General features: G+C 61.3%; 54 protein-coding genes (2 of these 54 cut by a window edge). 28 read left to right on the forward strand and 26 right to left on the reverse strand.

The window, feature by feature from the left end:
• The 3 genes in view from proS to FHX11_RS10125 are tightly spaced (at most 23 nt apart) and all read left to right on the forward strand, a layout consistent with a single transcriptional unit that may run on beyond the window.
• On the forward strand, window positions 1-465 hold the final stretch of the coding sequence (gene proS / locus FHX11_RS10115; RefSeq protein ID WP_184357440.1) for a proline--tRNA ligase. The gene continues 858 nt to the left of window position 1, outside the view; 465 of the gene's 1323 nt are visible here — the last part of the coding sequence; its start codon lies beyond the left edge, outside the window; it ends in the stop codon at window positions 463-465.
• A 23-nt stretch (window positions 466-488) separates the two neighbouring features.
• On the forward strand, window positions 489-1799 hold the full coding sequence (locus tag FHX11_RS10120; RefSeq protein WP_184357441.1) for a lipoprotein-releasing ABC transporter permease subunit: 1311 nt from the start codon (window positions 489-491) through the stop codon (window positions 1797-1799).
• Between the two features lie 12 nt (window positions 1800-1811).
• Window positions 1812-2498, forward strand: coding sequence for an ABC transporter ATP-binding protein (locus tag FHX11_RS10125; RefSeq protein WP_184357442.1), 687 nt, complete (start codon window positions 1812-1814; stop codon window positions 2496-2498).
• Window positions 2499-2505: 7 nt separating this feature from the next.
• Here the strand turns inward: FHX11_RS10125 and FHX11_RS10130 are convergent, their stop codons facing one another.
• Together FHX11_RS10130 and FHX11_RS10135 are read right to left on the reverse strand one after the other, a co-directional pair.
• Window positions 2506-2973: a DUF5680 domain-containing protein gene (locus tag FHX11_RS10130; protein WP_184357443.1), complete on the reverse strand. Its 468-nt coding sequence runs from the start codon at window positions 2971-2973 to the stop codon at window positions 2506-2508.
• A gap of 81 nt (window positions 2974-3054) precedes the next feature.
• Window positions 3055-3651 (reverse strand): hypothetical protein, encoded by a 597-nt coding sequence (locus tag FHX11_RS10135; RefSeq protein ID WP_184357444.1) that lies wholly within the window; start codon window positions 3649-3651, stop codon window positions 3055-3057.
• 355 nt (window positions 3652-4006) lie between these two features.
• Here FHX11_RS10135 and dnaE point away from each other — a divergent pair, with 355 nt between their 5' ends.
• Window positions 4007-7504, forward strand: coding sequence for a DNA polymerase III subunit alpha (gene dnaE, locus FHX11_RS10140; protein WP_184357445.1), 3498 nt, complete (start codon window positions 4007-4009; stop codon window positions 7502-7504).
• Here the strand turns inward: dnaE and FHX11_RS10145 are convergent.
• Window positions 7501-8766: a L,D-transpeptidase family protein gene (locus tag FHX11_RS10145; RefSeq protein WP_184357446.1), complete on the reverse strand. Its 1266-nt coding sequence runs from the start codon at window positions 8764-8766 to the stop codon at window positions 7501-7503. The two genes, dnaE and FHX11_RS10145, sit on opposite strands and share 4 nt — an antisense overlap.
• A 196-nt stretch (window positions 8767-8962) precedes the next feature.
• On the opposite strand from FHX11_RS10145, the gene FHX11_RS10150 reads away from it, so the two are divergent.
• Window positions 8963-10723 (forward strand): GNAT family N-acetyltransferase, encoded by a 1761-nt coding sequence (locus FHX11_RS10150; protein WP_184357447.1) that lies wholly within the window; start codon window positions 8963-8965, stop codon window positions 10721-10723.
• On the opposite strand, the gene FHX11_RS10155 is transcribed toward FHX11_RS10150, so the two are convergent.
• Window positions 10693-11982 carry a DNA polymerase IV gene (locus FHX11_RS10155; protein ID WP_184357448.1) on the reverse strand — a complete coding sequence of 430 codons (1290 nt, stop codon included), beginning with the start codon at window positions 11980-11982 and terminating at the stop codon, window positions 10693-10695. The genes FHX11_RS10150 and FHX11_RS10155 overlap by 31 nt on opposite strands.
• Before the next feature lie 81 nt (window positions 11983-12063).
• Between FHX11_RS10155 and FHX11_RS10160 the strand changes: the two genes are divergently transcribed.
• Window positions 12064-12645 carry a GNAT family N-acetyltransferase gene (locus tag FHX11_RS10160; RefSeq protein WP_184357449.1) on the forward strand — a complete coding sequence of 194 codons (582 nt, stop codon included), beginning with the start codon at window positions 12064-12066 and terminating at the stop codon, window positions 12643-12645.
• Between the two features lie 17 nt (window positions 12646-12662).
• Here FHX11_RS10160 and FHX11_RS10165 read toward each other — a convergent pair whose 3' ends face one another.
• Window positions 12663-13310, reverse strand: a complete 648-nt coding sequence (locus FHX11_RS10165) for a hypothetical protein (RefSeq protein WP_184357450.1) — start codon at window positions 13308-13310, stop codon at window positions 12663-12665.
• A 2-nt stretch (window positions 13311-13312) separates the two neighbouring features.
• The gene (locus FHX11_RS10170) at window positions 13313-13621 is read right to left on the reverse strand and encodes a DUF3572 domain-containing protein (RefSeq protein ID WP_184357451.1); all 309 of its coding nucleotides are present in this window, start codon (window positions 13619-13621) and stop codon (window positions 13313-13315) included.
• 131 nt (window positions 13622-13752) lie between these two features.
• On the opposite strand from FHX11_RS10170, the gene FHX11_RS10175 reads away from it, so the two are divergent.
• Together FHX11_RS10175 and FHX11_RS10180 are read left to right on the forward strand one after the other, a co-directional pair.
• Window positions 13753-14124 (forward strand): response regulator, encoded by a 372-nt coding sequence (locus FHX11_RS10175; RefSeq protein ID WP_007531841.1) that lies wholly within the window; start codon window positions 13753-13755, stop codon window positions 14122-14124.
• 16 nt (window positions 14125-14140) lie between these two features.
• Window positions 14141-15514, forward strand: coding sequence for a PleD family two-component system response regulator (locus FHX11_RS10180; protein WP_184357452.1), 1374 nt, complete (start codon window positions 14141-14143; stop codon window positions 15512-15514).
• Between the two features lie 806 nt (window positions 15515-16320).
• Here the strand turns inward: FHX11_RS10180 and rpmG are convergent.
• The 9 genes from rpmG to FHX11_RS10225 form a co-directional block, all read right to left on the reverse strand.
• Complete coding sequence (gene rpmG, locus FHX11_RS10185; protein ID WP_003587245.1) at window positions 16321-16488, reverse strand: 50S ribosomal protein L33; 168 nt, start codon at window positions 16486-16488, stop codon at window positions 16321-16323.
• Window positions 16489-16583: 95 nt separating this feature from the next.
• The gene (locus tag FHX11_RS10190) at window positions 16584-17768 is read right to left on the reverse strand and encodes an MFS transporter (RefSeq protein ID WP_184357453.1); all 1185 of its coding nucleotides are present in this window, start codon (window positions 17766-17768) and stop codon (window positions 16584-16586) included.
• Between the two features lie 306 nt (window positions 17769-18074).
• Complete coding sequence (locus FHX11_RS10195; protein ID WP_184357454.1) at window positions 18075-18530, reverse strand: DUF983 domain-containing protein; 456 nt, start codon at window positions 18528-18530, stop codon at window positions 18075-18077.
• Window positions 18531-18560: 30 nt separating this feature from the next.
• Window positions 18561-20939 carry a ribonuclease R gene (gene rnr / locus FHX11_RS10200; RefSeq protein ID WP_184357455.1) on the reverse strand — a complete coding sequence of 793 codons (2379 nt, stop codon included), beginning with the start codon at window positions 20937-20939 and terminating at the stop codon, window positions 18561-18563.
• Window positions 20936-23608, reverse strand: coding sequence for a type I DNA topoisomerase (topA, locus tag FHX11_RS10205; RefSeq protein WP_184357545.1), 2673 nt, complete (start codon window positions 23606-23608; stop codon window positions 20936-20938). Before topA ends, rnr begins: the two co-directional genes overlap by 4 nt.
• Window positions 23609-23848: 240 nt before the next feature.
• Window positions 23849-25000 carry a DNA-processing protein DprA gene (gene dprA, locus FHX11_RS10210; protein ID WP_184357456.1) on the reverse strand — a complete coding sequence of 384 codons (1152 nt, stop codon included), beginning with the start codon at window positions 24998-25000 and terminating at the stop codon, window positions 23849-23851.
• Window positions 25000-25620, reverse strand: a complete 621-nt coding sequence (plsY, locus tag FHX11_RS10215; RefSeq protein ID WP_184357457.1) for a glycerol-3-phosphate 1-O-acyltransferase PlsY — start codon at window positions 25618-25620, stop codon at window positions 25000-25002. The genes dprA and plsY overlap by 1 nt, the downstream gene beginning before the upstream one ends.
• 28 nt (window positions 25621-25648) lie before the next feature.
• Window positions 25649-26938, reverse strand: a complete 1290-nt coding sequence (locus tag FHX11_RS10220) for a dihydroorotase (protein ID WP_184357458.1) — start codon at window positions 26936-26938, stop codon at window positions 25649-25651.
• Complete coding sequence (locus tag FHX11_RS10225; RefSeq protein WP_184357459.1) at window positions 26935-27891, reverse strand: aspartate carbamoyltransferase catalytic subunit; 957 nt, start codon at window positions 27889-27891, stop codon at window positions 26935-26937. The genes FHX11_RS10220 and FHX11_RS10225 overlap by 4 nt, the downstream gene beginning before the upstream one ends.
• Before the next feature lie 183 nt (window positions 27892-28074).
• On the opposite strand from FHX11_RS10225, the gene FHX11_RS10230 reads away from it, so the two are divergent.
• The gene (locus FHX11_RS10230; RefSeq protein ID WP_184357460.1) at window positions 28075-29733 is read left to right on the forward strand and encodes an acyl-CoA dehydrogenase family protein; all 1659 of its coding nucleotides are present in this window, start codon (window positions 28075-28077) and stop codon (window positions 29731-29733) included.
• A gap of 15 nt (window positions 29734-29748) precedes the next feature.
• Here FHX11_RS10230 and FHX11_RS10235 read toward each other — a convergent pair whose 3' ends face one another.
• The gene (locus FHX11_RS10235; RefSeq protein ID WP_184357461.1) at window positions 29749-30147 is read right to left on the reverse strand and encodes a PIN domain nuclease; all 399 of its coding nucleotides are present in this window, start codon (window positions 30145-30147) and stop codon (window positions 29749-29751) included.
• The gene (locus tag FHX11_RS10240; protein ID WP_184357462.1) at window positions 30144-30344 is read right to left on the reverse strand and encodes a type II toxin-antitoxin system VapB family antitoxin; all 201 of its coding nucleotides are present in this window, start codon (window positions 30342-30344) and stop codon (window positions 30144-30146) included. The genes FHX11_RS10235 and FHX11_RS10240 overlap by 4 nt, the downstream gene beginning before the upstream one ends.
• Before the next feature lie 84 nt (window positions 30345-30428).
• Between FHX11_RS10240 and FHX11_RS10245 the strand changes: the two genes are divergently transcribed.
• From FHX11_RS10245 to FHX11_RS10260, 4 genes are all read left to right on the forward strand, one after another.
• A complete protein-coding gene (locus FHX11_RS10245; RefSeq protein ID WP_184357463.1) occupies window positions 30429-31046 on the forward strand; it encodes a GNAT family N-acetyltransferase in 618 nt (205 codons plus the stop codon).
• Window positions 31047-31145: 99 nt separating this feature from the next.
• Entirely contained in the window at window positions 31146-31808 is a 663-nt protein-coding gene (locus FHX11_RS10250; RefSeq protein ID WP_348649695.1) for a TetR/AcrR family transcriptional regulator, read from the forward strand.
• Window positions 31809-31924: 116 nt separating this feature from the next.
• A complete protein-coding gene (locus FHX11_RS10255; RefSeq protein WP_184357550.1) occupies window positions 31925-32113 on the forward strand; it encodes a hypothetical protein in 189 nt (62 codons plus the stop codon).
• Window positions 32110-32442, forward strand: coding sequence for a DUF6105 family protein (locus FHX11_RS10260; protein ID WP_184357464.1), 333 nt, complete (start codon window positions 32110-32112; stop codon window positions 32440-32442). Before FHX11_RS10255 ends, FHX11_RS10260 begins: the two co-directional genes overlap by 4 nt.
• On the opposite strand, the gene ruvX is transcribed toward FHX11_RS10260, so the two are convergent.
• Window positions 32379-32873 (reverse strand): Holliday junction resolvase RuvX, encoded by a 495-nt coding sequence (gene ruvX / locus FHX11_RS10265; protein WP_184357465.1) that lies wholly within the window; start codon window positions 32871-32873, stop codon window positions 32379-32381. The two genes, FHX11_RS10260 and ruvX, sit on opposite strands and share 64 nt — an antisense overlap.
• Window positions 32874-33093: 220 nt before the next feature.
• Here ruvX and FHX11_RS10270 point away from each other — a divergent pair, with 220 nt between their 5' ends.
• The 3 genes from FHX11_RS10270 (at window position 33094) to gatA (ending at window position 35719) form a co-directional block, all read left to right on the forward strand.
• Window positions 33094-33804 (forward strand): metal-dependent hydrolase, encoded by a 711-nt coding sequence (locus FHX11_RS10270; protein ID WP_184357466.1) that lies wholly within the window; start codon window positions 33094-33096, stop codon window positions 33802-33804.
• A gap of 86 nt (window positions 33805-33890) precedes the next feature.
• The gene (gatC, locus tag FHX11_RS10275; protein ID WP_015339557.1) at window positions 33891-34178 is read left to right on the forward strand and encodes an Asp-tRNA(Asn)/Glu-tRNA(Gln) amidotransferase subunit GatC; all 288 of its coding nucleotides are present in this window, start codon (window positions 33891-33893) and stop codon (window positions 34176-34178) included.
• A gap of 59 nt (window positions 34179-34237) precedes the next feature.
• Window positions 34238-35719 (forward strand): Asp-tRNA(Asn)/Glu-tRNA(Gln) amidotransferase subunit GatA, encoded by a 1482-nt coding sequence (gene gatA / locus FHX11_RS10280; RefSeq protein WP_184357467.1) that lies wholly within the window; start codon window positions 34238-34240, stop codon window positions 35717-35719.
• 39 nt (window positions 35720-35758) lie between these two features.
• Here gatA and FHX11_RS10285 read toward each other — a convergent pair whose 3' ends face one another.
• On the reverse strand, window positions 35759-36016 hold the full coding sequence (locus tag FHX11_RS10285) for a YjhX family toxin (RefSeq protein WP_184357547.1): 258 nt from the start codon (window positions 36014-36016) through the stop codon (window positions 35759-35761).
• Window positions 36017-36317: 301 nt separating this feature from the next.
• Here FHX11_RS10285 and FHX11_RS10290 point away from each other — a divergent pair, with 301 nt between their 5' ends.
• From FHX11_RS10290 to FHX11_RS10325, 8 genes are all read left to right on the forward strand, one after another.
• Window positions 36318-36827, forward strand: coding sequence for a GNAT family N-acetyltransferase (locus FHX11_RS10290; RefSeq protein ID WP_184357468.1), 510 nt, complete (start codon window positions 36318-36320; stop codon window positions 36825-36827).
• Between the two features lie 89 nt (window positions 36828-36916).
• Window positions 36917-38422, forward strand: coding sequence for an Asp-tRNA(Asn)/Glu-tRNA(Gln) amidotransferase subunit GatB (gatB, locus tag FHX11_RS10295; RefSeq protein ID WP_184357469.1), 1506 nt, complete (start codon window positions 36917-36919; stop codon window positions 38420-38422).
• Window positions 38423-38425: 3 nt separating this feature from the next.
• Window positions 38426-38941, forward strand: coding sequence for a GNAT family N-acetyltransferase (locus tag FHX11_RS10300; RefSeq protein ID WP_184357470.1), 516 nt, complete (start codon window positions 38426-38428; stop codon window positions 38939-38941).
• A 60-nt stretch (window positions 38942-39001) separates the two neighbouring features.
• Complete coding sequence (locus tag FHX11_RS10305) at window positions 39002-39982, forward strand: MvdC/MvdD family ATP grasp protein (protein WP_348649696.1); 981 nt, start codon at window positions 39002-39004, stop codon at window positions 39980-39982.
• Window positions 39979-40185 carry a hypothetical protein gene (locus FHX11_RS10310; protein ID WP_184357472.1) on the forward strand — a complete coding sequence of 69 codons (207 nt, stop codon included), beginning with the start codon at window positions 39979-39981 and terminating at the stop codon, window positions 40183-40185. Before FHX11_RS10305 ends, FHX11_RS10310 begins: the two co-directional genes overlap by 4 nt.
• Before the next feature lie 63 nt (window positions 40186-40248).
• Entirely contained in the window at window positions 40249-40716 is a 468-nt protein-coding gene (locus FHX11_RS10315; protein WP_184357473.1) for a GNAT family N-acetyltransferase, read from the forward strand.
• Between the two features lie 105 nt (window positions 40717-40821).
• Entirely contained in the window at window positions 40822-41220 is a 399-nt protein-coding gene (locus FHX11_RS10320; RefSeq protein WP_184357474.1) for an NADH:ubiquinone oxidoreductase subunit NDUFA12, read from the forward strand.
• 104 nt (window positions 41221-41324) lie between these two features.
• Window positions 41325-41765, forward strand: a complete 441-nt coding sequence (locus FHX11_RS10325) for a DUF2155 domain-containing protein (RefSeq protein ID WP_184357475.1) — start codon at window positions 41325-41327, stop codon at window positions 41763-41765.
• A 59-nt stretch (window positions 41766-41824) separates the two neighbouring features.
• Here FHX11_RS10325 and FHX11_RS10330 read toward each other — a convergent pair whose 3' ends face one another.
• The 6 genes from FHX11_RS10330 to FHX11_RS10355 all read right to left on the reverse strand — a co-directional run bounded on the left by FHX11_RS10330 (window position 41825) and on the right by FHX11_RS10355 (window position 46720).
• The gene (locus tag FHX11_RS10330) at window positions 41825-42463 is read right to left on the reverse strand and encodes a DUF1062 domain-containing protein (protein ID WP_184357476.1); all 639 of its coding nucleotides are present in this window, start codon (window positions 42461-42463) and stop codon (window positions 41825-41827) included.
• Window positions 42464-42815: 352 nt separating this feature from the next.
• Entirely contained in the window at window positions 42816-43439 is a 624-nt protein-coding gene (aat, locus tag FHX11_RS10335) for a leucyl/phenylalanyl-tRNA--protein transferase (protein ID WP_184357477.1), read from the reverse strand.
• Window positions 43440-43442: 3 nt separating this feature from the next.
• Window positions 43443-44795 (reverse strand): acetyl-CoA carboxylase biotin carboxylase subunit, encoded by a 1353-nt coding sequence (accC, locus tag FHX11_RS10340; protein ID WP_184357478.1) that lies wholly within the window; start codon window positions 44793-44795, stop codon window positions 43443-43445.
• Window positions 44796-44800: 5 nt separating this feature from the next.
• Window positions 44801-45277: an acetyl-CoA carboxylase biotin carboxyl carrier protein gene (gene accB, locus FHX11_RS10345; RefSeq protein WP_184357479.1), complete on the reverse strand. Its 477-nt coding sequence runs from the start codon at window positions 45275-45277 to the stop codon at window positions 44801-44803.
• A 24-nt stretch (window positions 45278-45301) separates the two neighbouring features.
• On the reverse strand, window positions 45302-45739 hold the full coding sequence (aroQ, locus tag FHX11_RS10350) for a type II 3-dehydroquinate dehydratase (protein ID WP_184357480.1): 438 nt from the start codon (window positions 45737-45739) through the stop codon (window positions 45302-45304).
• A 213-nt stretch (window positions 45740-45952) separates the two neighbouring features.
• Entirely contained in the window at window positions 45953-46720 is a 768-nt protein-coding gene (locus FHX11_RS10355; protein WP_184357481.1) for a DsbA family protein, read from the reverse strand.
• A gap of 211 nt (window positions 46721-46931) precedes the next feature.
• On the opposite strand from FHX11_RS10355, the gene FHX11_RS10360 reads away from it, so the two are divergent.
• Window positions 46932-48089: an aminotransferase class I/II-fold pyridoxal phosphate-dependent enzyme gene (locus FHX11_RS10360; RefSeq protein ID WP_184357482.1), complete on the forward strand. Its 1158-nt coding sequence runs from the start codon at window positions 46932-46934 to the stop codon at window positions 48087-48089.
• A gap of 334 nt (window positions 48090-48423) precedes the next feature.
• Here the strand turns inward: FHX11_RS10360 and FHX11_RS10365 are convergent, their stop codons facing one another.
• Window positions 48424-51279 (reverse strand): ribonuclease E/G, encoded by a 2856-nt coding sequence (locus FHX11_RS10365; protein ID WP_184357483.1) that lies wholly within the window; start codon window positions 51277-51279, stop codon window positions 48424-48426.
• A gap of 754 nt (window positions 51280-52033) precedes the next feature.
• On the opposite strand from FHX11_RS10365, the gene FHX11_RS10370 reads away from it, so the two are divergent.
• The 3 genes from FHX11_RS10370 to prfB form a co-directional block, all read left to right on the forward strand.
• Window positions 52034-53167: an N-acetylmuramoyl-L-alanine amidase gene (locus FHX11_RS10370; protein ID WP_246780952.1), complete on the forward strand. Its 1134-nt coding sequence runs from the start codon at window positions 52034-52036 to the stop codon at window positions 53165-53167.
• Between the two features lie 259 nt (window positions 53168-53426).
• Complete coding sequence (locus FHX11_RS10375) at window positions 53427-55886, forward strand: penicillin-binding protein 1A (RefSeq protein WP_184357485.1); 2460 nt, start codon at window positions 53427-53429, stop codon at window positions 55884-55886.
• Window positions 55887-56012: 126 nt separating this feature from the next.
• Window positions 56013-56597 (forward strand): peptide chain release factor 2 gene (gene prfB, locus FHX11_RS10380; RefSeq protein ID WP_184357486.1). Its coding sequence is split into 2 segments (ribosomal slippage): window positions 56013-56081 and window positions 56083-56597, totalling 1131 coding nucleotides; it runs 547 nt beyond the window's last position; the frame shifts between segments, so codons are not numbered across the junction.

Genomic DNA, 56597 nt, shown 5'->3' on the forward strand with positions numbered 1-56597 from the left:
ATCTTCTATTTCGGCACCAAATATTCCGAACCGATGGGCGCGAAGGTTCAAGGCCCTGACGGCAAGGAACATGCTGTCCACATGGGATCTTACGGTATCGGCCCGACACGCCTTGTTCCCGCCATCATCGAAGCATCGCATGACGAGAACGGAATCATCTGGCCGGCTTCGGTCGCGCCCTTTGATGTCGTCGTGATCAACATGAAGGCGGGCGACGAGGCTTGCGATGCTGCTTGCGAAACCGTCTACGCCGCGCTGTCGAAGGCTGGCAAGGACGTGTTGTACGACGATCGCGACGAGCGCGCCGGCACGAAGTTCGCGACCGCCGATCTGATCGGCGTGCCCGTACAGATCATCGTCGGACCGCGGTCGATCGCGAACGGCGAGGTGGAAGTCAAGGACCGGAAGACCGGCGCTCGCGAGACCATGACCGTCGAGGCGGCGATCAACCGTCTGGCAGGCTGAGCAAACGATAGGAAGAGAAGCGAATGGCGGTAAGCGCGGCAGCCGAGCAGCAGGAAAAGTCTTCAACGACCAGCCCGTCATCGCGTCCCTTTTCCGGTTTCGAACGGCTCGTCGCCTGGCGCTATCTGCGCTCCAGGCGCAAGGAGGCGTCGATCTCGGTCATTGCCGGCTTTTCGCTGGTCGGGATCATGCTCGGCGTCGCGGCGCTGATCATCGTGATGGCGGTCATGAATGGCTTCCGCGCCGAGCTCTTCAAGCAGATTCTCGGCTTCAACGGCCATGTCGTTGTCCAGCCGATCGATTCGCCGTTGAATGACTATGCTGCTTTGACGCAGAAATTCACCACCGTTCCCGGCGTCACCATGGCCCTGCCGCTGGTCGAGGGCGAGACGCTCGCCTCCGGTCGTGGCGGCTCCGGCACCGGCGCGCTGGTGCGTGGTATCCGCTCCGAGGATCTGACCAAACTCAAGACGGTTTCGGACCACATCATTAGCGGCGACATGGTCGGCTTTGCCGCCGGACAGGGCGTCATGGTCGGCTCGCGGCTCGCCCGGCAGCTGGGGCTGACGGTCGGCGATCAGATCACGCTCACTGCGCCGGATGGCGACGTGACACCTTTCGGGGTCAATCCGCGCGTCAAGGCCTACACCATCTCCGGCATTTTCGAGGTGGGCATGTCGGAATATGATGCCTCGGTGGTGTTCATGCCGCTCGAGGAAGCACAGGTCTTCTTCAATGCCGAAGGCATCGTCGAGAAGATTGAGCTTTTCGTCAGCAATCCGGACGATGTCGACGAGCTCAGGCCGAAGATCGAGGCCGCGGCCGGACGGCAGATCTTTTTGACCGACTGGCGTCAGGTCAACGCGACTTTCTTCTCGGCGCTGCAGGTCGAGCGCAACACCATGTTCATGATCCTGACGCTGATCGTCATCGTCGCCGCGCTCAACATCATCTCCGGCCTGATCATGCTGGTGAAGGACAAGGGGAGCGATATCGCCATCCTGCGCACCATGGGCGCGACGTCGGGAGCGATCATGCGCATCTTCTTCATGACGGGTGCCGCGATCGGCGTCGTCGGCACCGTCGCCGGCGTGGCGCTCGGCGTTCTCGTCTGCCTCAATATCGAATCCATCCGCCAGTTCTTCTCCTGGATATCGGGCACGGTGATCTTCAATCCGGAAGTCTATTTCCTCAGCAAGCTGCCGGCCCAGATGAATCTCGGAGAGACCATCTCGGTGATCGTGATGGCGCTGACATTGTCCTTCCTAGCGACGATCTTCCCGGCCTGGCGCGCCTCGCGGCTCGATCCGGTGCAGGCGCTACGGTACGAATAAGGAATACCGCATTTGACGAAACGCAACGTCGTTCTCCAGCTTTCCGGCGTGGAGCGCCATTACGGGCAGGGCGAGACCCGCCTGTCGATCCTGAGGGGCGCCGATTTCGCGCTGCGCAGCGGCGAGATCGTCGCTCTCGTCGCGCCCTCGGGTACGGGCAAGTCGACGCTCCTGCATGTCGCGGGCCTGCTCGAGCATCCCGATGGCGGTGAGGTGCTGGTCAATGGCCAGGCATGCGAGGGCTTGTCCGATGACAGGCGCACGGCCGTCCGCCGCAGCGAGATCGGTTTCGTCTACCAGTTCCACCATCTGCTGCCGGAGTTTTCCGCTCTGGAAAACATCATGATGCCGCAGCTCATTTCCGGCCTGTCGCGGAAGGAGGCGAGCGCCCGCGCCGCTCAGCTTCTCGACTATATGCGCATCGGCCACCGCGCCGATCACCGCCCGGCCGAACTGTCCGGCGGCGAACAGCAGCGCGTTGCCATCGCCCGCGCTGTCGCCAACGCGCCGCTGGTGCTGCTGGCCGACGAGCCCACAGGCAACCTCGACCCAGAGACCGCGCATTATGTCTTCGACGCGCTCGAGGCACTGGTGCGCCAATCGGGGCTTGCGGCACTGATCGCCACCCACAATCACGACCTTGCGGCCCGCATGGACCGCCGCGTGACGATCAACGACGGCAAGGTCGTGGAGTTCTGATCGCCTGTCAGGGAACGATCAGGCCGCCGCGATAGTCCAGCTCATAAGCCTTTCGGTCCTTCACCAGAATGACCTCGTGACCGATGAAATGGTCGCAGCCGCCGGTGCTGCGGTCCACATAGCGGCCGAGCGGGTGGTCGAAGTCGAAGCCGCCGAGGAAGCGCTTCTCATCGAGGTAAAGCCGCAGCAGCGACGCCTTGATGATCATCCCCGCGGCTGTGCCGTCGATGAGATCGGGTTCGACGATGTGGCCGAAATAATTCATCGCCCAGACCGGCTCGTCATCGAGCCAGACCAGTTCCTGCCCGGCGAAATCCGTGCCGCCGAAATAGCTGTCGAGATAGCGCCAGCGGCCGCTGGCATAGCCGATATCATGCGAACCACTCCGGCAGGACGGCAGTCGTTCGCCGTCGCCGACATAGGTCTCGGCTTTCGCAGTGACAATGAAATCGTTGAGCTCGGCAAGATCCGGCACGGTCCTCTCCATTCATGGTGAGGGCGCAGGGTGCCACGCGATCAGATGCAAGTAAAGAACATAAAGAGAACAAATACGGCGCTACGGCGCTTGCTCACAGATTTTCCGGCCGATTTCGTCGTCCCAATCCTCGATCCTGATGGTTCTGGCTTCCGCCTTGAACTGCTTGTCGCGCTTCGTCGCCTTGCCAGTCAGGACATTATAGTCGCAGCTATAACTGCGCTCGGCTTCGAGATTGTCGCGATAATCGAAGGTGAAGCCGGCGACGATGAAGGCATTGTTGCGCAGCGCGATCGTGAGCGTCTGATGCCAGCGGTCGCGCCCGATCGCATCATTCTGGGAGGTGACGGCGATCGAGCCATTCGGCAGCGCGGCGATCGACGGTTCCTGCCCTATGATGCCGCCGGGCTCGGCGCGGCCCCATACCTTGCCGGGCGCGGCGGCAGCCAGCTTGAGCAGCGAGCGTTCCTTATCCCGGAGGTAGATATAGATGCTGATTTCAACGTCGCTGTCGTCGTTCGGCGGGACTGTCGCGAGTAGTGCGAGGTCCGGCTGGCCGTCCTTGTTCCAGTCGCCGATCGCCGCGTCGACGATGCGGTCCGGCGTGATGGCGGTTTCGGCCGATAGGGCCGCCGTTGCCAAAAGCAGGATGCCGCCTGCGAGAACCAGCTGCTTCATGACGACCTCCTCCGGTTGTCCTGTCATAGCGCGCCGCAATCCGACCGTCCATCCATGCGCTTCCGGACGCAGCCATGAAAATTTCTGGGGACTATTGACTCCTGAACAAAAATAGAACAAATAAGAAACATAACGAGTAAGGAGCGCGTAAATGACCGATATCATTCGAGACGTTGCAGCATTCACCTCCATCGTCATGTTCGTTGCCAGCTTTTCCCTCATCATGATGGCGATGTGAGTTTCACACTCACGGATGTTGCCAAACGCCCGTGAATCATGAAGGCGACTTCTGGACTTTATCGTCCGCTATGCCGACAATGCAGCCGATTCATTCGGGCATGCGGAAAGGCGTAAGATGGCGGAGATGGGAAGCAGCGGCGCGACGAGCGCACCGGTCGGCGACACGCCGGAGTTCGTCCATCTTCGCGTCCATTCCGCCTATTCGCTTCTTGAGGGTGCGTTGCCGCTCAAGAAGATCCTCGCCAAGGCGGCCGGCGACAATCAGCCGGCTATCGCCATCACGGATACCAATAATCTCTTCGTCGCGCTGGAATTCTCCCAGAAGGCGATGGACGAGGGCATGCAGCCGATCATCGGCTGCCAGGTGTCCATCGACATGGAAGATAGTGTCGAGGGCGAGAAGCGTGGACCGCAGCAGGCATTGGCCAAGTTGCCGTCCATCATCCTCCTCGCCGCCACGGAACAGGGCTATGAACGCCTCGTCGATCTGGTCAGCCGGGCCTATCTCGGCGGCGAAGGCAATCATGCCGTCCATATCACCGCTTCCTGGCTGGAGGAAATCGGCACGGAAGGCATGATCGCGCTGACGGGATCGCTCGGCGGTCCGGTCGATATGGCGCTGAAGGAGGGGCACGCGCCACAGGCGCTGTCGCGGCTGCTGACGCTGAAGCGCCTGTTCGGCGACCGGCTCTATGTCGAATTGCAGCGCCACGGCACCTATGACCGGCGCCACGAGCAGAAGATGCTCGCGCTCGCTTATGAGCATGATCTGCCCCTGGTCGCGACCAACGAGGCCTTCTTCCCGACCCGCGACGATTACGATGCCCATGACGCGCTGATGGCGGTGGCCCACAATGCCATCGTGTCGGACGACACCCGCTTCCGCCTGACCCCTGACCATTATCTGAAAAGCCGCGCCGATATGGCGAAGCTCTTTTCCAATCTGCCGGAAGCGCTGGAAAACACCGTCGAGATCGCACGGCGCTGCTCCTTCGTCCTGAAGACGCGCAAGCCGATCCTGCCGCGCTTCACCGGCGCGACCGATGATGCCGAGGAGGCCGAACGCGCAGAGGTCGCGGAATTGCGGGCTCAGGCCGTCGAGGGCCTCGATCAGCGTCTGGCTTCGCTCGGCATGGCGCCGGGCTACGAGGAAAAGGAGTATCGCGAGCGGCTGGAGTTCGAGCTCAGCGTCATCGAGCGCATGAAGTTCCCCGGCTACTTCCTGATCGTTGCGGACTTCATCAAATGGGCCAAGCGCCATGATATCCCGGTCGGGCCGGGCCGCGGTTCTGGCGCGGGCTCGCTGGTCGCCTATGCGCTCACCATCACCGACGTCGATCCGCTGCGCTTCTCGCTGCTGTTCGAGCGCTTCCTCAATCCGGAACGCGTGTCGATGCCCGACTTCGATATCGACTTCTGCCAGGACCGCCGCGAAGAGGTGATCCGCTATGTGCAGGCCAAATATGGCCGCGAGCAGGTGGCGCAGATCATCACCTTCGGGTCGCTGCAGGCGCGCGCCGCGCTTCGCGACGTTGGCCGTGTGCTGGAAATGCCCTATGGCCAGGTCGACAAGATCTGCAAGCTCGTGCCGAACAACCCGGCCAATCCGACGCCGCTGCATCAGGCGATCAAGGAAGAGCCGCGCCTACAGGAAGAGGCCGACAAGGAACCCGTCGTCGCCCGCCTGCTGGATATCGCCCAGAAGATCGAGGGCCTCTATCGCCACGCCTCGACCCACGCCGCCGGTATCGTCATCGGCGACCGGCCGCTGTCGAAGCTCGTGCCCATGTATCGCGATCCGCGCTCGGACATGCCGGTCACCCAGTTCAACATGAAATGGGTCGAGCAGGCCGGCCTGGTGAAATTCGACTTCCTCGGCCTGAAGACGCTGACCGTCCTGAAGACGGCGGTCGATTTCGTCGCCAAGCGCGGCATCAGCGTCGATCTCGCCAGCATTCCCCTTGACGACAAGCCGACCTACGACATGCTCTCGCGCGGCGAGACGGTCGGCGTGTTTCAGGTGGAAAGCGCGGGCATGCGCAAGGCGCTGATCGGCATGCGCCCGGACTGCATCGAGGACATCATCGCGCTGGTGGCGCTCTATCGTCCAGGCCCGATGGAAAACATCCCGGTCTATAATGCCCGCAAGCATGGCGAGGAGGAGATCGAGTCGATCCATCCGAAGATCGACTACCTGCTGAAGGAAACCCAGGGCGTTATCGTCTATCAGGAGCAGGTGATGCAGGTCGCCCAGGTGCTCTCTGGCTATTCGCTCGGCGAGGCCGATCTGCTGCGCCGCGCCATGGGTAAGAAGATCAAGGCCGAGATGGACCAGCAGCGCGAGCGCTTTGTCGACGGCGCCGTCAAGAACGGCGTGTCGAAGGGGCAATCGGACGTCATCTTCGATCTGCTGGCAAAATTCGCCAATTACGGCTTCAACAAATCACACGCCGCCGCCTATGCGATCGTCTCCTATCAGACGGCCTATATGAAGGCGCATTATCCGGTGGAGTTCCTCGCGGCGTCGATGACGCTCGATATGGCGAACACCGAGAAGGTCAACGATTTCCGCCAGGACGCCAAGCGCCTCGGCATCGACGTCATCGCCCCGTCGATCCAGACCTCGTTCCGTCGTTTCGAGACCGGCGACAACCGTATCTATTATGCGCTCGCTGCCATCAAGGGCGTCGGCGAATCCGCCGTCGATCATATCGTCGAGGTTCGTGGCGACACGCCCTTCGCCGGCATCGAGGACTTCTGCCTGCGCATCGATCCCAAGCAGATCAATCGCCGCGTGCTGGAAAGCCTGATCGCCGCCGGCGCCTTCGATTGCTTCGAGATCGATCGCGCGCAGCTGATCGGCGGGATCGACCGGATCATGGGCTATGCGCAAGTCGCGCAGGAAAACAAGCGCAGCGGGCAGCACGACATGTTCGGAAGTGCGGCTTCGGGGCCGGAGAAGATCCTGCTGCCGGCCTTCACGCCATGGCTTGCCTCGGAGCGGCTGCTGCGCGAGTTCCAGGTGCTCGGCTTCTATCTGACGGCCCACCCGCTCGACACCTATAAGGGCGTGCTCGACAAGATGCGCGTGCAGACCTTCGCCGATTTCTCCGCGGCGGTGAAGCAGGGGGCCAGCAACGGCCGCCTGGCCGGAACCGTCATCTCGAAGCAGGAGCGCAAGACGCGCACCGGCAACAAGATGGGCATCTTCGTCTTCTCCGATGCGTCGGGCCAGTTCGAATGCGTGCTGTTTTCCGAAGTGCTCAACCAGTACCGCGACGTGCTCGAAGTGGGCAAATCCTTCGTCATCACCGCGCAGGCCGACGAGCGGCCGGAGGGTATCAGCCTGCGGCTGCAGACGGCACAGTCGCTGGAAGAGAAATCGCTGCAGATGCAGAAGGCCTTGCGCGTCTATGTTCGCGATTCCGGTCCGCTGAAGGCGGTTGCCGCCCATCTCAACGCCAAGGGCGACGGCCTCGTCTCCTTCATCGTCATCAAGGAGGAAGGCAAGCGCGAGGTGGAGGTGGCACTGCCGGAGAAATATCGCATCACGCCGGAGATCGCCGCGGCGCTGCGCACCGCGCCCGGCGTGATCGATGTCGAATTGGTCTAGCCCTTCTTCCCCAGCGCGCCGCTGTTGGTGATGGTGATGAAATCGGTGCCATCGCCGGTTTCCGGCCCGATGCCGGTGTCGGAAATCGTCAGCGATGAACCTGCCGTCAGCAGTTCGGCGATCCTGCGTCGCGCGTCTTCCGGGATCGTGATGCGATCAAGCGCGCGGTCGGCGGCATCGAGCGATTGCGCCTGCTCCTCGCTGGTAATGCCGAGCCGCTTCTTTGCAGCCTTGGAAAGCGCGTCCTCCAGCGTGATGCCGAACCAGTCGGCCCTGCCGTTGATCCGGTCGATCACATTGGTGGTGAAGAAATGCGTGCCGAGCGCCTCCTGCGGTTCGGCGATGATCGCGGCTGCTTCGAAGATCGGCCTGAAGCTCTGACGAACCATGATCTCGCCATTGGGAGGTTCGCCCTTACCGGCAGCCGCATAGGCGGCCTGCATTAGCGCCGGGCTGACAAGGCTGCCCGAGGCGGTGATGCCATGCGCGGTCTTGAAGTCCTCGATGGCCTGCACGGTTGCCGGCCCGAGCAGGCCGTCCGGTGTGCCGGTGTCAAAACCGAGGCCATTCAGCAGGCCCTGCAGGTCACGGACGTTTTCGCGCAAGCCGCGCCGGGTGATCAGGATGCTGAGGGGAGCCTGATCCGGCTGTGGCGTGCGCACCGCCGGCGGCATCGGCAGCGAGGCCGCATCGTTGGTAGCGACCTGAACCGGCTGCGCTTGCGGCAGGAAGCCGGCCGTCGTCGGGCGCAGTGCAAAATCGGAGAACAGCACCGGGGAGGGCGCGGTATCGGGACGGAACAGCATGGCATGCTCGAAAGGCTGCGGCACCAGCGGCTGATCGGCGATGACGACATGCACGCCGCGTTCAGTCATCTGATAGAGCATCTTGGCGAAAGCCTTCGGCATGCGGACGCAGCCATGCGAGGCTGGATAATTCGGCACGGAGTTGGATTCGTGCAGCGCGATGCCCGACCAGGTCAGCCGCTGCATGTAGGGCATCGGCGCGTTCGAGTAGAGATTGGACTCATGATAGACCTTCTTCTCCAGAATGGAGAAGATGCCGCTCGGCGTGGTGTGGCCGCGCTTGCCGGTCGAGACCTTCGAGCTGGCCACCACCTTGTCGCCATCGTAGACCGCCAGCGATTGCCGGTCCTTCGACACGACGATCTGCAAGGTGCGGGCATCGTCAGCCGCAAAAGCAGGGTGAACGAGGGCTGTGGCCGACAACAGGCCAAGTCCGAAGAGGAAACGCGGCTTCATATACACATACCAGAACGCAATACTCGTATTCCGCAGACTAGTCTTCGAAGTTTAAGGAAGACTTGAAGACAAGCTCCAGGATCGAATTGCTTTATCGGGGCGAGATCGGCCGAAACCTGTGTGATAGACGCAATTGCGGCAGGATGTATTTTATGTAAATCTTAAAGTGAAATGTGGAGCCGGGTGGGGGTTCGACATGCAGGTCGATATCATCGAGACTTTGGAAGACCTCCGATCGCTCAAGGACGGATGGGACCGGATCTATGAACTCGACCCGGAGGCCCATGCTTTCCTGTCCTGGACCTGGATATCGAGCTGGTTTGCCTCGCGCGGATTGCCTTGGTTCGTGCTGGCGGCGAGGGAGGAGGCGGACGACCCCCATGTGGCCTTCTTTCCGATACAGCTCGGCACCGGATTTGAGCGCGGCAGGGGGTTCTATAATGTCGTCGTGACCGGCGGCTCCTATTTCGCGCCGAATACGGGCATCCTTTGTGATCCCTTTTTTGCGGGGGCGGCCATGTCTGCCTTCGCGGAGTGTCTGCGCGCCTTCGCGTGGCGCAGTCTGCATCTGGACGACATCGATCGCTCATCGGAACGGATCGGGCTTTTCCTCCAGCAGTTTCCGGCGAGTGATTTCAATGGGGAGCGGATCAAGCGTCGGCCGGACGATCCCGAGGCGGCCGGCAAGATCGATCCGGAGATCCATGTCCATGCAACGCTGCCGGCGGATTTCTCCTCCTTTCTCGACGAAAAGCTGCATAGGCACGCGCGGCGCAATATCCGCCGCTGCCTGCGCGATCTCGACGGGTCGGCAACGCTGCGGGTGACCCATGGCGGCAGCGAAACGGTTGCGGAGGACCTGGAGACGCTGCTGAGCCTCTGGCAGAAGCAATGGGCATGGCGTGATCCCAACTATCTGCGCTACACCCTCGACAATGCGCGAGCGGTCCTGCCGGACTGCATGCGTGGCGGCGATCTCCTGCTGCCGATCCTTTGGCGGGACGAAACGCCGATCGCGGCCGCGGCCATCCTTATCGATCATCCCAGGAAGCGGCTGAGTGTATTTCTCACCGCCCGCGATGTCGCCGTTCGGGACGGGTCTCCCGGTCTGATGCTGCATGCGCATACGGTGCGCTGGGCGATAGAGAACGGCTTCCGCATCTATGATCTCGGCCCCGGCGACTATGCGCATAAATATCTCTTCGGTTCCGTCAGCCGGCGGGTCGAGCGCTATCGGATCGATACGCGAACCGGACGGAATCTCGGTGAGCAGCTCGATCCGCATTGCCTGCTCATCGCGCTTGCGCGTGTCAAAAGCCTGCAGGCGGCGGGCGATCTGAGCGATGCCGAGATCGGTTGCCGGCAGATACTCGCCGTCGCGCCGGAACATGCCGAGGCATTGGCACTCTATCGCGACATCGCGGCATCACGAATGCTCTGGCAGGCGATCTCGCCGGATGAGAGCGTCTCGCTGAAGGGCGCCGATCAGCAAGCCATCGAACGCGCCGAGGCGGAAAAACAGTGTCGCGCCGCAATCGCCGCCAATCCGTCGGATTTCGATGCGGTACATCGGCTCGGCATCCTCCTGATGCTACGCGGCGAAGCCAGGGAGGCTGAAGTGGAAATCATGCGGGCGCTGGAACTTCGTCCCGACTCGGCGGCCGCCCATTGCACCCATGGCAATATCCTCGCCGCCTTCCGGGATTTCGAGGGTGCCATCGTGCGCTACGATCGAACCATCGCGCTCGACCCCAGCCACGCCGTCGCCCACAACAACAAGGGCAATGCGCTGCGCCATCTCGGACGTCCCGACGAAGCGCTGGCGAGCTATGAGAAAGCGCTGGCGATCAGGCCGGACTACCGGCAGGCACTCGCCAATCGCGCCGCCCTTTTCGATGCCGAGGACGATATCCTGCCGCCGATCAATCAGGTCTCGCGCTTTCCGTTGAACGTATAGCCGGTTTCCACGGTCTTGTTGCCGAATTTCTCCCGGAGCTTGTCCATCGCCGCCTCCGCCGCGGCACGGCGCGTTGCCTGCTCGTCTATCAGATCGGGCGGGTCGGCCCGGCCGGCATCGCAGAGATCGGTAACGCCGATGCCGATCAGGCGGAATTTCGTGCCGTCGGTTTCAGGCGTCAGCAATCGCAGGCCGGTGCGGAAGATGCGGTCGGCAAGCTGCGTCGGGTCCTCCAGGCGCCGGTTGCGGGTGCGGCTCTTGAAATCGGCCGATTTGAGCTTCAGCACCACCGTCTGTCCGGCAATGCCGCTGCGTTTCAGCCGGCGCGATACCTTTTCCGAGAGATCGCGCAGGATCGGCACGAGATCGTCGTGACGGGAGATATCGTCGAAGAAGGTCGTCTCCGCCGAAACGCTTTTTGCTGCCTCGTTCGGATGCACCGTGCGGTCGTCGATGCCGCGCGACAGGCGGAAGAGCCGCTGGCCGATGACCCCGTATCGGCGCATCAGATCGCCTTCCTCCATGGTCTGCAATTGACCGATGGTGCGGATGCCGTCGTTCTCGAGTGTGGCGGCGAAAGCCTTGCCCACACCCCAGATCGTCGTCACCGGCCGCGGTTCCAGAAAGGAAAGGGCCTCTTCGCGGCCGATAACGGAAAAACCGCGGGGTTTTTGCAGGTCGGAGGCGACCTTGGCGAGGAACTTGCAATAGGAAAGACCGACCGAGATGGTGATGCCGATCTCCTGCTCGATACGGCGGGCGAATTTGGCGAGGATGCGCGCCGGTGGATCGTGATGCAGACGCTGCGTGCCGTCGAGTTCCAGAAAGGCTTCGTCGATCGAGAGCGGCTGTACCAGCGGCGTCAGTTCCTGCATCAGCGCGCGTACCTCGCGGCCGATGCGGACATATTTTTCCATGTTCGGGCGGATGACGACCGCCTGCGGACAGGCCTCGAGCGCCTTGAACATCGGCATGGCGGAGCGCACGCCATGGATGCGGGCGATGTAGCAGGCGGTGGAGACGACGCCGCGCTTGCCGCCGCCGACGATCACCGGCTTGTCTGCCAGTTCCGGATTGTCGCGCTTCTCAATCGAGGCATAGAAGGCGTCGCAATCGATATGGGCGAGCGTCAGGCCGTATAGCTCGCGATGATAGACGAGACGGGGGCTGCCGCAGGCCCGGCAACGGCTCCGCTCAGCCGATTGCTCGCTCAAGCAATCGCGGCAGAAACCGGGAACTCTGTCGGGCGCGCTGGTCATGAGGATGAGAACAAAAATTGAACATCGCCACCTTATGTTTTAAACTCGTGAGTCTCAAGCGGGAAAAGCGATCGGGAGGATATGTTGGAAGAATGGAGAGCGCTGCCTTTGACCGGGGATCGTTGGGATGATTTCGAGGCGCTCTTCGGACCGAGCGGCGCCTGCTACGGATGCTGGTGCACCCATTTCCGGGTTCCGACGGCGCAGCGGAAGAGAATGGACCCGCAGGCTAAAAAGGCCTTCATGCAAGCGCGTGTCGCCGCCGGGCCTGCTCCCGGCATGCTCGGTTATGTCGGCGATCGTCCGGTCGCCTGGGTGCAGGTCGGGCCGCGTCCGGAGCTGCCGCAATGGAACTCGCCGAAAACCGTGTCACGGCCACTCGATCCGGCCGATGCCGAAGATGCCTCGGTCTGGGCGGTGAGCTGCTTCTTCATGAATTCGCGCGACCGCGGCAAGGGATACAGCCATCGCATGCTGTCGGAGGCGGTGAATTTCGCCCGGTCTTCCGGAGCGCGCATTCTCGAGGCCTGTCCGATCGAGAGGACGAAGCAATCGAAATCCGTCGGTCTTTATGTCGGATCGCTGCGCATCTTCGAGGCGGCAGGATTTTCCGAGGTGGCGAAGCGGAAGGATGGACGCCCCTTGATGCGCCTTGCTTTGTGATGGCGGCGCGGCCGGGTCTAGCGGGCGATATGGGCCTGGATCAGGGACGCCGCTTCGCTCCAATCGCTCGTTTGGACAATATCGGCGGATGCGGCCGGCGCCATGCGGTGGACGACGGAATCCGGCTTCAGATTGATCAGGAGGCAGCTTTCGACATGGTCGCGAACCGAATGCAGATTATGCGCCATGTCGTCGACGAAGGCGACGGGCAGGGAGCGGGCTCCATGCAGGGCGCGCAGGATCGGCCCTTTCGGCTGCAGGGAAGCCAGCAGCGGATAGGTGAGTCCAAGCCGGTCGAGAAGGCGGCGGCGCTGCGCCGAGAATTGCGGCGGCATGGCGGTGAGGAAGGCGATGTCGGCATCCCTGGAGAAGTCGGCAAGCGTGTCGATCACGCGATCGAGGGGAGTCTGCCATTGTTCCTGCGCCTGGAAGAAGGCTTCGATCAGGCGATGAACCTCGTTTTCCTCGAGGGCGATGCCGCTGGCCTTCGAAACGATGTTGCCGGTGAGCCGGAACGAACGCGGCAGGAATTCGTGGCCTTCGGCCTCGATGAACGACAGGAAAGGCGCGAAGAAATGCAGCACGACATCATCGACGTCGCAGACGATCAGCGGCCGGTCGCCGAGACGGACATGCGACATATCCAGGTCGATTGGCGCATCCATGGTCAATATTCTCCCGAGGAAAGGCCGGGCGGCGAGAAATGCGCCGAGGCCGCCGCGACCGCCTCCGGTGCTATCCCGCTCGCTTCACAGAAGGCAAGCAAGGTCGGCTCGTGGTTCATCAGAAAATCCAGCATCCCCGCAAGAAAGGCCGGCTCGTTGATGGCATTGCGCACCTGCGCGGGCTCGACGCCAGTCAAGGCCAGGAAACGGCCGAACATATCCGGTTCGTTGGCGAGCCAGCCGAGGACCGCGATCGCAGTTTCCTGCGGGTCGGCGATGGCCTTCTTGGGGTTCTTGAAGTTACTTTGCATTTCCAGGGGTAAGTTACCTATTTTTCAACCAAATGCCGCTAGTGTCGGGCACAGATATTTCTGGAATCGATTTGCCGCGACCTTATATTTTCAGCGAATGGATGCAATACCGGATGCAGGGACAGCTCTCCATGCCTAAGCAAGTGATGATTGTAGAAGACAACGAGCTGAATATGAAGCTCTTTCGCGATCTCATCGAGGCGTCCGGCTATACGACGATCCAGACACGGAACGGCATGGAAGCGCTTGATCTCGCTCGCAAATATCGTCCCGACCTGATTCTCATGGATATCCAGCTCCCGGAAGTTTCCGGCCTGGAGGTGACGAAGTGGCTGAAGGAGGATGACGATCTGCACGTCATTCCGGTGATCGCGGTCACCGCCTTCGCCATGAAGGGCGACGAGGAGCGTATTCGCCAGGGCGGCTGCGAGGCCTATGTCTCGAAACCGATCTCCGTCCCGAAATTCATCGAGACCATCAAGACCTATCTGGGCGACGCCTGAGCGCGGGGAACGACTGATGACCGCGCGCATTCTGGTAGTCGACGATATCCCGGCCAATGTGAAGCTCCTTGAAGCGCGGCTGCTGGCCGAATATTTCGAGGTGCTGACGGCTGAAGACGGGCTGAAGGCGCTCGCCGTCTGCGAGAGCACGCAGGTCGATCTCGTCCTGCTCGATATCATGATGCCGGGCATGGACGGTTTCGATGTCTGCGAGCGGCTGAAATCCGATCCGCGCACCTCGCATATCCCCGTGGTCATGGTGACGGCGCTGGATCAGCCCGCCGACCGCGTGCGCGGCCTGAAGGCCGGTGCCGACGATTTCCTCACCAAGCCGGTGAACGACCTGCAGCTTATCTCGCGCGTCAAGAGCCTGCTGCGCCTGAAGACGCTGAGCGACGAGCTGCGGATGCGCAACGAAACGGCGCGCAATTTCGGCATCGAGGATTTGCTGCGCATGGGCGACGGCCGCGCCGATGAGAGCGGGCACATATTGCTCGTCGACGGCCGCGCCAATTCGCAGGAGCGCATCGTCCGCGCCCTGAAGCCGATCGCGGAGGTCACGGCGACATCCGATCCGCAGGCGGCACTGTTCGAGGCGGCGGAGCGGCCGTTCGAGCTGGTCATCGTCAACTCCAATTTCGACGACTACGATCCGCTGCGGCTCTGCTCGCAGCTTCGGTCGCTGGAGCGCACGCGCTTCCTGCCGGTGCTGCTGGTGACGGAGCAGGGGGCCGACGAAATGATCGTCCGGGCGCTCGATCTCGGTGTCAACGATTATATCGTCCGGCCGCTGGACCCGAACGAGCTGGTGGCCCGCAGCCTGACACAGATCCGCCGCAAGCGGTACAATGACCGTCTGCGCGCCAGCGTGCAGCAGACGATCGAGCTGGCGGTCACGGACGCCCTTACCGGGCTGAACAACAGGCGCTATCTCGACAATCACCTGAAGATCCTCTTCGATCGCTCTCTGGCGAGAGGGCGGCCGCTCTCGATACTGATCACCGACATAGACCGCTTCAAGCTGGTGAACGACACCTATGGCCATGACGCCGGTGACGAGGTGCTGAAGGAGTTTGCCTCCCGCATCCGCTCGACTGTGCGCGGTGCGGATCTGGCCTGCCGCTATGGCGGGGAGGAATTCGTCGTGGTGATGCCGGATACCTCGCCGGAGATCGCAGCCGCCGTTGCCGAGCGTTTGCGCGCGGCGGTGGAGACCGTACCCGTCACGCTTCGGGAAACCGGAGCGGCGCTCACCATCACCGCATCTTTCGGCATTTCATCCCGCCTGGAAACCGTCGAGACACCCGAGCAATTGATGAAGCAAGCCGATCGCGCTTTGTATGAGGCCAAGAAGGCTGGCCGAAACCGAGTTGTCGCAGCCGCGGCCTGAGCCGGATCGATCCGGCTGAGACGCTTGAATACCCTTTGAAATCCGCGGGTTTTTCGCGGTTTTGAGCAGTGCTTAAAAAAATGTAATGATTATTCCACAATTATATGTGGGCCGAATCCCGCAGCAGCATAAGCTTTATAATTGTCGTATAAGAAAGCGGAAATACTTGATCGTCGGCGATCGGCTGGCAAGCGAAATGTATTGTGCGCAATATGCCGGTCGGCATCGAAGTGGAGACGGCTCAAGACTATCGGGGCGCCATCCATAATATGCCCATCGGCAAAGTATGAAATCGATCCTGAATATCTCTGGCTGAAAGTTTCTATGTATGCGCCGACTATCTCTTCGGCTTTAGAATAGGCTCACGCCGGAATTTCTATCTTTTCGAGTGGCAGGACTGAATGAAAGCGGGAGTTTTAACCATCCGGTCAAAGGAAAAATTTTTATCATTAAGAATTTGTTGATTTTCTTTCGATTTCGCGCAAATTTAGTCTCGTATACAGATAGCCCGAGAGGGTTTCGCAATACCCCATGATGCTCAGGTCCGCCGCATCTCCTGGGTCGTGGGGTCGGTCGGCTGGCAGGCAAATTCAAACGGTTCCTCGTGCCGTTTTGCAGGCTAGCCGGCCCCCGAATTGGAAACGCCGCCTCTTTCGGGAGAGCGGCGTTTTCTTTGGTCCATATATCGACGCATCCTCGACCTATGTCGGCTCTCCGGCCACGCGATATCCGATGCCCGTAAGCCGGCAAAGAAAAAGGCGCCAACCTCTCGGTCGCGCCTCTTTAATAACCAGAAGTTCGGAAACTTACTTGATCTTCGTTTCCTTGAACTCGACGTGCTTCTTAGCAATCGGGTCGTACTTCGTCTTCGTCATCTTGTCCGTCATCGTACGGCTGTTCTTCGTCGTGACGTAGAAGAAACCGGTGTCGGCCGTCGACAGCAGCTTGATCTTGATGGTGGTAGCCTTGGCCATGGTCGTCCTGCCTTTAAGAAAATGAAAGCCGTGGACGGCCAGTGCGGTGGTCCACGGCAAATTCTGGCGCGAAAATACAAATCGCGCCCGAAAAGTCAACCTCTGTTGCCCATGAAAAGAAGCCGTATCCCCGAAAGCAGGACATAAAGGCCGAAGAAAAACGCGATTGCCCAGGCAAAGCCGCTGGGATTGGCGATATCCATGGCGGTGCCGACGGTTGGCGGGCCGAGCACCATGCCGATCGCATAACAGAAAACGAAGGCGGCATTGGCGGCGACGAGGTCGGAGCCCGTCAGCCGCGTGCCGAGATGGCTGAGGCCCACCGTATACATGCCGGAGACACAGCCGCCCCAGAACAAGAGGATGACCGCGAGCACGATCCAGTTGGACGACAGCGACGGCAGCAGCAGCGCTCCGACGAGGCCGATGGCGGCCATGATCGACAGAAGGGGCCGCTTGTCGCGCAAATGATCGGCAAGCAATCCCAGCGGGATCTGGAAGACGAAGTTGCCGACACCCATCACCGTCAGCAGCAGCGCCGCCTGTGATTCGTTGAAGCCGAGGCGCGTGGCATAGCTGGTGAAAAGGGAGCCGCCGCCGACGGTGACGGCGCCGAACACGAAGACGGCGGCCGTGGCCGTCGGCACCAGGAAGATGTAGCGGACGAAATGCAGTTCCGGCTTTTCATCGACGATTGGGCTTTCGTTGCGGGCGATGAAGATCGGTATGGTCGCGGCGAGAATGATGCAGGCGCCGATGGCAAACGGCAGCAGTCCCTCGCTGCCGACCAGCGAGAACAGCAGCGGACCGGCCGCGAAACCCAGCGAGAACACCGTGGAATAGAGGCCGAGCACGAAGCCGCGCTTGGAGGGCGGGGAGGCGGCGTTGATCCAGAATTCCGACAGGATGAACAGCGTCGTGGTGGACCCGTGGAAGATCAGGCGCAGCGGAAACCAGAGCACCAGGCTATCGGCGTAATAGAAGCCGAGCGAACTCAGCGCCGAGAGCACCACGGCCCAGATCATCGTCTGCACGACGCCGAATCGATGGGCGAGCTTGGTGGTGATCAGCGCCGCGAGCATGGCGGCGATCCCCATCATCGCCGTGTTCAGCCCGATCAGGCTCGAGGGAATGCCGCGTTTTTCCAGAATGATGCTGAGAAGCGGAAGGCCGAGGCCGATGGCGATGCCGACGGCGGAAACGGACGAAATGGCAGCGACGAGCGAAGGCCAATGAATTTCCTCGACATGACCGGCCTTGCCGTTCGTCGGTTCTGACATGAATTGATCCTTAGTGCATGTTGCGAACGAATCGTTCGCGACGCGGGGGACAGAAAGGCACGGCTCGGCCAAATCCAGATGACGGGTCGGCTTTCATGGGATCGATCACACCCTCCAGAATGATCCTTTCGACGCCCGGCATGTTCAGGCAAGAAATGCAGCCGATGTCAAGCCGGTGGAGCTGTGGCAACCCCGGCGAATCACTCATATGCGGTGGATCGGCCTCTCTTCGCCTCGATGAGCGCAGGGGCGCATGGCGGTGCGGGCCAGCCGGCAAGGCTGGCGCCATGCTCAAGGAACCGTCATTCACGAACGGTCGTTTCCCTGATCCCATTCTTCGGGACTGTCGTCATGGCCGCCGAAGCCATGCATCCGGAGCGCCCATTGCAGGCCGATCACGCCGCCCTTGATCGGCTGGATGGCGGCAAGCGCGGTGATCACCGTGATCGGCGCCCAGATGGCGAGATGGACCCAGATCGGCAGCGGATAGGCCATGTCGACCATCATGTAGCCACCGACGACGATATGGCCGAGCACGAGGATCACCAGATAGGGCGGCAGGTCGTCGGCGCGCTGGTGGGACATGTCTTCGCCGCAGACGGCGCAGCGGTCGACGGGCTTCAGGAAGGAGCGAAAGAGCTTGCCGGTGCCGCAGCGCGGGCAGCGGTTCAGCATGCCGCGCAGGATCGAGCGTCCGAGCGGACGCTCCGCCTCTTCGGGGCTGCCGTAGCGGATGGTGGTATCGGACGGGCTGCTCGTCATGAATGTTTCCTTCCTGCCGGCAGCCGTCCTTCATCGGCGGCCGCGCGGTGGTCTCGTTCCAGGCGCCTTGCGCGCCGGGCTCTTGTTGCGGCGCGTCGCCTTGTGGAAGGAACGCACGGCGGTTGGCATCGGACGGCCGTCGCTCAGCATCTCGAAGCGCAGCGCGCCGGCCAGCGGGATCGCTTCCGCCAGACGCACCGTCACGCCGTCGCCGAGGCGATAGCCGAGCCCCGTCCTTTCACCGGTCAGCGCCTGATGCGCCTCGTCATAGATGAAATAGTCGGAGCCGAGCGTAGATATAGGGATGAAACCGTCGGCGCCATAGTCCGGCAGGGTGACAAAAAGTCCCGCCTTGGTGACGCCGCCGACGCGCGCCTGGAATTCTTCGCCGACGCGGCCGGCGAGATGATGGGCGATCAGCCGGTCGACCGTCTCGCGCTCGGCCGCCATGGCGCGGCGCTCGAAGGTGGAAATCTCGGCGGCAATATCGTCGAGGGCTGCCTCCTCGTCGGGCGTGATGCCGCCTTCGCCGAAGCCGAGCGAGCCGACGAGGGCGCGATGTACGATCAGGTCGGCATAGCGGCGGATCGGCGAGGTGAAATGCGCGTATTTCATCAGGTTCAGGCCGAAATGCCCGATATTGTCAGGGCTGTAGATCGCCTGGCTCTGCGAGCGCAGCACCATCTCGTTGACCATGGTCTGATGCGCGGTCCCCTCGGCCTTCGCCAGAATGCCGTTGAAGCTGTTGGCGCGGACATTGCCGCCCTTGGCAAGCGAGATGCCGAGGGTGGCCAGGAATTCGCGCAGCACTTCCTGCTTGGCGAGCGTCGGGCCGTCGTGGATACGATAGATCAGCACTTGCCGCTTCTTTTCCAGCGTCTCGGCGGCGGCGACGTTCGCCTGGATCATCATTTCTTCGATGAGCTTATGGGCATCGAGGCGCGGCGGAACGAAGACGCGGTCGACCGTGCCGTCCGGCTTCAGCAGGATCTTGCGTTCGGGCATGTCGAGTTCGAGCGGCTGGCGCCGGTCGCGGCCGCGCTGCATGACCCTGTAGGCGTGCCAAAGAGGCTTCAGGATCGGTTCCAGCATCGGGCCGGTCTTGTCGTCCGGTTGACCGTCGATCGCCGCCTGCGCCTGCTGGTAGGAGAGCTTGGCGGCACTCTTCATCATGATGCGGTGGAAGGTATGCCCCGCCTTGCGGCCTTCCTTGGAAAAGATCATCCGCACGGCAAGGGCGGGGCGATCGACGCCTTCCTTGAGCGAGCAGAGATCGTTGGAGATGCGCTCCGGCAGCATCGGCACGACGCGGTCGGGGAAATAGACCGAATTGCCGCGCTTCAGGGCCTCGCGGTCGAGCGCGGAGCCGGGCCGGACGTACCAGGAGACGTCGGCAATGGCGACGGTGACGATCACGCCGTCGGGATTGTCGGGCGAGGGGTCCATTTCGGCATAGACGGCGTCGTCGTGGTCCTTGGCGTCGGCGGGGTCGATGGTGATCAGCGGCAGGCTGCGCCAGTCCTCGCGGTGCGCCATGGTGGCCGGCTTGGCCGCGTCCGCCTCGGCGATGGCGGCCGGGGGGAAGACATGCGGAATGCCATGCGCATGGATGGCGATCATCGAGATCGCCTTTTCCGAAGCGACGGAACCGACGACCGACAGGACCTTGGCGCGCTGCAGGCCGAAACGGCCGAGACGCGCCACTTCGACTTCGACCAGATCGCCGTCCTTGGCCTCGCCGGTATAGTCCGGATCGATCACCATTTCCTCGCCGCGCCGCTCGATCGGCATCAGACGACCGCCGCCACCCGGCGTTTCGCGGAAGACGCCCATGGAGGCGGCCTGACGCTTGTCGATGACCTTGATGATGCGGGCGGTATAGGCCGGCCCGCCGCGGTCGACGGCCGGGAATATCTTGGCGAGGATGCGGTCGCCCATGCCGGCGACGGGCGCCTTGCCCTTGCCGTTACGGCCGGCGGGCGAGGAGGATTGCCGGACGAGGACAGCCGGCGCGACGCCGCTCTCTTCGGCCCATTCCGTCGGACGGGCGATCAGCTCGCCATCCTTGTCGCGGGTGGTGATATCGAGCACGGCGATCGGCGGCAGCGCGCCAGGGCGGATGAGCGACTTGCGGCTCTTTTGCACCATGCCGTCCTGTTCGAGCTCGCGCAGCAGGGTCTTGAGTTCGACGCGGGCTTCGCCCTTCAGCCCGAAGGCCTTGGCGAGTTCCCGCTTGGATGCCTGCTGCGGATGCTCGGCGATGAAGCGCAGGAGAACCTCGCGCGGCGGCAGGACGCCGTGGATGATCGCCATCATCGGCTCCGCGTCACCGCCCTTTTTCGTCACGCGGCCTGCCTTACCGGAGCGGCGCTCCGGCGATGAATTCCTGCCGCGCGGTTCTCTGCTCACTCTGCACTCTTCTTTGCTGTCTTCGCCTTGGCGGCCGATTTGGCCTTCGGCTTGGCGGTGGTCTTGGTCGTCTTGCTGGCTGCGGCCGCCGTCTTGCTTTTTGCTTTCGCGGGCGCCTTGGCGGTCTTGCCGCCGCCGGCTTTCCCCGCCTTCGCGGCGATCAGCACCAGCGCTTCCTCGACGGTGATCGCCTGCGGGTCCGTGCCCTTCGGCAGGGTGGCGTTGACCTTGCCCCAATTGACATAGGGCCCGTATTTGCCGTCGCGAACGGTGATGGAGCCGCCGCCATCGGGATGCTCGCCGAGATCCTTCAGCGCCGCAGGCGTACCGCCGCGCCCGCCGCCGGCCGCCTTGCTCTGCTTTTCGGCAAGCACGGTAACGGCGCGGTTGAGCCCGACGGTAAAGACGTCTTCGACGCTTTCGAGGTTGGCATAGCTGCCGTCATGCAGCAGGAAGGGACCGTAGCGGCCGATGCCGGAGGAGATCATCTTGCCCGATTCCGGATGCTTGCCGATGTCGCGCGGCAGCGAGATCAGCGCCATGGCCTTCTCGTAGTCGATATCCTCGGGCTTCCAGCCCTTCGGCAGCGAGGCGCGCTTGGCTTCCTTGCCGTCGCCGCGCTGAATATAGGGTCCGAAACGGCCGGAGCGCAGCGTCAGCTCCTCGCCGGTCACCGGATCGGTGCCGAGCGCCTTCGGTTCGTTGAGCCCCGTGGATTCAGCTTCCGCGCCGCCTTCCGAGGAAAGCTGGCGGGTATAATTGCATTCCGGATAGTTCGAGCAGCCGATGAAGGCGCCGTATTTGCCGAGCTTCAGCGACAGGTTGCCAGTGCCGCAGACCTGGCAGACGCGCGGATCGCTGCCGTCTTCGCGCTTGGGGAAGACCAGCGGTGCCAGTGCCTCGTTCAGCGCGTCGAGCACGTTGGTGACGCGCAGTTCCTTGGTGTCCTCGATCTGGGCGAAGAAGTCGCGCCAGAACTCGCGCAGCACGTCTTTCCAGTTCAATTCGCCGGCCGAGATGCGGTCGAGTTTCTCTTCCAGATCGGCGGTGAAATCGTATTCGACATATTTGGTGAAGAAGCTTTCAAGGAAGGCGGTGACAAGCCTGCCCTTGGCCTGCGGCACCAGCTTGCGCTTGTCGATCGTCACATAGTCGCGGTCGCGCAGCGTCGCCAGCGTCGCCGCATAGGTCGACGGCCGGCCGATGCCGAGCTCTTCCATCTTCTTGATCAGCGACGCTTCCGAATAACGCGGCGGCGGTTCGGTGAAATGCTGCGTCGAATTGATCTTCTGCTTGGCAAGATTTTCGCGCGCATTGATCTCCGGCAGGCGGCCATCCTCGTCGTCGGCATCGTCGCTCTGCTCGCCGTCTTCCTTCTGGTCGGTATAGGCGGCGATGAAGCCGTCGAAACGGATCACCGAGCCGACGGCGCGCAGGCCGGCCTTCTCGCCGGCATTGTCGGCGAGAATCTCGACCGTGGTGCGCTCGATCTCGGCCGAGGCCATCTGGCTGGCGATGCCGCGCTTCCAGATCAGGTCGTAAAGCTTGAGCTGGTCGGCATCGAGGAACTTGCGGACACGATCCGGCGTGCGGTCGAAATCGGTCGGGCGGATCGCTTCGTGTGCTTCCTGGGCGTTCTTGGCCTTGGTCGAGTAGAAGCGGGCCTTTTCCGGCAGGTAGCGATTGCCGAACTGGTCGGCGATGGCATGCCGGGCCGCCTCGATCGCTTCCGGCGCCATCTGCACGCCGTCCGTTCGCATATAGGTGATGAGACCGACGGTCTCGCCGCCGATGTCGACGCCTTCATAGAGCTTCTGCGCCACCTGCATGGTGCGCGAGGCCGAGAAGCCGAGCTTGGAGGATGCGGCCTGCTGCAGGGTCGAGGTGGTGAAGGGCGGGCTCGGATTGCGCTTGACGGGCTTCGCCTCGACGCTGTCGACGACATAGGTCGCACCTTCCAGCAGCGCCTTCAGCTTGCCGGCCTCCTCGCCGTTGCCGATCGAACGCGGCTGCAGGCGCTTGCCGTTGGCGGCTACCAATCGGGCCTCGAATTCGTCACCGCGCGGCGTCTTCAGAATGGCCGAGAGGTTCCAGTATTCCTCGGAAATGAAGCGCTCGATCTCGGTTTCACGATCGCAGACAAGGCGCAGGGCCACCGACTGGACACGGCCGGCCGAACGGGCGCCGGGCAGCTTGCGCCAGAGAACCGGCGACAGGTTGAAGCCGACAAGATAGTCGAGGGCGCGGCGGGCGAGATAGGCGTCGACCAGCGGCACGTCGATGTCGCGCGGGTCGGCCATCGCATCGAGCACGGCCTTCTTGGTGATGGCGTTGAAGACGACGCGCTTGACCGGCTTGCCATTGATGACGCGCTTCTTGTTGAGCAGGTCGAGCACATGCCAGGAAATGGCTTCGCCTTCGCGATCCGGGTCGGTCGCGAGAAACAGGCTGTCGGAGGATTTCACCGCGTCGGCGATGTCCTTGATGCGTTTCTGCGAGGCGCCATCGACTTCCCACAGCATCTCGAAGTCCTGATCGGGCAGGACCGAGCCGTCCTTGGCGGGCAGGTCTCGCACATGGCCGAAGGAAGCAAGAACCTTATATCCGGGTCCCAGATACTTGTTGATTGTCTTGGCCTTGGCAGGCGATTCCACCACTACAACGTTCATCATAAATCTCTGAATAAGAGGTCGCGCCGGGAAAAGGCGCGGGAGAGACCGGGTATTTTCGCTCCCCGGCCTTCCGACATGGACAGGGAATTCGTCGCGGTCAAGAGGCGATGTCGATTTTTGCCATCGGCGCAATGCCGCGATCCCCGTCGGATGGCATCTGTGCTACATCCCGAAGAAATGCTTGTCTATGCCTCGGACGGACGTGCAGCCATCATATCGGGATGCTGCGTCTTGTCTTCAATCCAGCATTGCGACCGACACCAGTCCGCCGGGATGCCGATGCAGCCGGCCGGCCATATCCAGCTCGAGAAGCACGGAATGAACAGCCGATACCGAGAGGCCAGTATGCCGGATAATGTCGTCGATCTCCACCGGTGTCGGCCCGAGCGCGTCGACGATCTGATCGCGGTCGGTATCGTCGGGCGGCAGCGACAGTGTCTTGCCGCTCCTTTCGATGGGCGCCTCCGCAAGCTGCGGGCGGAAGAGGTCGGGTTCGGCAAGCGGCCGCAGCGCATCGACGATATCCTCCGGCTTGGTCACGATCATCGCGCCATCCTTCAGCAGGCCATTCGTGCCTTCGCAGCGCGGGTCGAGGGGCGAGCCGGGGACGGCAAAAACCAGCCGGCCGAATTCGCCGGCCAGGCGTGCGGTGATGAGCGAGCCGGAGCGCGTCGCGGCCTCGATGACCACGACACCGAGGGGGATGCCCGCGATCAGCCGGTTGCGGCGCGGGAAATCACGCGCTCGAGGCTCCCAGCCGAATGGCATCTCGCTGACGGCAAGGCCGTTGCCGTCCCAGATCTCGTTCAGGAGGCCGATATTCTCTGGCGGGTAGGGCTGGTCGAGGCCGCCGGCCATGGCGGCTATGGTGCCGGTTTCCAGGCTGGCGCGGTGTGCGGCTGTGTCGATGCCGCGTGCCAGGCCCGAGATGACGGCATAGCCGGCCTTGCCGCAGGCGCGCGCGATCATCGCCGCGAACTTGGCGCCGCTGATCGAGGCGTTGCGTGAGCCGACGATGCCGATGGCCGGCCGCGTGGCCATGGCGAGATTGCCCTTGACGGCCAGAAGCGGCGGCGCGCCGTCGATCTCGCGCAATGCCTGCGGATAATCCGGCTCGCCGATGCCGACGAACCGGCCGCCGAAACGATGCAGCGCCTCCAGCTCCCTCAGCGCATCCTGCTCGCTGGCAATACGGATTGCGCGCGTCGAGCCGCCGCGCTGCGACAGTTCTGGCAGCATGGCCAGGGCGGTTTCGGCCGAGCCGTAATGATTGATGAGGTCGCGGAAGGTGGTCGGGCCGACATTGTCGGAACGGATGAGCCTGAGCCAGGCGATCCTTTGTTTGTCGGTCAGCGCAATCCCGGTTCGTCCTGCGCTGCCCGTTGCCATTATCCCTTCGCTCCGATCTTGCTTTCCGTGCCGGCGGTCAGCCGCGCGATATTCGCCCTGTGCTTGTACCAGGAGATGACGGTCATCACCGCCATGGCGGCGGCGATCTTGTCAGCGCCCAATATCCATAATGCAACCGGAATGACAAGTGTTGCAACCAATGCGGAAAGCGAGGAGTAGCGGGTCGTGAAGGCGATGACCAGCCAGACGATGGCGAAGATCAGCGCCATGAACGGCGCCAGACCGAGAAGGATGCCGAGATAGGTCGCGACCCCCTTGCCGCCCTTGAAGCCGATCCAAACCGGGAAGATATGGCCTAGAAAGGCGGCAAAGCCGGCCAGTATGCCGGCGTCCTCGCCGAAGAAATGCGAGACGAGCAGCACGGCGGCCGTGCCCTTCAAGGCGTCGAGCAAAAATGTCGCGCCCGCGAGCCCCTTGTTGCCGGTACGCAGAACATTGGTCGCGCCGATATTGCCCGAACCGATATTGCGGACATCGCCGAGCCCCGCCATGCGCGTCAGGACCAGACCGAAAGGGATGGAGCCAAGCAGATAGCCGATGACGGCTGCCGCGAGCGCGGTCTGCGGGGAGAGCTGCCAGGTCCAGAATTCAGCCATCACGTCTTCTTCCTATAGGCTTCAGCTTCGCTCAGAGACTATGAACCAGCCTGCCGGCGACATAGGTCGCAACCGGCCGGCCGCTCATCCTTGCGTCTTCGAACGGTGTGTTCTTCGAGCGCGAAAGAAGCATGTCTTTGGCGACAAGCCAAGGCTCATCGAGATCGATCAGCACGATATCCGCTTTTGCGCCCGGCTTCAGCGTCCCGGCATCGAGGCCGAAGATCTGCGCCGGCCGGGTCGACAGGGCATCGATCAGCCGCATCAGGCCGACCTGGCCGCTGTGATGGAGGCGAAGGGCCGCGGCAAGCAGCGTTTCGAGCCCGACGGCGCCGTCCTCCGCTTCGCCGAACGGCAGGCGCTTGGTGTCCACGTCCTGCGGGTCGTGCGACGAGACGATGATGTCGATGGTGCCATCCGCCAGCGCCTCGATCATGGCCGTGCGGTCATCCTCGGAACGCAGCGGCGGATAGAGCTTGAAGAAGGTGCGGTATTCGCCGATGTCGTTTTCGTTCAGCGCCAGATTGTTGATCGAGATGCCGCAGGTGACCTTGGCGCCGCGCGAGCGGGCGAGACGGATGGCTTCGGCCGATTCCGGCACCGAAATCATCGCCGCGTGATAGTGGCTGCGCGTCAGCGCCGCGATCCTGAGATCCCGCTCGAGCGGAATGAGCTCGGCCTCCTTCGGAATGCCGGCAAGCCCGAGCCAGCTTGCAAGCAGCCCCTCATGCATGACGCCGTTGGCGCCGAGATATTTGTCGCGGGTCTCGCAGGAGACGACGGCGCCGAATTCGCGCGCATAGGTCATGATGCGGCGCAGGACCTGCGTGTCATGGACGCCGGAATGCGCGTCGGTGAAGACGACGGCGCCGGCCTCGCGCAGAAGGCCGATTTCGGTCATTTCCTCGCCGGCGAGCCCCTTGGTGAGGGCGGCGGCGGGATAGACATTGACGACGGCGGTGTCGCGGGCCGTCTTCCGCACGAATTCGACCAGTGCGATGTCGTCGATGACCGGATCGGTGTCCGGCATCATGATGAAAGAGGTGACGCCGCCAGCCGCCGCCGCGCGGCTCGCCGAGGCGATGGTCTCGCGATGCTCGCCGCCCGGTTCGCCGACATGCACGCGGGCATCGACAAGGCCGGGAGCGGCGACGAGGCCGGTGCAATCGCGCACGTCGGCCCCCTTCGGCGCGGTCTGCCCCGTCGCATCCTTGCCGGCGGCGACAATGATACCGTTTTCGACGATGATCGTGCCGACTTCATCGAGATTGCGCGAGGGGTCGATGATGCGGACATTCCGGAGGACGATCGAGTTGCTCATGCGCCAGCTCCCTCGGTGCGCGGTCCCTGGTTCTGCGAGATCAGCAGCGCCTCCATGACGGCCATGCGCACGGCAACGCCCATTTCCACCTGTTCGGCGATGACGCTTTGCGGGCCGTCGGCCACTTCGGAGGCGATTTCGACGCCGCGGTTCATCGGGCCGGGATGCATGACGAGCGCATCCTCCTTGGCTGCCTTCAGGGTCTCGGCGTCGAGCCCGTAGAAGCGATAATATTCGCGCACCGACGGAACGAAGGCACCCGACATGCGCTCGCGCTGCAGCCGCAGCATCATCACCACATCGGCGTCCTTCAGCCCTTCCTTCATCGAGTGGAAGACCTCGACGCCCATGTCGGCAATGCCGGCGGGCAGCAGCGTGGCGGGCGCGACGACGCGGACGCGCGCGCCCATGGCATTCAACAGCAGGATGTTGGAGCGGGCGACGCGCGAATGCAGCACGTCGCCACAGATCGCCACGATGATGCGCGACAGCTTGCCCTTGGCGCGGCGGATGGTCAGCGCGTCGAGCAGCGCCTGGGTCGGATGCTCGTGCTGGCCGTCGCCGGCGTTGACGACGGAGCAGGAGACCTTCTGCGCCAGTAGCGCGGCCGCGCCGGCGCTGGAATGGCGGATGACGAGGACGTCGGGGCGCATGGCATTGAGCGTCATCGCCGTATCGATCAGCGTCTCGCCCTTTTTCACCGAGGAATTGCCGACCGACATGTTCATCACGTCGGCGCCGAGGCGTTTGCCGGCCAGTTCGAAGGAGGATTGGGTGCGGGTCGAGGCTTCGAAAAACAGATTGATCTGTGTCAATCCACGCAGCGTCGAAGTCTTCTTTTCGCGCTGGCGGCTGATCTTGACCGCCTCGTCGGCCTTGTCGAGAAGATAGGTGATATCTTGTTCGGTGAGGCCCTTGATGCCGATGAGATGGCGGTGGGGAAAGAAGACCATGAACCTGCCCTCTGGATTTCGTCAGGCGGTCTATAAAGAGGGAGCGCCTCAGGGGCAAGCGCGGGCTTTGGATAAGCTCGTTTGTTCCCCATGCAATTTGATCGGAATCCCGCTACATCGCTAATTTCGGAAGACGAAAACTTCCGGTTTCCTTTTGCAATCTTCTTGCTCTACAAGCGCAATATGACCCAATCGACCCGGACTGACGATACATTTGCAGACTTGAATCAACCGAGCCTCTGGTCCGGCATCAACGCCTATCGTTCCGATCCGCTGATCGTCGACCTGACCTCGGGCCTGCCGCGCTCGACGCGCGAGGACCTGGAACAGCTCGGCCGCTATGTCACCTCGCACGAGGCGCAGGAACTGGCCCGCATGGCCAATCAGGGCGTGCCGCAATTGCGCACCCATGGCCCGCGCGGCGAGAGGCTGGATGTGGTCGAATTCCATCCGGCCTGGCATGCGCTGATGCGCCGCTCGATGGCGGCGGGCCTGCATTCGTCGATCTGGGATGCCCAGGCCGATCCGGAAGCGAAGGGCCAGTCGCACAAGGTCCGCGCCGCGCGTTTCTATCTGACGGCGCAGCTCGAATGCGGTCATCTCTGCCCGCTGACCATGACCAGCGCTTCCGTCGCCGCGATGATGGCATCTCCGGCAGTGCAGAAGGATTGGGCGCCGAAGATCCTGTCGCGCAAATATGATTCGTCCAACAAGCCCGCCATGCAGAAGTCCGCCGTCACCATCGGCATGGGCATGACGGAAAAGCAGGGCGGCACGGATGTGCGCGCCAACAGGACGACGGCCGACAAGGTCAGCGAAGGCATCTACCGGCTCTCGGGCCACAAATGGTTCATGTCGGCGCCGATGAGCGACGCCTTCATCATGCTGGCGCAGACCAAGGACGGCATGGGCTGCTTCCTTGTGCCGCGGCTGCTGGAGGATGGCTCCGCCAACGGCCTGCAGTTCCAGCGGTTGAAGGACAAGCTCGGCAATCGCTCGAACGCCTCTTCCGAAGTCGAATTCAGCGATACGTTCGGTTTCCTGCTCGGTGCGCCGGATGGTGGCATCCGCACCATTCTCGACATGGTGACCTTGACGCGCCTCGATTGCGCCCTGGCATCCGCCGGCATCATGCGTGCCTCGCTCGCCGAAGCCGTGCACCATGCGCGCGGCCGCAGCGTCTTCGGCAAGATGCTGGTCCAGCAGCCGATCATGACGCGCGTGCTCGCCGACATGGCGCTGGATGTGGCTGCCGCGACCGCGCTCGCCTTCCGCCTGGCGGAGTCCTTCGACAAGGCGAGCAGCAGCAGCGAAGATGCGGCTTACGCCCGCGTCATGACGCCGGTCGCGAAATACTGGTGCTGCAAGATCGCGCCGGCGCTGATCTACGAGGCAATGGAATGCATCGGCGGCAGCGGCTATATCGAGGAGCGCCCGATTGCCCGCCACTACCGCGAAGCGCCGGTTAACGCCATCTGGGAAGGCTCCGGCAACGTCATGGCGCTCGATGTCCTGCGCGTCCTGAACCGGGGCAGGGATCTCTTCGAAACCGTCTTTGCCGGTCTTGCCCGCGATCTCGGCCCGGCCGGCAAGAAGACCATCGACGTGCTGCGCGCCGCCATGGCGCTTTGCGAGCAGGATGAAGGCGCCGCTCGCCTCCTGATCGAACAGATGGCGCTTGCCGCCGGTGCTGCCGAACTCTATCGGCTCGGCGCCGGCAAGATCGCCGATGCCTTCATCGAGACCCGCCTGGCCGGCGGCTGGCGCTCGACCTATGGCATGCTCGATTCGCGTTTCGATGCGAGTTACATCGTCGACCTGCTGTATCCGCCGGCGACTTGAATGTTGCGCGCTGATTTATAGGGCGAGTTGTAGACCGAGATGTTCGGCCATTGGATCGAAATCTCGGTCATCATGGAGAAGGAGATGGTCTTCTTCGATGCAAAACGTGCCGATGATGACATCTATGGTTTTGCGCACCGTAATTCCGCGTTTGCGTAAGGTACGGTAGTTGCGGGCAGCCTTGACGGCAAGCGCGTCGTTCAGCATCGGTCGGATAGTGAATTGGCGGAGGTTTCGCTCGATTAACGCAGCATGATGCTCATTGCGGGCGCCCTGAAGAATCTCGACGAGAATTAAATCGCCTACGAGAATATTCGGAGGCCCTGCTGCAATCAGGCTTCGCAAGCGGTCGACGGCTTTCGCCTCTGTTTCGCGCAGCAGCGCAATCCATACTGAACTATCGACAACGATCACGCCTGTCGATCTCTGCGCATTTCTTCCAGATCACCGTCCCAGCCGAGCCCGGAGAGATCCTCGATGGCTTGTTTCTGGCGATGCCAGCGGACGACGCTCCGCAGTGCTTCTTCGACCGTCGCCTTTTTCGTCGACTGTCCCATCGCAGCCATCGCTTCTGCGATCAATACGTCATCGATTTCGATATTTGTTCGCATTGCCAATCTCATGTGTATCCTGTTAGAAAATTATACACACCGGTCCAGGCGATGTAAAATGCGAAAGCAGCCATTGAGGTTTCCATGATCACCCTCCGCCCCGTCCAACCCGATGATATCGACCAGCTCTATGTGATCTCTCTCGTCACCGGCGACGCCGGCAAGGATGCCACGGCGCTTCATCGCGACGGGCGGATGATCGGGCATATTTATTCGGTGCCCTATGCCGTTCTCAGCCCAGAGACCGTCTTCGTTGCCGAAGACGGGGAGGGCGTGTGCGGCTATATCGCCGGCGTCTTCGATACGGTTGCCTTCGAGGGGCGGCTGGAGCGCGAATGGTGGCCGCAGCTGCGCGAGCGCTATCCGGCGCCATCGGGTGATCCCTCGGCATGGACTGCGGATGAGCAGCGCAGCTTCGCGATCCATCATCCGAAGCGCGTGCCGGCTTTCCTGACCGATCCGTTTCCGGCGCATATCCACATGAACCTGCTGTCGCGCACGCGGGGGAAGGGCATCGGCAGCGCGCTTCTTTCGAAATGGCTGTTAAACGCCCGCGACAACGGGGTCAAGGGCGTCCATCTTGGTGCGAGTGCCGGCAATCATAGTGGGATTCGATTCTGGGCGTCGCGCGGGTTTGCCGAGGTGGAACTGCCGCCGGAATTGGCCTCTCCGAGCACCGTCTGGTTCGGCCAATATCTCTAATCTGTGGATTCCACCGCTCGCAGGACTTCAAGGCCCATTGTGTCATTGTTCGCACAAGGCCCGCTTGCTACTCACCGGCTGGTGACAGATTGGAGCCGAATGATGCCGAGCGCAAACGCCGTTGTGAGAAAGCCTGCCGAAACGCCCGACGCGCCGGAAAAGCGGGTGCGCAACCGCGCCAACACCGAACAGGCCATCCTGTCGGCCGCCAAGCGGCTGCTGGCGGAGGAGGGGTTTCAGAATTTCGGCATCAATGCGGTCGCCCGCGGCGCCGGCTGCGACAAGCAGCTGATCTACCGCTACTATGGCGGCCTCGACGGCCTGGTGGAGGCGATCGGCACCGATCTCGGAAGCTGGGTGAAGGATCGCATTCCCGACGATACCGGCGGCATGTTCCTGCTGACCTATGGCGACCTCATGGAACGGCTGGCCTTGCTGTTCCTGGAGGCCTTGCGCGCCGACCCGCTGATGCGCCGCATCGTCGCCTGGGAGGTTTCGGACAACAGCGAACAGGTTCGCCGGCTTTCGGAAGCCCGCTCCAAGGCGCTTGTGGGCTGGCTCGAGCGCATGCGCGGCTCGCTGACCCCGCCGAAGGGGATCGACACGGTTGCCGTCAACGCCTTCATTTTCTCCGCCATCCAGCATCTCGTCCTGTCGGCTGCCGTCGGCGACCAATGCGCCGGTCTTGCGCTGAAAACTCCGAAGGATTGGGAGAAGGCGGCCATCGCGCTGAAGCGCATCGTGCGCGGCGTCTACGGCTGATGCTCGATACCGGGCGAAAGATATCCACAGCCCGGTCCGGCCGTTAACCTTAACAATTGGTTTACATTGCGCTGCATCGGTTAACTCGCCACTGTGCGAGGATCGAGTGTTAACCAATGCAAAGTGCAGCCATGGGCCTCAGACCCGCAAAAATCGCGTTTCTTGTCGCGGCGATGATGTTCTTCGCCGTTCTGGCGCTGGATATTACCGTGCCGGCGATGGTCCTGGGCGTCATGGCACTGTCGAACTGGATGATCCTTTCGACGGGAACGACGCAATATCAGCGTAGAAGGGGAGCTGCATGAAGTGGTTGCTGATCTTCTGGGCCGCGCCGGTCTCGTTCCTCGGAGCGTGGTATTATCTGTCATACTACGACATGAGTTTCGGTATCTTCATGTTCACGCGGCAGATGCACGATCTCGTCTTCCATATCTATGGCAATATTCTCGGCATCCCGCCGGAAACCATTCCGCCGCTGGTGGCGCGCGCCATCGCCTTCGATACGCTGCTGGTTTTCGCCATCCTGGCCTTCCGCAAGCGCGACGCCATCTGGGCGTGGTGGAAGCGCCGTCAGGCCTCGCGGTCGGGTGAAGTGGCTCTGCCGAGCGCCGAAAGCCTGTCCAACGCGCCCTGAAGAATGAAGCTCGCGGCGGCCGAGTCGATGCGCTCGGCCCGCTTGGCGCGTGATACGTCCATTTCCAGCAGCGCCCGTTCGGCGGCGACCGTCGACAGCCGCTCGTCCCAGAAGACGAAGGGCAGGGCGGTCTTTTCGGCCATGCTACGCACGAAGGCGCGTGTCGCCTGCACGCGCGGTCCCGCCGAGCCGTCCATGTTCATCGGCAGGCCGATGACGAAGGCGGCAACCTTCTCCTTCTCGGCGAAGGCGAGCAGCGTCTGAGCGTCCTGGGTGAACTTCACCCGCTTGATCACGGGACGCGGCGTGGCGAAGCGCCGGCCGAGATCGGACATGGCGAGCCCAATCGTCTTGGTGCCGAGATCGAGGCCGGCGATCGGCTGGCCGGGAAGAAGCATCACCGCAAGATCTTCGATGGTCAGCGTCGTCATCAGGCCTTGGTCCCCGTCAAAACAAATTGAAGTCAGCACCGCTTTTCTTTGTGGCGGTTTCGGATATGTCCTAGAGCAATTCCAGGAAAACTGCGCAGCGGTTTTCCGTCCGGAATTGCATAAAAGCAACGCTATAGAACGGTTCCGTATTCCCATGGAACGCGGAACCGTTCTAAGACACCAGTCTGCCCCTTCAAATCAAGTATCCAGGAGAAAATCGATGAAGATCACTTGGCTCGGCCATTCCGCCTTCCGCCTCGAAACGGCCAAGGCGAAAATCCTTATCGACCCTTTCCTCAACTATAATTCGTCCTTCGCGGCAGCCGGGATCGACCTCAAGGACGCCGTGGCGGGCGCGACCCATATCCTCCTGACCCATGGTCACGGCGATCATGTCGGCGATACGATCCAGATCGCCAAGGATACCGGCGCCGTTGTGCTCGCCAATGCCGACCTGGCGGCCTGGCTCGGCTCCAAGGGCGTCGAGAAGCTGGAAATGGGCAATACCGGTGGCACGATCGGCCTCGGCAGTTTCTCCGCCACCTTCACCAACGCGCTGCACTCCTCCGCCCAACTCACCGAGGACGGCGTTTCGCATTCTCTCGGCAACGCGAACGGCCTGATGCTGCATTTCGACGACGAGCCGACGCTGTTCCACATGGGCGATACCGACATCTTCTCGGATATGGCGCTCATCAACGAACTGCATCAGCCCGATATCGGCATCGCGCCGATCGGCGACCGCTTCACCATGGGCGGTGCTGTCGCGGCGCTTGCCTGCCAGCGCTTCTTCAACTTCAAGACCGCCATCCCCTGCCACTACGGCACCTTCCCGATCATCGACCAGACGCCGGAAAAGTTCATTGCCGGCATGGAAGGTTCCAAGACCGCCGTCCTGGCGCCGAAAGCGGGCGAGAGCGTTTCCGCCTAACGATACCCGTTGCGTATGGCGGACATGGCCTTTATAGCGTGATGAAAATCCACTTTCGGTGGATATCCTGCTATCCGGAGAATACCATGTCCGTCGATCTCGCCACCGTCAAACGCGTCGCCCATCTTGCCCGCATCGCCGTCAATGAAGACGAAGCGCAGCGGATGATGGGCGAATTGAACGGCATTCTGGGCTTCGTCGAGCAGCTCTCCGAAGTGAATGTCGATGGCGTCGAGGCCATGACCTCGGTCACGCCGATGGCGATGAAGAAGCGTACGGACGAAGTGACTGATGGCAACAAGGCTGCCGACATCGTCGCCAATGCGCCGAATACCGATCAGAATTTCTTCCTGGTGCCCAAAGTCGTCGAATAACGGTTCCTGTCGAGCCTTTTCCGACCCGTTGCCCAATTCCAGATCTGAAGCGAAACAAAATGAGCGAACTGACCAGCCTGACCATTGCCGAAGCCCGCGACAAGCTGCGCGCCAAGGACATCACCGCAACCGAACTGACCGAGGCCTATATCTCGGCGATCGACGCGGCCAACGCTCAGATCAATGCCTATATCGCGGTGACGCCCGACAAGGCGCGTGAGATGGCCAAGGCCTCCGATGCGCGTTTGGCTGCCGGCAAGGCGGGCGCGCTGGAAGGCATCCCGCTTGGCATCAAGGACCTGTTCGGTACCGAAGGCATTCACACTCAGGCCTGCAGCCACATTCTCGACGGCTTCAAGCCGCGTTACGAATCGACCGTCACGCAGAACCTCTGGAACGACGGCGCCGTCATGCTGGGCAAGCTCAACATGGACGAGTTCGCCATGGGCTCCTCCAACGAGAGCTCCTATTACGGTCCGGTGATCAACCCCTGGCGTGCTGAGGGGTCTAACCAGCAGCTCGTTCCCGGCGGCTCGTCCGGCGGTTCGGCCGCTGCCGTGGCAGCCCATCTCTGCGCCGGTGCGACCGCGACGGATACGGGCGGCTCCATTCGCCAGCCGGCCGCCTTCACCGGCACCGTCGGCATTAAGCCGACCTATGGCCGCTGCTCTCGCTGGGGCATCGTGGCCTTCGCCTCGTCGCTCGACCAGGCCGGCCCGATCGCCCGCGACGTGCGCGATGCCGCCATCCTCCTGAAGTCGATGGCAAGCGTCGATGCCAAGGACACGACTTCGGTCGACCTGCCGGTGCCGGACTACGAAGCCTCGCTCGGCCAGTCGCTGAAGGGCATGAAGATCGGCATTCCCAACGAATACCGCGTCGATGGCATGCCGGAAGAGATCGAGACCCTCTGGCAGCAGGGCATCGCCTGGCTCAGGGATGCCGGCGCCGAGATCGTCAACATCTCGCTTCCGCACACGAAATATGCCCTGCCGGCCTATTACATCGTCGCGCCCGCCGAGGCGTCCTCGAACCTCGCCCGTTACGACGGCGTCCGCTACGGCCTGCGCGTCGACGGCAAGGACATCGTCGACATGTATGAAAAGACGCGTGCCGCCGGCTTCGGCCAGGAAGTCAAGCGCCGCATCATGATCGGCACCTACGTTCTGTCGGCCGGCTACTACGACGCCTATTACCTGCGTGCCCAGAAGGTCCGCACGCTGATCAAGCGCGACTTCGAGCTCGCCTTCAATGCCGGCGTCGATGCCATCCTGACCCCCGCCACGCCGTCCTCGGCTTTTGGTATCGCCGACGAGGACCTCGCGTCCGATCCGGTAAAGATGTACTTGAACGACATCTTCACGGTGACGGTCAACATGGCCGGTCTGCCCGGCATCGCCGTCCCCGCCGGCCTCGACCCGAAAGGCCTGCCGCTCGGCCTGCAGCTCATCGGCAAGCCCTTCGAAGAAGAGACTCTCTTCAAGACCGCCCACGTCATCGAGCAGGCCGCCGGCAAGTTCACGCCGGCGAAATGGTGGTAAGAGCGTGCCCTCCCCACAAGGGGAGGGTTTTGCTTTATTCTACTTGTTATCCAACTGCGCCCGCACCAGCCTCAAACCCCGTTCGGTGATCCGGTAGGGATGCCCGCTCGAGGATTTGATGGCTTTGAGGCGTTTTAGCTTGCGGAATAACTGTAGGTCGAAGCCGGGGTAGAGCCAGCCGTCGCGGGTAAAGCAACTGACGGTCTCGATCTTCCTGTTGTCGGAGCGGCTGATTTCGATGCGCCCGCCCTGGGCGAGCAGATGCAGGATGCGCTGTTCTGCGCGGGAAATGTCCATGGTTTTGAAGATCCGGAAAGCGCCGTAAGGCGCAACAAAACGGTCCGGCACTCCCTTCAGGGAAGCCGGGGCTTCGTTTTCGGGCCCGGCACGCAAGACGACTTGCGGGCGGGGCCTTTACCGGGACTCAGGCGAGTTGGACATCAAAACTCCATTGATGCCGCATTTTTTAAGGTCGGATGCAGCCTGCGGTCAAGTTGCATCTCCTTGGGGATTCGCCTCCCATTGTGCATCTGCGTTCATGTGGCGCTGGAAAAAGCCGCCGGCCGGTGTTTTACTGCTGACAAACATCGGGGGCTCGATGATCCATATTCGCAATGCGCACGAAGGTGAAACGGAGATATTGACCAATATCGGCCTTCGGTCGTGGCGCAAGGCAATGGTGTCGATCGGCGGCACGGATGCGATGCTGGAAGGTGCCAGCGATGCCTTTGCGAATTTTACCCGCAGTGTCTGGTTGACGATTACCGTCGTCGAGCTGAATGGCGAGGTCGCCGGCTGGGCGGCGCGCGAGGCCTTGGACGAAACCATCTCCGATTTCTGGATCGATCCCGATTTTCTGCGTCAGGGACTTGGTTCGGCCTTGCTGGAGAGGATCGAGCAGGACATTCGCGAACAGGGGCTGGAAAAGGTCTCCCTGCAGACCCATGCCGGCAATGCCGAGGCGATCGGCTTCTTCAAGGCCCGCGGCTACGCCATCCATTGGCTTTCCGTGGTCTATTCGCCCAAGCTCGATCGCGATGTGCCGACCGTCGGTCTCTCGAAGATGCTGGCCGATCGCGATGACGGAACGTATGGCATCGGCATATAGACGTCCTCGTCGGCGCCGAAAGCCTTGCGCCGCCTCGCCAATTGCTCTACCTCACAAAGTTCAGAAGAACAGCATTTCAAGAGCTTCCCATGACCCTTGTCGACGTCCGTACGCCAGATCCGAAACGCTTCATTCCCGGCGCCACCGGCGATTGGGAAATCGTTATCGGGATGGAAGTCCATGCCCAGGTGTTGAGCAATTCCAAGCTCTTCTCCGGTGCCTCGACCGAGTTCGGCAAGCCGCAGAATTCCAACGTGTCGCTGGTCGATGCCGCGATGCCCGGCATGCTGCCCGTCATCAACGAGGAATGCGTCAAGCAGGCCGTGCGCACGGGCCTTGGCCTGAAGGCAAAGATCAACAATCGTTCGATCTTCGACCGCAAGAACTATTTCTATCCCGACCTGCCGCAGGGCTATCAGATCTCGCAGTTCAAGGACCCGATCGTCGGCGAGGGCAAGATTGTCATTTCGCTCGGTCCTGATCGTCAGGGCCAGTTCGAGGATATCGAGATCGGCATCGAGCGCCTGCATCTGGAGCAGGACGCCGGCAAGTCGCTGCATGACCAGCATGCCACCATGTCCTATGTCGATCTCAACCGCTCCGGCGTTGCATTGATGGAAATCGTCTCCAAGCCGGACATCCGTTCGGCCGACGAGGCGAAGGCCTATATGACCAAGCTTCGCTCGATCGTGCGCTATCTCGGCACCTGCGACGGCAACATGGACGAAGGCTCGATGCGCGCCGACGTCAACGTCTCCGTTCGCCGTCCGGGCGGCGAATTCGGCACGCGCTGCGAAATCAAGAACGTCAACTCGATCCGCTTCATCGGTCAGGCGATCGAATACGAAGCGCGCCGTCAGATCGGCATCCTGGAGGATGGCGGCACGATCGATCAGGAGACCCGCCTGTTCGATCCGAACAAAGGCGAGACGCGTTCGCTGCGCACCAAGGAAGATGCGCATGACTATCGCTATTTCCCCGACCCGGACCTGCTGCCGCTCGAGTTCGACGACGCCTTCGTCAAGGAGCTTGCCAAGCACCTGCCGGAATTGCCCGACGACAAGAAGGAACGTTTCGTCCGCGAGCTCGGCCTGTCGATCTATGACGCCTCCGTTCTGGTTTCGGAAAAGGCGATTGCCGATTATTTCGAAGCCGTTGCCGCCGGCCGCGATGGCAAGATGGCTGCCAACTGGGTGATTAACGACTTGCTGGGCGCTTTGAACAAAACCGGCAAAGACATTGAAGAGACTCCGGTTTCGCCCGCTCAGCTCGGTGCGATCATCGATCTCATCAAGGCGGAAACCATCTCCGGCAAGATCGCCAAGGACCTGTTCGAGATCGTGCTCACCGAAGGCGGCGATCCCGCCGAGATCGTCGAGGCGCGCGGCATGAAGCAGGTCACCGATACCGGCGCCATCGAAAAGGCCGTCGACGAGATCATCGCCGCCAATCCGGATCAGGTCGCCAAGGTCAAGGCAAAGCCGACGTTGGCCGGCTGGTTCGTTGGCCAGGTGATGAAGTCGACCGGCGGCAAGGCCAACCCGCAGGCCGTGCAGGCCTTGGTCAAGGCCAAGCTCGGCATCGAAGAGGAATAACCGGTGTTCTTCGTGCGCACCGCCGGCGAGCAGGATCTGGAAAAGGTCCGTGCTCTGCTGGGTGAGACCTGGCACGCGACCTATGACCGTTTATATGGCGCGGACAAGGTCAACGAGCTGCACGCCTCCTGGCATTCGCCGGCGTCGCTGAAGGCGCGGCTGGCGCGGAAGAATTCCGAATTCCTCGTCGCCGACGACGGCAAGGCCATTGGCGGCATGGGCTATGCCGCCATGTCCACAGAGATGACCAAGACCGTCATGCTCTACATGCTCTATGTCAGCCCCCGCCATCAACGGCAGGGCATCGGCCGCGACATCTTCGCCGAACTGGAGACCTGTTTTCCGGATGCCGAGATCATGCGGCTCGAAGTCGACCCGCAAAACGAGCCGGCGATCGCCTTCTACAAGGCGCATGGTTTTGTCGAGGTGAGCCGCACGGAAAACTGCGGCAATGCACAATCTGGCATTCCGGCGCTGGTGTTTGAGAAACGGCTAGTTGGCGATTCTATACAACTATAAAATTAGTATTTAAAACGATCGATACAACTGCTATTGTTTCCACCTAAGGTGGAGGCGGCAATGATACTTATTATAGCTGATAAAGATGATACGCACGCAGATGCTGTTATTGAATGTCTGCGGAAGTGTAATGTTCGCTTCTTTCGCCTGAATGTGGATGTTGAATCACTTCGTGAAACATGGCTGACAAGGAATAACCTAGGTTGGAATCTACGATCGAGAGCGGGAAGCCTTGAACTCGATAGTGTATGCAGCGTTTGGTGTCGAAAGGCCTCTGTCCATATCGATAGCTCGTTTAGGGACACAGAGGATAACGGGTTTCGAATATGGAGAGGCGAGTGGAATAGAGCGTTGTTCGGGATGTACAATTATCTCAGTAACGTATACTGGCTCAATTCTTTACGAAATGCGACGTTAGCAGACAATAAGTTTTACCAGTCTATAGCCGCCTCAAGCGTCGACCTGAATTACCCTGATTTTTTAACTTCAAACGACAAAGAACAACTTGATGGATTTATACGCCGTCATGGTGATGTCGTTATAAAATTTCTATCCCAAGACATGTACGAAGTTGATGGCGAGATGAAGGGGATATATGTTAACAAAATAAAAGAAAAAGATATAAATGCATTTGAAAATATTGGAGAAAACCCAATAACTTTGCAAAGATATATAGATAAAAAATTTGAGGTAAGATATACTTTTGTTGGCGGAGAGCATTTTGTTTGCAGAATAGATTCGCAATTGTCTAGAAGGGCTAGCATTGACTGGCGGCGATATGATTTGAAGAATACACCGCATACTATTATTGATCCTTCCGAGGAGATTAAGCAAAAGGTTTGCGCACTTATGGGTTATCTTTCATTGGATTATGGTGCGTTAGATTTTATTGTTGATAAATTTGATAACTGGTGGTTTTTAGAGGTGAACTCTACTGGACAATGGTTGTGGATTGAAGATTTGTGTGGTCTAAATATATCTGATGCAATCGCTATGCGATTAGTCTATGGTGGCAGGGATTCTTTGAGGAGCGGAAGATGAAGGTATTTGGACTTAGATATTTGGAATCAATGACTGCTGATGCAGTCGAGGATGCAAGTAATTGGAGTTGGAAGCCTGCGAATGCTGCTGCATTAAGGGTCTATGCTTCGGGGAACTCTACCAAATCAAGAGAATCCACTTATGCGGCCGAGCGCGACAATCGTGAGGATGAAGATCGTCCTAATGAAGGTCTGGCAGCTTGATAATCGGTGTGCGCGCATCTTAATGATTTGGGGTTGTTGTGATTCTCGGTTATTTTTTCGTCAATGAATATTGACGATCTACTTATCCGAGAAGCCCGCGAATCCGATCTCCCCGCCTTGATCGCCCTCTTCGCCGCCGATGCCCTCGGCGGCCACGGGGATAGCACTGATCCTGCCGTCTATGACGATTATCTCCGCGCTTTCCGCGCGATTGCGGCTTCGTCCGATCAGACGCTCTACGTCGCCGAACTGGCGGGCGACGTCGCCGGCACTTTCCAGACGATGATCACCACGACGCTGACCGGTCGCGGTTCTGCCGCGATGATCATTGAAGCCGTGCAGACGCGGGCGGATCTGCGCGGGCAGGGGATCGGCGCGGCGATGATCGATTTCTGCATTGCCGAGGCAAAAACCCGCGGCATGCGGTTGGTGCAGCTGACCTCGAACGCCGCGCGCAAGGATGCCCATCGTTTCTATGAGAGACTGGGTTTCAAGCCGAGCCATCTCGGCTTCAAGATGGCTTTGAAATGACCGCTTTTCCCGCTGGAATCACTGGACAAGGCGGCACAGTGGCGGCATAAGCAAACTATCGAATTCTGGTATCGCTCGCCCCTTGGCGGGTATCGAGGAAAGCACATGTGGAATTTCATCCTGCAAACCTTCACCTGGTGGAATGGTCAGACAATGGGGACGCGGTTCGCGACCTGGCGCTTCGGCAAGCGCGTCGGCGAGGATGAATTCGGCAATGTCTATTACGAGGGCGGCACGTCCTCCTATGGCCTGCCCAAGCGCTGGGTCATCTACAAGGGTTACGCCGAAGCCTCCGCCATTCCGCCGGGCTGGCACGGCTGGATGCATCACCGCACCGACGTTCCGCCGACCAAGGAAAATTACGTCGCCAAGGAATGGCAGACGTCGCACCGCGCCAACCCCACGGGTTCGCCGCAGGCCTATCGCCCGCCGGGTTCGCTCGCCGTTGCCGGCGAACGTCCGCGCGTCACCGGCGATTACGACGCCTGGACGCCGGGCAACTGAGTATCGGCAGCCGGCTCGTCCTTTGGCCACAATTGGTCTATAGCCGCAGAACAAGCCGGCGCGTGCTCGGCGGTTGGACCGAGACCAAGCGGAGATTGGCGGACATGACGTTTTTCACGCGGAGCGCTTCTTTGCGTGCGATATCTGCGGCAATGCTTGCCTTGAGCGCGGGCGTTTTCCTGTCGCCCTCCGCCGAAGCCGCGCGCATTTCCAATCCGGTCGCCGTCTTCTCCGGCCTCGACAAGATCACCGGCCGCATCACTACCTTCGATGTCTATCTCAATGAGACCGTGCAGTTCGGCGCATTGCAGGTGACGCCGAAGGCTTGCTATTCGCGCGATGATAGCGAACAGCAGAAGGTCGACGGCTTCGTCGAAGTGGACGAGATCACGCTCGACCGCCGCATCCGCCGCATCTTCACCGGCTGGATGTTTGCCGACAGTCCCGGCCTCAATGCCGTCGAGCATCCGATCTATGACGTCTGGCTGAAAGAGTGCAAGCAGAAGTCGGATATCCCGCCGCCGGATAGCGCCGGCAGCAAGTAAGCGTCTTTTCAAAGATTCGTGAGATAGCCCGCAGAAGGAACCTCCTGCGGGCTATTTTGTCAGTCGTTGTTTTGCGGCGTAGCGGCTGCCAGAGCGACCAGATGCCCATCGGCTTCGCCAGCGAGATCGAGGACGATGCGCATGCCGTCCCTGATCCTTCGCTTCATGATGCCGGCACGATCGGGATGGATCTGCAGCATCGCCCCGTCATGCAGAGTATGAAGCCGCGATCGCGAGATGCGCAGCTCCGAGGCAAGCAGACGGTCGAGGCGTGTATTGACAGGAAACGCGACCACCAGTTCGATTTCCAGCGCTTTGCAGCCATCCGGTTCCTCCAATATCTGCTTGCGGATATCCAGATCGGTGAATTCGTCGATGCGCTGAGCCTTGCGCCTCAATGCGTCGAGGTCGAATTCCTGCGCTCGTATCCACTCGACATCGTTGGTTTGCAGTGCCTCCAGAACGGCCGGGGCAAGGCTTCGAACGGTCTGGCGCTCGAAGATTGCCCGGTTCCAGGTCTTGTCGCAGGCCGAGCATTTATAGATGAGCCAGGCGTCGAGCTTCCTGCCATTGGCGTTGAGCCGGATCTTGCCGCTGGATGAGAAAGGCTTGAAGCCTCCGCAGCCGCTGCAGGCGATCCATGGCTGCGGAGCGGTGCGGGGATTGATGGTCCATCGGACCCGAAGAAAAGTGCACATGCAGTCTTGGTCTTCCATTTTGGAAGTTCACCAAGCTGGCGGCGGGACAAGCCCTTACGGGCGCGGTGTGGCGATGTTTCGGATGATTGAAGAGCTGAGACAGCGATGGCTGCGCAAGGCGCATGTCAACAATGCCAGACCGGTCTCAAACCACCACCCGATGAACATGATCACATGCCGGGCGGCACTAGGCTGCCCTGGCATATGGGGTGAAATTGGACGAGACCGGTATTTACGACGGCAAAGTGAAACCTCGATGCGCCAACACTCTTCGCATCGAGCGATATCAGATAAAGACCTGGAGTTGAAGCCGATGAGGTGCCGGTATTTTGGCGATACTTAGGAAATGAGCTTAGCCGTCCGAAAAGCTCAGATTGGGCGATTCCATCGCCTTTTCCAGCATCCTGGCATAATCGTCCTTCGGCACGTCGACAGCGCCGAATGTTTTCAGATGCTCGGTGGTGAATTGGGTGTCGAGAAGTGTGAAGCCGCGTTGCTTCAGGCGTTCGACCAGATAGACGAGACAGATCTTCGAGGCATCCGTGCGGCGTGAAAACATGCTCTCGCCGAAGAAGGCCGACCCCAGCGATACGCCGTAGAGCCCGCCGACCAGCCTGTCTCCCTCCCATGCCTCAACCGAATGGGCGTGGCCGATATGGTTCAGGGTCGAGTAGAGCGACCGGATCGTCTTGTTGATCCAGGTGCTCGGCCGGCCGCTGGTCTGCTCGGCGCAGGCGGCGATGACGGCATCGAAGTTGCTGTTGAACCTGATGTCGAAGGGCCTCCTGCGGATGGTCTTCGCCAGGCTTTTCGAAACGTGGAAGCCATCGAGCGGCAGCACGCCGCGTAATTCCGGTTCGACCCAGAAGATTTCCGGATCGTCGGCCGATTCCGCCATCGGGAAAAGCCCGATGGAGTAGGCGCGCAGCAGAATCTCGGGAGTAATGCCGGGATTTCTGCCGCGCGGCCCTGCCACAGCTTAAGCCGAGGTTTTTGCCAGGTAGTTTTCCAGCCAGTGGATATCGTAATCGCCGTTGGCGATATCCTGGTTGGAAACCAGATCCTGGAAGAGCGGCAAAGTGGTCTTGATGCCGTCGACGACGAATTCGTCGAGCGCGCGGCGCAGGCGCATCATGCATTCGACGCGGGTGCGGCCGTGCACGATCAGCTTGCCGATCAGGCTGTCGTAATAGGGCGGGATCTTGTAGCCCTGATAGGCACCGGAATCGATGCGCACGCCAAGGCCGCCGGGTGCATGGAAATGCGTGATCGTGCCGGGGGAGGGCACGAAGGTGCGCGCGTCCTCGGCATTGATGCGGCATTCGATGGCGTGGCCATGGAAATGAACCTCATCCTGTGTCACCGAAAGACCACCGCCGGAGGCGACGCGGATCTGCTCGTGCACGAGATCGATGCCGGTGATCGCTTCCGTGATCGGATGCTCCACCTGCAGGCGGGTGTTCATTTCGATGAAATAGAACTCGCCGTTCTCATAGAGGAATTCGATCGTGCCGGCGCCGCGATACTTGAGCTTCTTCATGGCGTCGGCGCAGATCTGGCCGATCTTCATGCGCTGCTCGACGTTGAGCGCCGGCGAATTGGCTTCTTCCCAGACCTTCTGGTGACGACGCTGCAGCGAGCAGTCGCGTTCGCCGAGATGGATGGCATTGCCTTCGCCGTCGCCGAACACCTGGATTTCGATGTGGCGCGGCTTGCCGAGGTATTTTTCCATGTAGACGGATTCGTTGCCGAATGCGGCAGCAGCTTCCGTGCGTGCGGTCGTCCAGGCTTCGATCAGGTCTTCTTCCGTGCGCGCCACCTTCATGCCGCGCCCGCCGCCGCCGGCGGTCGCCTTGATGAGCACCGGATAGCCGATTTCCTTGGCGGTCTTCAGCGCTTCCGCCTCGGTCTTCACTTCGCCATCCGAACCGGGAACGACGGGAATGCCGAGCTGCTGCGCCGTTGTTTTGGCGGTGATCTTGTCGCCCATGAGGCGGATATGTTCCGCCGTTGGGCCGATGAAGGTGATGCCATGCGCTTCGAGAATATCGGCGAACTTGGCGTTCTCCGACAGGAACCCATAGCCCGGATGCACGGCGTCGGCGCCGGTGATTTCGCAGGCGGCGACGATCTGATGGATGTTGAGATAGCTCTCGCGCGACGGCGGCGGGCCGATGCAGACGCTTTCATCCGCCAACCGCACATGCATGGCGTCGCCATCGGCGGTCGAATGCACCGCGACGGTCGCGATGCCAAGCTCCTTGCAGGCGCGCAGCACGCGAAGAGCGATCTCTCCGCGATTGGCTATGAGAATCTTCGAAATCATGGGCATGGGGCCTACTCGACGATGACGAGGGCTTCGCCGTATTCGACCGGGCGTCCATCCTGAACGAGGATCTCGGTCACCGTACCGGACTTGGGCGAGGGGATCTGGTTCATCGTCTTCATTGCTTCGATGATCAGAAGGGTCTGGCCTTCCTTGACGACGGAGCCGACCTGGATGAAGGCAGCAGCGCCCGGCGCCGCCGCGAGATAGGCCGTGCCGACCATGGGTGCGCTGACGACATTGTCAGGGTTGCGGGTCTTGCCGGCGGGCGCCGCGGCGGCAGCTGCCGGAGCAACGGCCGCAGCCGGAGCGGCAAAGGCCGCCGGCGCTGCGATCGGCGCCTGGACATACTGCGTCGCACCGGCGCGGGAAACGCGGATACGCAGATCTTCCTGCTCGACTTCGATTTCGGTGAGATCGGTGTCGTTGAGAATATTGGCGAGGTCGCGGATCAGCGCCTGATCGATACCCGATTTCTTTTCAGCCATGGATGTGGTGCCCTGTAATTCTTGTCATTGTGTGATGGATTTCAGCGCGTGCAGCGCCAGGATGTAGCTGTGCGGTCCGAAACCGCAGATCATGCCCTTTGCGGCGGGCGCGATCATCGACTTGTGCCGGAACTCTTCGCGGGCGTGGATATTGGAGATATGAACCTCCACCACGGGAATGGAAATCGCCCGGATCGCATCATGAAGCGCAATCGACGTATGGCCATAGGCTCCAGGATTGATCGCGACGCCGGCGGCGGTGTCGCCCGCCTCGTGCATCCAATCCACCAATACGCCCTCATGATTGCTTTGGCGGAAATCGATGACGAAGCCCAGGCTTTCGCCCACGGACTTGCAATCGGCTTCGATATCCTTGAGCGTCTTGCCGCCATAGATGCCCGGCTCGCGTTTGCCGAGGGCATTCAAATTGGGTCCGTTCAGGACGAAAATGGTTTGCGCCATTAGAGGTTCCGTCAAAGTGCAGCGCAACCTATAGACTCCCGAGGGCCTATAGGAAAGCCCCCTGAGCCGAGGGCTTGCGTGTCTGGTGTGGAAAGGGTTCGATTTTGGCGGCCTGGAATGCAACTCATAAGAGATTCGTGGTTGCTATGTCCGCATTCCTTGCAAAATGCCGCCGCCCTTGGAAAAGGTGACCGGATTGTCCGTCAATCCCAATCAGCAGCTGGTCTTGCCGCAGCTGCGAACATTGGCGATCTTCTGCTGTATGGCATCGAGGCCGATAGCGCCGGAGATCGTCTCGTTGCCGATCACATAGGCCGGCGTGCCGGTGACATTGAGATCGGTGGCAAGCTGGTAGGTGGCCTTGACCGCATCGGTGTTCGGGCTCTTGGCCATCTCCGCGCGGATCGCCGCCTCGTTGATGCCGAGCGAGCTTGCGGCCTCGATGGCGCTGTCTTCCGAGGCGCGACCGTCGGCGCCCAGAAGCGCGCGGTGGAAGGCCGCGTATTTTTCCGGCGCCAGCTTGCGGAACGCGTCGGAAACCCTGGATGCGGCAAGCGAATCCGGCCCGAGGATCGGGAATTCCTTCAGCACGAAACGCACATTCGGGTCCTGCTTCAGCAGCGCGTCCATATCGGGCAGGGCATGGCGGCAATAGGTGCAATTATAGTCGAAGAACTCGACGACGGTGATGTCACCCTTGGGATTGCCGAGCGAGACGTCATTCTTGGAATTGAAGATCGCATCCTTGTTCTGAATGACCGCCTGGGACGATTGAGTGAGCCGGGCTTCCTCCTGCTTCTTCTCAAGGGCGGCCTGGGCATCCAGCAGAACTTCCGGATGGGCGACGAGGTATTCCTTGATGAACTCCCCGAACTCCTTCTTCTGCTGATCATCCAGCGCGGCTGCAGGCTGGATCAGGGCCAGCGACGCGGCGATCGCGATCGCCGAAGCCGTGAGCAAGGTCTTGGAAAAATGGGTCATCGTGGCCTCGTTTGAATGAATGCGGAGACTCAATCGTCGGCCCGGCATATCACCGTCCGGCTAAATTCCGCAAATAGGTATCGGCAATTTACGGTGCATGCCTATTTCCAGAAACAGGAATTTTCACGGCAAAGCCGCAATCGCGGGATTGTGAACGAGCGGATATTGCGGCAAGTGTCTGGCTTCAATCCGAGCTGAAAGAGAATTGATCTTGTTTTCCCTATCCAAACGCAGCGATGTCGAACCCTTTCATGCCATGGATGTCTTGGCGGAGGCGACACGACGGCGCCAGGCGGGGCATGCGGTGATCTCGATGGCCGTCGGTCAGCCGTCGCATCCGACGCCACAGGCGGCGCTCGAAGCGGCGCGCGCAGCATTGGGGCACGGCCGTATCGGCTACACCGACGCGCTCGGCACGCTGGTGCTGAAGCAGGCGCTTGCCGGTCACTATCAGGCACGTCACGGGCTGACCATCGACCCAGCGCGGATCGCGATCACGACGGGTTCCTCGGCCGGTTTCAATCTCGCCTTCCTGACGCTATTCGACGCCGGCGACAGTGTCGCCATTGCCCGGCCGGGCTATCCTGCCTATCGCAACATTCTGGCCGCGCTCGGTCTCGATGTCGTCGAGGTGCCGGTGACGGCCGAAACGCATTTCACCCTGACGCCGGAAAGTCTCGAGGCGGCGCAGGCCGCCAGCGGCAAGCGGCTGAAGGGCGTGCTGCTCGCAAGCCCCGCCAATCCCACAGGCACGGTGACGGGCAGGGCGGCGCTGAAGGCGCTTGCCGCCTATTGCGCCGACCGTTCGATCGCTTTCATCTCCGACGAGATCTATCATGGGCTGACCTTCGTCGGCGAGGAGACGAGCGCGCTGGAGCTGACGGACGAGGCTATCGTCATCAATTCCTTCTCGAAATATTACTGCATGACCGGTTGGCGCATCGGCTGGATGGTATTGCCGGAGCGGCTGGTGCGCCCGGTCGAGCGCGTCGCCCAAAGCCTCTACATCTCCGCGCCGGAGCTTTCGCAGATTGCCGCTGCCGCGGCATTGGGAGCGGGGACCGAGCTCGATGCCTATCGTGAAAGCTATCGCCGCAATCGCGATTTCCTGATGCGACGCCTGCCGGAGATCGGCTTTTCCATCGCCTCGCCGATGGACGGTGCCTTCTACGCCTATGTCGATGTCACGCGGTTCACCAATGACAGCATGGCCTTCGCCCGCAAGATGCTGGCGGATATCAATGTGGCGGCGACGCCCGGCCTCGATTTCGATCCTATCGAGGGACATCGGGCGATGCGCATGTCCTATGCCGGTTCGAGTGCGGAGATCGAGGAAGCGGTGGAGCGCATGGCGGCCTGGCTCAAATAGAATCCGATATCAGCCACTTGCGACGGATTCTGAAGGTATTTTAGAAAGAACTTGAATCAACTTGTGAGGAGCGGGCCGGCGCCGGTTGGGCCGGCTCCCCCTTCGACAGGCTCAGGGTGAGGCGGAGAGAGTATCTGCATCTGGCTCAGGAAAGATCTGGCTCAGGAAAGCTCGTGTCGACATTCAAGTTCAGTCCCTACCGAGCTTGAAAGGCGAACCCCCACCCTGAGCTTGTCGAAGCGCGAGGGTGGGTTTGGGAAACAACAATCCTTCAAAATAAAAAAACCGGCCGTGTCGCCACGGCCGGTTTTTTTGTTCATCCGAACAGCAGAGTTCAGAAGAAGCCGCGGCGCTGCCACCAGCCCGCCTTCTTCGGCTTGCCGTCCCCATCCGTGCCTTCGTTGGTGCGGGTGGATTTGACCACCGGCTCCGAGGAGGAAACATTCGATTCGCGGTTGGCGCGTGCCGGCTTGCCCGCTTCCGCCACGGCGGGTTCGCTGACGGTGTCGAGGTCGGCTGCGACTTCGGCAACCGTTTCGGCTTCGACATCGACCGCAACCGCTTCTTCGACAACCGGCGCTTCCACCGGCGATGCCTCGGCCTTCGGCTTGCGACGGCTGCGGCTCTTGGCCGGCTTGACGTCTTCGGTGACAACAGACGCCGTTTCGACGGCAGCCATAGCCGGCTGGCTTTCGACGGCGGCTTCGCCTTCGGCAACGGCAATCTCGGCGACGCTTACACCAGCATCGCTTTCACCGTCGTCTTCCTCATCGGCGCTCTCTTCCGAGTCTGCCGTGCCGGCTGCGTCCAGTTCATTGCCTTCGCCATCGCGATTGCGTCGGCCCCCGCGCTTGCCACGACGGCGGCGCTTGCGCTTCTGCTGGCTATCGTCGCTATCGGACACTTCGCCGCTAGCGCTCTTCACCTCTTCCTCGCCGTCGTCTCCATCCTCTTCGTCATCCTCGACCGAGGTGTCGGCGGGCTGGGAAGCCGTCTGGACATCGCTGCCGCGTCCACGACGGCGGCGGCGGCGCTTGCGCTTGCGGTTGCCATCGTTGCTCTCGGAGCGGGCAACCGGCTGTTCGGCGCCTGCTGCCTTTGCTTCGAGCTCTTCGTCTTCCTCCTCGTCGGCCTCGATGACGATATCGTCGTCATCGTCGTCCGGAATGGCGGCGAAGTTGAACAGGGTTTCGATCTTCACCGGATTTTCCACCGGCTCGCCGCGGTCGATCGCGAAATGCTGCGTTCCAACGGCATTGTCGGCGCCGATGATGATCGCGACACCGAAGCGGCTCTCATAATCGACGATCGTCTGACGCTTGTGGTTCAGCAGGTAAAGCGCGATGTCCGGCGTCGTGCGCACAGTGATGTCGTGCGTCGTGTTCTTGAGCAGGTATTCTTCGATGCCGCGCAGGACATGCAGGGCGACCGAGGACTGAGAACGGACGTGGCCGGTGCCGCCGCAATGCGAGCAGACCTGCGTGGTGCTTTCAAGAACCGATGCGCGGATGCGTTGGCGCGACATTTCCAGAAGGCCGAAATGCGAGATGCGGCCGACCTGGATACGGGCGCGGTCGTTCTTCAGGCATTCCTTCAGCTTCTTCTCGACAGCGCGGTTGTTGCGCTTTTCTTCCATGTCGATGAAGTCGATGACGATCAGGCCCGCAAGGTCGCGCAGGCGAAGCTGGCGAGCCACTTCATCGGCGGCCTCGAGGTTCGTCTGCAGTGCCGTATCCTCGATCGAGTGTTCGCGGGTCGAACGGCCGGAGTTGACGTCGATCGAAACCAGCGCTTCCGTCTGGTTCATGATCAGGTAGCCGCCGGACTTCAGCGTCACCTGCGGCTGCAGCATGCGGTCGAGCTGCGCCTCGATGCCGGAGCGCGAGAAGATCGGATGGATGTCGCGATAGGGCTGAACCACCTTGGCATGGCTCGGCATCAGCATCTTCATGAAGTCTTTCGCTTCACGATAACCTTCCTCACCGGAAACGATGACTTCGCCGATATCCTTGTTATAGAGGTCGCGGATCGAGCGCTTGATCAGGCTGCCTTCCTCGTAGACGAGGCAAGGTGCGGTCGAAGCGAGCGTCAGCGTGCGGACGTTTTCCCACAGGCGCATCAGATATTCGAAGTCGCGCTTGACTTCGACCTTGGTGCGGTTGGCGCCGGCGGTACGCAGGATGACGCCCATGCCCTGCGGCACTTCGAGCATCTTTGCGATTTCCTTCAGGCGCTTGCGGTCTTGCGGATTGGTGATCTTGCGGGAAATGCCGCCGCCGCGCGCCGTGTTCGGCATCAGGACCGAATAGCGACCGGCAAGCGAGAGATAGGTGGTGAGAGCAGCGCCCTTGTTGCCGCGCTCTTCCTTGGCAACCTGCACCAGCAGGATCTGCCGGCGCTTGATGACTTCCTGGATGCGGTACTGCTTGCGCGGCTTGCGCTGCGCGCGATCCGGGACCTCTTCCATGGCGTCTTCGGCGCCGACGGATTCGATCACTTCCTCTTCATGGTCGTGATCGTCGTCGTCGTCATCGTCGTGACGGCGCTTGGAAACGTCGACATCTTCGGAGATCGAGTCGGTTTCGACCATCGCGGCCATTTCGCCGGACGGGCCGTCCTCGTCTTCGCTGGGAGCGTCGACCTTTGCCTCGGCAGCGGGCGTTTCGTCGGCGGGAGCCTCGGCGACCGCCTTCTTGCGGCTGCGGCGCGGCTTGGCCTTCTTTGCCGGCGCTTCCGCCTCGGCGGCGGGAGCGGCTGCCTCAGCGGCAGGGGCTTCTTCCGCGATGGCCGCGTCATCGGTTATGACGACCTCGTCCTTCTGGACGATGCCGATGTCCGGCTGTTCCTGCTTCGAAAGATCGAGCGCCGTTTCGACATGCTCGACATCATCGTCGCGACGATGCTCTTCGGCTTCCGCCCGCAAGAGAGCCTGCCGGTCAGCGAGCGGGATCTGGTAGTAGTCGGGATGAATTTCGGCAAAGGCCAGGAAGCCGTGCCGGTTGCCGCCGTAATCAACGAAAGCGGCCTGCAGCGAGGGTTCTACCCTCGTCACCTTGGCGAGGTAGATGTTGCCGCGGATCTGCTTCTTGTGCTGCGACTCGAAGTCAAATTCTTCTATGCGGTTCCCGCGAACGACAACGACGCGCGTCTCTTCCTCGTGAGACGCATCGATAAGCATTTTGTCTGCCATGAAAGCTGTGCTCCTCGGCGCAGACATGCGGAAAAGGGCCGGCCTGTCGCTAAAACAGGCTGGACGCTATTCACCATTGCTGCACCGGATAATGAAAGTCGCGATTGGTTGTTTGGCGATGACAGCAGCCAGACGGCAGCCGGGACACTAGCTCCCCGGGGTCTGTTCACTTCTTGAAAAAGCTGCTGCGGTAACATCCGTAACCAAGCGAGATCGACAATGCCAAAGACCCAACAACGGGGTCCGATGAATGTGCTCTTTAAAGAGCGTTTGGTGGCTCTCCACCGATGAATTTCCCGCACAAAACCGGAAATCCAGATATCCAGTATTTAGGAGCAGAAGCACTGTAGACGGCGGATGACGGCCGCTGATGGCGCCTAGTACTCGAAGGCGGCTGCCTTTGCGGCGACTCTATCCCGTCAACACTTCTACCCTAATATGCGTTGTATGTTTTATCTGTCACAATAGCAAGGGGAAAGCCAAGTATGCCATAATATTGATGGATTCGTCGGCTGAGGAAGGGCGGCGCCGGTGCGTCCGATTCTTCGCCGGCGTATCGCTGCATCGATACTGCGCGAGTAATGACTTTTCCGTCTTTTTGGACTTCAAAAACGACGTTGAAAGCAATATGGGGCGCGGCAGACGGTTTTTGAAGGGATTGCGGCATGCGACGGAGAATGGCGTGAGAGCTGTGCGGATTGCGGTGGCGGCTTTCGCCCTGGCGGCTCTTTCGACGCTTGCGCCGGTCGGGGCCATGGCCGATCCGCTGCTTGCTTACGGCGCCCGTATCGCCGGCGACGATGCCCGCACCCGCATTGTCATCGACATGGACCGCGCGCCGACTTTCTCCGTCCATTATCTCGACAATCCCGTGCGTGTCGTCATCGACCTTCCGGCGACCGCCTTCGGCTTTCCGGCTCGCGACCTGAAGCCGGTCGGTCTCTTCAAGGATATCCGCTACGGCACGATGGACGAGGACAGCGCCCGTATCGTGCTGACGGCGACGAAACCGGTGAAGCTGGTCATGGCCAAGGTGCAGGCTGACGAGAGCGGCAAGGGGCAGCGCCTCGTGCTCGATGCCGAAATGCTGCCGACCGCGCAGTTCGCCGATCTTGTCAAGCAGCAGAGCTGGACCAACGACGACACCGCGAGGGACGTCGGCCCGGTGGTGCCGCTCGACAAGCCCGATCCGAGCGCGTTCCTGGTGGCGGTCGACGCCGGCCATGGCGGCATCGATGCCGGCGCGACGGGCAGCGATGGCGTCACCCAGGAAAAAGAGATCACGCTCGCCTTCGCCAGGCTCTTTGCCGACAAGCTGAATGCGCAGCCCGGCATCAAGGCTTTCCTGACGCGCGACAAGGATGAATATCTGTCGCTGTCGCAGCGGGTGACCGTCGCCCGGCAGAATCATGCCTCGCTGTTCATCTCGCTGCATGCCGACACGCTGAAGCAGAAGGATATTCGCGGCGCTACCGTCTATACGATCTCCGACAAGGCATCGGACAAGCTTGCCGGCGAAGTGGCGGACCGCGAGAACAATTCCGATCAGCTCGCGGGCGCCGATACGCAGGCCCAGCCCGCCGCGGTCGCCGATATCCTCATGGATCTGACGCGGCGCGAGACGCAGGCCTTTTCGATCTCCCTGGCGCAGGATGTGCTTACCTCCTTCAACGGCCAGATCGCCACCATCAACAATCCGCATCGTCACGCCGGTTTCCGCGTCCTGCAGGCGCCAGATGTGCCCTCCATCCTGCTGGAACTCGGCTTTCTTTCCAACAAGGAGGACGAGAAGCTGCTGCTCGATCCGGCCTGGCGGGAGAAGCTGGCCGACCGGCTGACGCAGGCCGTTAAGCAATATCGCACCTCGATCGTCGCCAATGGCGGCTAGGGGCTGGACGGCGGCCCCGGTTCGTGTCTTCCATGTAACAGCGGCTGCTAATGCTTCGGGATGAAGGCACGAATACCGCGATGAGCCCTATTTTGCTCACATTCCCGCCGTTACAGCGAAGTATCGTTCACTTGCAGGCGACATGCACGGCTTTGTGCCGCCGCCGTCTTGCATTCACCCCGTGAGCGTGCAAAACGCCCGTGGATATGCGATGGTCTCGCATCTGTGCCGCATGAAGAAGAAGCACCGGTAGTATCATATGGTCAGACTGATTGGATATTTCTTTGGACTGGGCTGCATCCTGTTCCTGCTCGTGGCAGCCGCAGCGGGCATCTATCTGAGCGTCGTCTCCAAGGATCTGCCGGATTACGAGGTGCTGGCGAAATACGCGCCGCCGGTGACCACCCGCATCCATGCCGGCAACGGCGCGCTGATGAAGGAATATTCGCGCGAAAACCGGTTGTTCGTCCCGATCCAGGCCATCCCCGACCGCGTCAAGGCCGGCTTCCTTTCGGCGGAAGACAAGAATTTCTACAACCATCCCGGCGTCGATGTCGGCGGCCTGATGCGCGCCATCGCCGTCAACCTGCAGAATATCGGTTCCGGCCGCCGTTTCGTCGGCGCCTCGACGATCACGCAGCAGGTCGCCAAGAACTTCCTGCTGTCGTCCGACCAGACCTTCGACCGCAAGATCAAGGAAGCGATCCTCTCCTTCCGCATCGAGCAGGCCTACAGCAAGGACAAGATCCTCGAGCTCTATCTCAACGAGATCTATTTCGGCCTCAATTCCTATGGCATCGCCGGCGCGGCGCTCACCTATTTCGACAAGTCGGTCAACGAGCTGACCATTGCCGAATCGGCCTATCTCGCCTCGCTGCCGAAAGGCCCTTCCAACTACAACCCGTTCCGCCATCCCGAAGCCGCGATGACACGCCGCAACTGGGTCATCGATCGCATGGTCGAAAATGGCTATGTCAGCCAGAGCGACGGGGACGAGGCCAAGAAGCAGCCGCTCGGCGTCGTGCCGCCGAAGAGTGGACCGTCACTCGCCGCCTCCGATTTCTTTGCCGAGGAGGTTCGCCGCCAGCTGATCGACCAATATGGCGAGAAGGCGCTTTATGAGGGCGGTCTTTCCGTGCGCACCTCGTTCGATCCGCAATTGCAGCTCGAAGCCCGCAAGGCGCTGCAGGACGGGCTGATCGATTATGACGAGCGCCGCGGCTACCGCGGTCCGGTCAAGCACCTCGCGACCGCGCAGGATTGGGGCCCGGAACTCGCCAAGATCCCGGCATTGAGCGACGTGCCGGAGTGGCAGCTTGCCATCGTGCTTTCGGTGTCGGACCAGGCCGTCGATATCGGCCTTCAGCCGGGCGTCGATGCTGCGGGCAAGGTTGCCGCAGAGCGCAAGCGCGGCACCATCGCCGCCGCCGACATGCGCTGGGCTTTCCGCACGGGCGGCAAGACCGCGAAGTCGCCGAGCGGCGTGCTCGAACCCGGCGATGTGGTTTTCGTCCAGAAGACCGGTGGCGACGATTCCAGCAGCTATCGCCTGCGTCAGCCGCCGAAGGTACAGGGCGGCCTCGTCGCCATGGACCCGCATACGGGCCGTGTGCTCGCGATGGTCGGCGGCTTCTCCTATGCGCAGTCGGAATTCAATCGTGCCACCCAGGCCAAGCGTCAGCCGGGCTCTTCCTTCAAGCCTTTCGTCTACGCCGCGGCCATGGACAATGGCTATACGCCCGCCTCGGTCATTCTCGACGATCCGCTGCAGATCACGCTCAGCAACGGGCAGGTCTGGAAGCCTGAGAACTATGAAGGCGAGGGTGGTGGTGCCCATACGCTGCGCTTCGCCATCGAGCATTCGCGCAACCTGATGACCGTGCGCCTCGCCTCCGACATGGGCATGCCGTTGGTTGCCGAATATGCCGAACGCTTCGGCATTTACGACCGCATGAACCCGGTGCTCGCCATGTCGCTCGGCGCGGGCGAGACCACCGTGCTGCGCATGGTCTCGGCCTATTCCGTGATCGCCAATGGCGGCAAGCAGATCAAGCCGACCTTGATCGACCGCATCCAGGATCGGTATGGCGCGACCATTTTCAAGCATGAGGAGCGCGTCTGCGAGGCCTGCAATGTCAGCGAATGGAAGAATCAGGACGAGCCTGTCATCGCCGACAATCGCGAGCAGGTGCTTGACCCGATGACCGCCTATCAGGTCACCTCGATGATGCAGGGCGTCGTTCTTCGTGGCACGGCGGCCGGCAAGATCAAGCTGAATACCGATGTCGCCGGCAAGACTGGCACCACCAATGACGAAAAGGACGCCTGGTTCGTCGGTTATACGCCGAGCCTCGTGGCCGGCCTCTATATCGGCTACGACACGCCGAGTTCGCTCGGTCGCGGTGGCACCGGCGGCTCGCTGGCCGCGCCGATCTTCAACGAATTCATGCAGGCCGCGACCAAGGACCAGCCGCCGCAGAAATTCCAGGTTCCGGCGGGCATGACGATGATTGCGGTCAACCGCGCAACCGGCATGGCGGCGCAACAGGGCGATCCGAACGCGATCATGGAAGCCTTCAAGCCCGGCACCGGCCCGGCCACGAGCTTCCAGGTCATCGGCGGTGGCGATGCGGCGGCGCAGGTCGCGCCCGAAGAGATTCTCAGAACCTCGCCGCAGGCCAACCAGGCGGTCACCTCAGGCGCCGGCGGCCTCTTCTGATCCCACCGGAATTCTCCAGGGAACATGCCGCGGGGCTTTACAGCCGCGGCATGTGTATCTATGTGACCAGCACTCCTTGAATTGAACAGCGGTTCACAGCGAACCGACGAATGAAGAAGCAGGATCATGCGAGCGGAAATCGAGAAAGTAGTCGACGAAACCAAGCAGGCCATAAGCCTGCTGAGGAGGCATCTTTGACTGGGATCAGGCGGTAAGACGACTGGACTGGTTGAATAACAAGGCAGAGGATCCGACCCTCTGGAACGATGCCACCGAAGCGCAGAAGCTGATGCGTGAGCGCCAGCAGCTCGATGACGGCATCGGCGGCGTGCGTACCCTGGAGCGGCAGCTCGCCGACAATGTCGAGCTCATCCAGCTTGGCGAGGAAGAGGGGGATGCCGACGTCGTTCGTGAAGCCGAGGACGCGCTGAAAAGCCTGAAGGCGGAGGCTGCGCGCCGGCAGGTGGAAGCCATGCTGTCGGGCGAAGCCGACAGCAACGACACCTACCTCGAAGTCCATTCCGGCGCCGGCGGCACGGAAAGCCAGGACTGGGCGAACATGCTGCTGCGCATGTATACCCGCTGGGCCGAACGCCAGCGCTTCAAGGTGGAGCTTCTGGAAGTTCATGACGGCGAAGAAGCCGGCATCAAGTCCGCGACGCTTCTCGTCAAGGGCCACAATGCCTATGGCTGGCTGAAGACCGAATCGGG

Origin of the sequence: Rhizobium sp. BK602, assembly GCF_014195095.1 — a bacterium.
Taxonomy (GTDB): domain Bacteria; phylum Pseudomonadota; class Alphaproteobacteria; order Rhizobiales; family Rhizobiaceae; genus Rhizobium.

Excerpts from the sequence above, each read along its gene's own strand:
- FHX11_RS10195 (WP_184357454.1), bottom strand. The coding sequence starts at position 18,530 with ATGACGAGCAGCCCGTCCGATACCACCATCCGCTACGGCAGCCCCGAA.
- FHX11_RS10355 (WP_184357481.1), bottom strand. The coding sequence starts at position 46,720 with ATGACCCATTTTTCCAAGACCTTGCTCACGGCTTCGGCGATCGCGATC.
- FHX11_RS10190 (WP_184357453.1), bottom strand. The coding sequence starts at position 17,768 with ATGTCAGAACCGACGAACGGCAAGGCCGGTCATGTCGAGGAAATTCAT.
- topA (WP_184357545.1), bottom strand. The coding sequence starts at position 23,608 with ATGAACGTTGTAGTGGTGGAATCGCCTGCCAAGGCCAAGACAATCAAC.
- FHX11_RS10225 (WP_184357459.1), bottom strand. The coding sequence starts at position 27,891 with ATGGTCTTCTTTCCCCACCGCCATCTCATCGGCATCAAGGGCCTCACC.
- FHX11_RS10160 (WP_184357449.1), top strand. The coding sequence starts at position 12,064 with ATGTTGGAAGAATGGAGAGCGCTGCCTTTGACCGGGGATCGTTGGGAT.
- FHX11_RS10230 (WP_184357460.1), top strand. The coding sequence starts at position 28,075 with ATGACCCAATCGACCCGGACTGACGATACATTTGCAGACTTGAATCAA.
- FHX11_RS10325 (WP_184357475.1), top strand. The coding sequence starts at position 41,325 with ATGACGTTTTTCACGCGGAGCGCTTCTTTGCGTGCGATATCTGCGGCA.
- FHX11_RS10285 (WP_184357547.1), bottom strand. The coding sequence starts at position 36,016 with ATGGACATTTCCCGCGCAGAACAGCGCATCCTGCATCTGCTCGCCCAG.
- ruvX (WP_184357465.1), bottom strand. The coding sequence starts at position 32,873 with ATGACGACGCTGACCATCGAAGATCTTGCGGTGATGCTTCTTCCCGGC.
- FHX11_RS10330 (WP_184357476.1), bottom strand. The coding sequence starts at position 42,463 with ATGTGCACTTTTCTTCGGGTCCGATGGACCATCAATCCCCGCACCGCT.
- accB (WP_184357479.1), bottom strand. The coding sequence starts at position 45,277 with ATGGCTGAAAAGAAATCGGGTATCGATCAGGCGCTGATCCGCGACCTC.
- FHX11_RS10375 (WP_184357485.1), top strand. The coding sequence starts at position 53,427 with ATGGTCAGACTGATTGGATATTTCTTTGGACTGGGCTGCATCCTGTTC.
- gatA (WP_184357467.1), top strand. The coding sequence starts at position 34,238 with ATGAGCGAACTGACCAGCCTGACCATTGCCGAAGCCCGCGACAAGCTG.
- FHX11_RS10290 (WP_184357468.1), top strand. The coding sequence starts at position 36,318 with ATGATCCATATTCGCAATGCGCACGAAGGTGAAACGGAGATATTGACC.
- gatC (WP_015339557.1), top strand. The coding sequence starts at position 33,891 with ATGTCCGTCGATCTCGCCACCGTCAAACGCGTCGCCCATCTTGCCCGC.
- FHX11_RS10170 (WP_184357451.1), bottom strand. The coding sequence starts at position 13,621 with ATGCAAAGTAACTTCAAGAACCCCAAGAAGGCCATCGCCGACCCGCAG.
- FHX11_RS10180 (WP_184357452.1), top strand. The coding sequence starts at position 14,141 with ATGACCGCGCGCATTCTGGTAGTCGACGATATCCCGGCCAATGTGAAG.
- FHX11_RS10175 (WP_007531841.1), top strand. The coding sequence starts at position 13,753 with ATGCCTAAGCAAGTGATGATTGTAGAAGACAACGAGCTGAATATGAAG.
- FHX11_RS10305 (WP_348649696.1), top strand. The coding sequence starts at position 39,002 with ATGATACTTATTATAGCTGATAAAGATGATACGCACGCAGATGCTGTT.
- accC (WP_184357478.1), bottom strand. The coding sequence starts at position 44,795 with ATGCCCATGATTTCGAAGATTCTCATAGCCAATCGCGGAGAGATCGCT.
- dprA (WP_184357456.1), bottom strand. The coding sequence starts at position 25,000 with ATGGCAACGGGCAGCGCAGGACGAACCGGGATTGCGCTGACCGACAAA.
- FHX11_RS10120 (WP_184357441.1), top strand. The coding sequence starts at position 489 with ATGGCGGTAAGCGCGGCAGCCGAGCAGCAGGAAAAGTCTTCAACGACC.
- FHX11_RS10250 (WP_348649695.1), top strand. The coding sequence starts at position 31,146 with ATGATGCCGAGCGCAAACGCCGTTGTGAGAAAGCCTGCCGAAACGCCC.
- rpmG (WP_003587245.1), bottom strand. The coding sequence starts at position 16,488 with ATGGCCAAGGCTACCACCATCAAGATCAAGCTGCTGTCGACGGCCGAC.
- FHX11_RS10245 (WP_184357463.1), top strand. The coding sequence starts at position 30,429 with ATGATCACCCTCCGCCCCGTCCAACCCGATGATATCGACCAGCTCTAT.
- FHX11_RS10150 (WP_184357447.1), top strand. The coding sequence starts at position 8,963 with ATGCAGGTCGATATCATCGAGACTTTGGAAGACCTCCGATCGCTCAAG.
- FHX11_RS10255 (WP_184357550.1), top strand. The coding sequence starts at position 31,925 with ATGCAAAGTGCAGCCATGGGCCTCAGACCCGCAAAAATCGCGTTTCTT.
- FHX11_RS10310 (WP_184357472.1), top strand. The coding sequence starts at position 39,979 with ATGAAGGTATTTGGACTTAGATATTTGGAATCAATGACTGCTGATGCA.
- FHX11_RS10315 (WP_184357473.1), top strand. The coding sequence starts at position 40,249 with ATGAATATTGACGATCTACTTATCCGAGAAGCCCGCGAATCCGATCTC.
- aroQ (WP_184357480.1), bottom strand. The coding sequence starts at position 45,739 with ATGGCGCAAACCATTTTCGTCCTGAACGGACCCAATTTGAATGCCCTC.
- FHX11_RS10270 (WP_184357466.1), top strand. The coding sequence starts at position 33,094 with ATGAAGATCACTTGGCTCGGCCATTCCGCCTTCCGCCTCGAAACGGCC.
- FHX11_RS10165 (WP_184357450.1), bottom strand. The coding sequence starts at position 13,310 with ATGGATGCGCCAATCGACCTGGATATGTCGCATGTCCGTCTCGGCGAC.
- FHX11_RS10320 (WP_184357474.1), top strand. The coding sequence starts at position 40,822 with ATGTGGAATTTCATCCTGCAAACCTTCACCTGGTGGAATGGTCAGACA.
- FHX11_RS10260 (WP_184357464.1), top strand. The coding sequence starts at position 32,110 with ATGAAGTGGTTGCTGATCTTCTGGGCCGCGCCGGTCTCGTTCCTCGGA.
- FHX11_RS10370 (WP_246780952.1), top strand. The coding sequence starts at position 52,034 with ATGGCCGATCCGCTGCTTGCTTACGGCGCCCGTATCGCCGGCGACGAT.
- dnaE (WP_184357445.1), top strand. The coding sequence starts at position 4,007 with ATGGCGGAGATGGGAAGCAGCGGCGCGACGAGCGCACCGGTCGGCGAC.
- FHX11_RS10155 (WP_184357448.1), bottom strand. The coding sequence starts at position 11,982 with ATGACCAGCGCGCCCGACAGAGTTCCCGGTTTCTGCCGCGATTGCTTG.
- FHX11_RS10220 (WP_184357458.1), bottom strand. The coding sequence starts at position 26,938 with ATGAGCAACTCGATCGTCCTCCGGAATGTCCGCATCATCGACCCCTCG.
- FHX11_RS10365 (WP_184357483.1), bottom strand. The coding sequence starts at position 51,279 with ATGGCAGACAAAATGCTTATCGATGCGTCTCACGAGGAAGAGACGCGC.
- FHX11_RS10145 (WP_184357446.1), bottom strand. The coding sequence starts at position 8,766 with ATGAAGCCGCGTTTCCTCTTCGGACTTGGCCTGTTGTCGGCCACAGCC.
- FHX11_RS10240 (WP_184357462.1), bottom strand. The coding sequence starts at position 30,344 with ATGCGAACAAATATCGAAATCGATGACGTATTGATCGCAGAAGCGATG.
- gatB (WP_184357469.1), top strand. The coding sequence starts at position 36,917 with ATGACCCTTGTCGACGTCCGTACGCCAGATCCGAAACGCTTCATTCCC.
- FHX11_RS10135 (WP_184357444.1), bottom strand. The coding sequence starts at position 3,651 with ATGAAGCAGCTGGTTCTCGCAGGCGGCATCCTGCTTTTGGCAACGGCG.